34 protein-coding genes are annotated in these 40,774 nt (G+C 72.3%); 11 read left to right on the forward strand and 23 right to left on the reverse strand.

Going from position 1 to position 40,774, the window contains the following annotated elements:
* From AB0958_RS34540 to AB0958_RS34565, 6 genes are all read right to left on the reverse strand, one after another.
* Nucleotides 1–835, reverse strand: an 835-nt coding sequence (locus AB0958_RS34540) for a 3-hydroxybutyryl-CoA dehydrogenase (protein ID WP_366894417.1), incomplete at its 3' end; no start/stop codon positions are given.
* Complete coding sequence (locus tag AB0958_RS34545) at nucleotides 832–1,875, reverse strand: ketoacyl-ACP synthase III (RefSeq protein WP_366894418.1); 1,044 nt, start codon at nucleotides 1,873–1,875, stop codon at nucleotides 832–834. The genes AB0958_RS34540 and AB0958_RS34545, both read right to left, overlap by 4 nt.
* Nucleotides 1,872–3,230 carry a crotonyl-CoA carboxylase/reductase gene (gene ccrA / locus AB0958_RS34550; RefSeq protein WP_366894419.1) on the reverse strand — a complete coding sequence of 453 codons (1,359 nt, stop codon included), beginning with the start codon at nucleotides 3,228–3,230 and terminating at the stop codon, nucleotides 1,872–1,874. Before ccrA ends, AB0958_RS34545 begins: the two co-directional genes overlap by 4 nt.
* Before the next feature lie 222 nt (nucleotides 3,231–3,452).
* The gene (locus tag AB0958_RS34555) at nucleotides 3,453–3,896 is read right to left on the reverse strand and encodes a type II 3-dehydroquinate dehydratase (protein ID WP_361880380.1); all 444 of its coding nucleotides are present in this window, start codon (nucleotides 3,894–3,896) and stop codon (nucleotides 3,453–3,455) included.
* A 15-nt stretch (nucleotides 3,897–3,911) separates the two neighbouring features.
* A complete protein-coding gene (locus AB0958_RS34560; protein ID WP_366894420.1) occupies nucleotides 3,912–4,652 on the reverse strand; it encodes a cation:proton antiporter in 741 nt (246 codons plus the stop codon).
* Between the two features lie 435 nt (nucleotides 4,653–5,087).
* Complete coding sequence (locus AB0958_RS34565; protein WP_366894421.1) at nucleotides 5,088–5,843, reverse strand: alpha/beta fold hydrolase; 756 nt, start codon at nucleotides 5,841–5,843, stop codon at nucleotides 5,088–5,090.
* Between the two features lie 192 nt (nucleotides 5,844–6,035).
* On the opposite strand from AB0958_RS34565, the gene AB0958_RS34570 reads away from it, so the two are divergent.
* Nucleotides 6,036–7,652 (forward strand): bifunctional 3-(3-hydroxy-phenyl)propionate/3-hydroxycinnamic acid hydroxylase, encoded by a 1,617-nt coding sequence (locus AB0958_RS34570; RefSeq protein WP_366894422.1) that lies wholly within the window; start codon nucleotides 6,036–6,038, stop codon nucleotides 7,650–7,652.
* Nucleotides 7,653–7,738: 86 nt separating this feature from the next.
* Here the strand turns inward: AB0958_RS34570 and AB0958_RS34575 are convergent, their stop codons facing one another.
* Together AB0958_RS34575 and AB0958_RS34580 are read right to left on the reverse strand one after the other, a co-directional pair.
* Nucleotides 7,739–8,143 (reverse strand): type II toxin-antitoxin system PemK/MazF family toxin, encoded by a 405-nt coding sequence (locus AB0958_RS34575; protein ID WP_366894423.1) that lies wholly within the window; start codon nucleotides 8,141–8,143, stop codon nucleotides 7,739–7,741.
* 728 nt (nucleotides 8,144–8,871) lie between these two features.
* Nucleotides 8,872–11,220, reverse strand: coding sequence for an alpha-L-fucosidase (locus AB0958_RS34580; protein ID WP_366894424.1), 2,349 nt, complete (start codon nucleotides 11,218–11,220; stop codon nucleotides 8,872–8,874).
* Nucleotides 11,221–11,600: 380 nt separating this feature from the next.
* Between AB0958_RS34580 and AB0958_RS34585 the strand changes: the two genes are divergently transcribed.
* Nucleotides 11,601–12,269 (forward strand): RICIN domain-containing protein, encoded by a 669-nt coding sequence (locus AB0958_RS34585; protein ID WP_366894425.1) that lies wholly within the window; start codon nucleotides 11,601–11,603, stop codon nucleotides 12,267–12,269.
* A 315-nt stretch (nucleotides 12,270–12,584) separates the two neighbouring features.
* On the opposite strand, the gene AB0958_RS34590 is transcribed toward AB0958_RS34585, so the two are convergent.
* Nucleotides 12,585–12,980, reverse strand: coding sequence for a nuclear transport factor 2 family protein (locus tag AB0958_RS34590; protein WP_366894426.1), 396 nt, complete (start codon nucleotides 12,978–12,980; stop codon nucleotides 12,585–12,587).
* A gap of 55 nt (nucleotides 12,981–13,035) precedes the next feature.
* On the opposite strand from AB0958_RS34590, the gene AB0958_RS34595 reads away from it, so the two are divergent.
* A complete protein-coding gene (locus AB0958_RS34595; RefSeq protein ID WP_366894427.1) occupies nucleotides 13,036–13,614 on the forward strand; it encodes a PadR family transcriptional regulator in 579 nt (192 codons plus the stop codon).
* Between the two features lie 36 nt (nucleotides 13,615–13,650).
* Here the strand turns inward: AB0958_RS34595 and AB0958_RS34600 are convergent, their stop codons facing one another.
* From AB0958_RS34600 to AB0958_RS34615, 4 genes are all read right to left on the reverse strand, one after another.
* The gene (locus AB0958_RS34600; protein WP_366894428.1) at nucleotides 13,651–14,823 is read right to left on the reverse strand and encodes an NlpC/P60 family protein; all 1,173 of its coding nucleotides are present in this window, start codon (nucleotides 14,821–14,823) and stop codon (nucleotides 13,651–13,653) included.
* Between the two features lie 97 nt (nucleotides 14,824–14,920).
* Nucleotides 14,921–15,403: an RNA polymerase sigma factor gene (locus AB0958_RS34605; RefSeq protein WP_366894429.1), complete on the reverse strand. Its 483-nt coding sequence runs from the start codon at nucleotides 15,401–15,403 to the stop codon at nucleotides 14,921–14,923.
* A 129-nt stretch (nucleotides 15,404–15,532) separates the two neighbouring features.
* Nucleotides 15,533–16,198: a M15 family metallopeptidase gene (locus AB0958_RS34610; protein ID WP_366894430.1), complete on the reverse strand. Its 666-nt coding sequence runs from the start codon at nucleotides 16,196–16,198 to the stop codon at nucleotides 15,533–15,535.
* Between the two features lie 85 nt (nucleotides 16,199–16,283).
* Nucleotides 16,284–19,334: a BTAD domain-containing putative transcriptional regulator gene (locus AB0958_RS34615; protein ID WP_366894431.1), complete on the reverse strand. Its 3,051-nt coding sequence runs from the start codon at nucleotides 19,332–19,334 to the stop codon at nucleotides 16,284–16,286.
* Between the two features lie 399 nt (nucleotides 19,335–19,733).
* Here AB0958_RS34615 and AB0958_RS34620 point away from each other — a divergent pair, with 399 nt between their 5' ends.
* The 3 genes from AB0958_RS34620 (at nucleotide 19,734) to AB0958_RS34630 (ending at nucleotide 23,464) form a co-directional block, all read left to right on the forward strand.
* Nucleotides 19,734–20,669, forward strand: a complete 936-nt coding sequence (locus AB0958_RS34620; protein ID WP_366894432.1) for a hypothetical protein — start codon at nucleotides 19,734–19,736, stop codon at nucleotides 20,667–20,669.
* 96 nt (nucleotides 20,670–20,765) lie between these two features.
* Complete coding sequence (locus AB0958_RS34625) at nucleotides 20,766–21,212, forward strand: hypothetical protein (protein WP_366894433.1); 447 nt, start codon at nucleotides 20,766–20,768, stop codon at nucleotides 21,210–21,212.
* 203 nt (nucleotides 21,213–21,415) lie between these two features.
* Nucleotides 21,416–23,464 (forward strand): phosphocholine-specific phospholipase C, encoded by a 2,049-nt coding sequence (locus AB0958_RS34630; RefSeq protein WP_366894434.1) that lies wholly within the window; start codon nucleotides 21,416–21,418, stop codon nucleotides 23,462–23,464.
* A 172-nt stretch (nucleotides 23,465–23,636) separates the two neighbouring features.
* On the opposite strand, the gene AB0958_RS34635 is transcribed toward AB0958_RS34630, so the two are convergent.
* Both AB0958_RS34635 and AB0958_RS34640 read right to left on the reverse strand, forming a co-directional pair.
* On the reverse strand, nucleotides 23,637–24,599 hold the full coding sequence (locus tag AB0958_RS34635; protein ID WP_366894435.1) for a hypothetical protein: 963 nt from the start codon (nucleotides 24,597–24,599) through the stop codon (nucleotides 23,637–23,639).
* Nucleotides 24,596–25,426, reverse strand: a complete 831-nt coding sequence (locus AB0958_RS34640; RefSeq protein ID WP_366894436.1) for a phosphatase PAP2 family protein — start codon at nucleotides 25,424–25,426, stop codon at nucleotides 24,596–24,598. Before AB0958_RS34640 ends, AB0958_RS34635 begins: the two co-directional genes overlap by 4 nt.
* Before the next feature lie 147 nt (nucleotides 25,427–25,573).
* On the opposite strand from AB0958_RS34640, the gene AB0958_RS34645 reads away from it, so the two are divergent.
* The gene (locus AB0958_RS34645; protein ID WP_366894437.1) at nucleotides 25,574–26,188 is read left to right on the forward strand and encodes a TetR/AcrR family transcriptional regulator C-terminal ligand-binding domain-containing protein; all 615 of its coding nucleotides are present in this window, start codon (nucleotides 25,574–25,576) and stop codon (nucleotides 26,186–26,188) included.
* A 154-nt stretch (nucleotides 26,189–26,342) separates the two neighbouring features.
* On the opposite strand, the gene AB0958_RS34650 is transcribed toward AB0958_RS34645, so the two are convergent.
* From AB0958_RS34650 to AB0958_RS34660, 3 genes are all read right to left on the reverse strand, one after another.
* A complete protein-coding gene (locus tag AB0958_RS34650) occupies nucleotides 26,343–27,506 on the reverse strand; it encodes a DUF2510 domain-containing protein (RefSeq protein ID WP_366894438.1) in 1,164 nt (387 codons plus the stop codon).
* Nucleotides 27,507–27,582: 76 nt separating this feature from the next.
* Nucleotides 27,583–28,725, reverse strand: a complete 1,143-nt coding sequence (locus AB0958_RS34655) for an anhydro-N-acetylmuramic acid kinase (protein ID WP_366894439.1) — start codon at nucleotides 28,723–28,725, stop codon at nucleotides 27,583–27,585.
* Nucleotides 28,726–28,729: 4 nt separating this feature from the next.
* Nucleotides 28,730–30,010: an MFS transporter gene (locus tag AB0958_RS34660; protein ID WP_366894440.1), complete on the reverse strand. Its 1,281-nt coding sequence runs from the start codon at nucleotides 30,008–30,010 to the stop codon at nucleotides 28,730–28,732.
* A 179-nt stretch (nucleotides 30,011–30,189) separates the two neighbouring features.
* On the opposite strand from AB0958_RS34660, the gene AB0958_RS34665 reads away from it, so the two are divergent.
* Nucleotides 30,190–32,868, forward strand: coding sequence for an AAA family ATPase (locus AB0958_RS34665; protein WP_366894441.1), 2,679 nt, complete (start codon nucleotides 30,190–30,192; stop codon nucleotides 32,866–32,868).
* 46 nt (nucleotides 32,869–32,914) lie between these two features.
* Here AB0958_RS34665 and pcaD read toward each other — a convergent pair whose 3' ends face one another.
* From pcaD to pcaH, 4 genes are read right to left on the reverse strand one after another with little or no spacing between them, the layout of a single operon-like run.
* Nucleotides 32,915–34,033 carry a 3-oxoadipate enol-lactonase gene (gene pcaD / locus AB0958_RS34670; RefSeq protein ID WP_366894442.1) on the reverse strand — a complete coding sequence of 373 codons (1,119 nt, stop codon included), beginning with the start codon at nucleotides 34,031–34,033 and terminating at the stop codon, nucleotides 32,915–32,917.
* Nucleotides 34,030–35,370: a 3-carboxy-cis,cis-muconate cycloisomerase gene (gene pcaB / locus AB0958_RS34675; protein WP_366894443.1), complete on the reverse strand. Its 1,341-nt coding sequence runs from the start codon at nucleotides 35,368–35,370 to the stop codon at nucleotides 34,030–34,032. Before pcaB ends, pcaD begins: the two co-directional genes overlap by 4 nt.
* Entirely contained in the window at nucleotides 35,367–35,969 is a 603-nt protein-coding gene (gene pcaG / locus AB0958_RS34680; protein ID WP_366894444.1) for a protocatechuate 3,4-dioxygenase subunit alpha, read from the reverse strand. Before pcaG ends, pcaB begins: the two co-directional genes overlap by 4 nt.
* A 6-nt stretch (nucleotides 35,970–35,975) precedes the next feature.
* On the reverse strand, nucleotides 35,976–36,749 hold the full coding sequence (pcaH, locus tag AB0958_RS34685; protein ID WP_366894445.1) for a protocatechuate 3,4-dioxygenase subunit beta: 774 nt from the start codon (nucleotides 36,747–36,749) through the stop codon (nucleotides 35,976–35,978).
* Nucleotides 36,750–36,880: 131 nt separating this feature from the next.
* Here pcaH and AB0958_RS34690 point away from each other — a divergent pair, with 131 nt between their 5' ends.
* The gene (locus AB0958_RS34690) at nucleotides 36,881–37,345 is read left to right on the forward strand and encodes a MarR family transcriptional regulator (RefSeq protein ID WP_366894446.1); all 465 of its coding nucleotides are present in this window, start codon (nucleotides 36,881–36,883) and stop codon (nucleotides 37,343–37,345) included.
* A gap of 46 nt (nucleotides 37,346–37,391) precedes the next feature.
* Here AB0958_RS34690 and AB0958_RS34695 read toward each other — a convergent pair whose 3' ends face one another.
* Nucleotides 37,392–38,456 carry an ATP-dependent DNA ligase gene (locus tag AB0958_RS34695; RefSeq protein WP_366894447.1) on the reverse strand — a complete coding sequence of 355 codons (1,065 nt, stop codon included), beginning with the start codon at nucleotides 38,454–38,456 and terminating at the stop codon, nucleotides 37,392–37,394.
* Between the two features lie 91 nt (nucleotides 38,457–38,547).
* On the opposite strand from AB0958_RS34695, the gene ligD reads away from it, so the two are divergent.
* Together ligD and AB0958_RS34705 are read left to right on the forward strand one after the other, a co-directional pair.
* Nucleotides 38,548–39,567, forward strand: a complete 1,020-nt coding sequence (gene ligD / locus AB0958_RS34700; protein WP_366894448.1) for a non-homologous end-joining DNA ligase — start codon at nucleotides 38,548–38,550, stop codon at nucleotides 39,565–39,567.
* Between the two features lie 91 nt (nucleotides 39,568–39,658).
* Nucleotides 39,659–40,684 (forward strand): LacI family DNA-binding transcriptional regulator, encoded by a 1,026-nt coding sequence (locus tag AB0958_RS34705; protein WP_366894449.1) that lies wholly within the window; start codon nucleotides 39,659–39,661, stop codon nucleotides 40,682–40,684.
* Nucleotides 40,685–40,774: the final 90 nt, after the last annotated feature.

The following is a 40,774-nucleotide window of genomic DNA, read 5'->3' on the forward strand; positions in this document are numbered from 1 at the left end:
GCTCCTCGGGAGCCAGCTCGTAGAGGTCCTTGTCGATCGGCTCGGCCGGCTCGATCTTGTTCTTGATGCCGTCCAGGCCCGCGAGCAGCAGGGCCACGTCGGTGATCGTGTCGATCCCGATCAGATCGAGCAGCGCGAGCGGACCCATGGGATGTCCGCAGCCCAGCACCATTCCCCGGTCGATGTCGTCGGCGTCGGCGATGCCCTGGTCGTACATCCTGACCGCCGCCATCAGATACGGCACGAGCAGGGCGTTGACCACGAACCCGCTTCGGTCCGCGGCGCGGATCACCTCCTTGCCGAGGGTGTCCCTGGCGAAGGACTCGGCCGACGCGGCGCACTGGTGCGAGGTGCGGTCCGTCACCACCACCTCGACCAGGGGCATCAGCGGTACGGGATTGAAGAAGTGCATTCCCACCACGGACCCAGCTCTACCGGTGGCCTCCGCCAGATCCCCGACCAGCAGGCTGGAGGTCGTCGAGGCCAGGACGGCCGTGGGATCGGCCAGCACCCCGTCCACCGCCTTGAACACCCGTCGTTTCACATCGAGTCTCTCGGCCACGGCCTCCACGACGAACTGCCGGTCCGCGAGGTCCTCGACATCGGCGGTGACCCGCAACCGGGCCATGGCCACCGCCTGTTCCGGCACCGTCATCCGGCCCTTGGCCACCGCGCGGGCGAACGCGGCCGTCAGCCGTCCGATCGCGTCCTCGATCCGGTGCGGGGCGGAGACCAGGACCGTCACCTCCACCCCGGCGCGCAGACTCACCTCGGCAATGCCGGCGCCCATCGTGCCGCAACCGATCACGCCCAGTCGTTCCACCGTCGTCCTCATCGGGTCCCGCCCTCGGTCACGATCCAGCGCAGCAGGGCGGCACCGGCCGCCATACCCGCGCCGAAGCCCGTCAGGAGCACCAGTTCGCCGTCCCGCAGCACGCCGGAACGGTTGGCCGCGTCAAGTGCGACCGGCACCGACGCGCAACCGAGGTTGCCGCTGTGACGCAACGGCAGATGGGTGTCTGCCCGCACCAGACCACTGACCTTGGCCAGTTCCACCACGAGCCGGCCAATGGCCTGGTGCGGCACGAAGTGCCGCACGTCGGCCGGTTCGTAGCCGGAGCGCTTGAGCAGCCCGGCGATGAGGCCGGGGACGTTGTCCAGGACGAAGTCGCGCACCCCCCGGCCTTGCATGCTCAGCAGGTGGCCACCGTCCGCGACCGTCTCGACGGAGGCGGGACGGCGGCTGCCTCCGGCCGACATGCTGATCAGCTCGTGGGCCTCGGCCCGGCTCACCAACTCGACGTTGAGCAGGCCGCCTTCCGGATCGCCGGGCGCATGCGGGACGGAGCCGATGACCGCGGCCCCGGCTCCGTCCCCGAACAGAACACTGGTCGCCCGGTTGCCGAAGTCGATGAACCGGGTCCACACGTCGGTGCCGATGACCAGGACCTTCGTCGTCGGGTCCAGCGCCACGTACGCCCGGGCGATGGACAGGGCGGTGACGAACCCGGTGCAGGCGATGTTGACGTCGAAACAGGCGGCCCGGTGGGCGCCGAGCGCCAGTTGCACCAGTGACGCGGTGGAGGGGATCGGGGCGTCACCGGTCGTCGTGGCGACGATGATGAAGTCGATGCCGTCCGCGTCCAGTCCGGCCTGGTCCAAGGCGGCGCGTGCGGCGTGGACGGCGAGGTCGGACGCTGCCTCGTCCGGTGCCGCGTACCGCCGTTCGACGATGGCGGTCCTGTCGGCGATCCACTCGGCGGAGGCACCGGGTACCAGGGCCTCGATCTCCTCGTTGGTCACCACCCGTTCGGGCAGGTAGGAGCCGGTCCCCAGCACGGTTGTGACGTACTCCCGTTCCCTTTCCACGGTCACGCCGCCCGCGCGCTGTCGTGCGCGTACGCGCGCATCAGGGTCAGTCGGTCCTCGCCGATCCGGGCGCGCCGCTCGGGGTCGGTCACACCCAGGCCCGGACGGTCGGCCAGGCAGAGCACGCCCACTTTGCCGATGTGCTGGTTGAGCTGCACCAGCCGGGTCGCCGCGCCCGCCTCCTCCAGCGGGAACAGCGAGGTCAGTGCAGGCGTCAGCGATCCCTGGTCGAACAGTCGTGCGGTATCGACCTGTTCCTGGAGGTTCGCCACGTGGCTGCCGATGATGCGCTTGAGCCGCATCCACAGATAGCGATTGTCGAACCGGTGCTGGTAGCCGGTGCTCGAACCGCAGGTCACCACGGTGCCTCCGCGCCGCGCGAGGAACACCGAGATACCGAAGGTGGATTTGCCCACGTGGTCGAAGACGATGTGCGGATCCTCGCCCACGCCGTCACGGATGAGCCGGCCCAGCCGCTTTCCCTGCGCCACCGCGACCTCCGGCTCGTCGTCGGCGTCACCGCCGAAGTCGTGCTCCTCACGGTTGATCACCAGGTCACAGCCGAGGGCGCGCGCCGCTCGCGCCTTCTCCTCGGAGCCGACGACTCCGACAGCGATGCCGCCGCCGTTCTTCACCAACTGAACGGCATAGGCTCCCAGTCCGCCGGACGCGCCCCAGATCAAGACCACGTCGCCCTGCTTCATCCGTGCGCCGCGGTCGCTGACCAGCATCCGGTACGCGGTTCCGGCACAGGCCGGGACCGAGGCGGCCTCCTCCCAGCTCAGGTGTGCCGGCTTCGGGATCAACTGGCTGGCCCGGGCGATGGTGTAGTGGGCGAGGCCGCCGTAGTTGGTCTCGAAGCCCCAGGCGAGCTGGTTCTCGCTGAGCATCCCGTCGGCCTGGACGGACGCCTCCTGGTCCTCGACACAAGCCGCGTTGACCAGCGCGTGGTCACCGACCCGCCAGCGCCGGACGCCGGAACCGACGCGGACGATCACTCCGGCGGCGTCCGAGCCGAGGACATGGAAGGGCTGGTCATGCCGCTTCGCCCAGCCGCCCTGGCGACCGTAGGCCTGGAGGAAGCCGAAGGTCGACAACGGTTCGAAGGTCGCGGACCAGACCGTGTTGTAGTTGATGGAGCTGGCCATGACGGCTATCAGCACCTCGTCGGGGGCGAGTTCCGGCATCGGCACCGTGCCCACGTGGAGGGTCTTGCGCACGTCGCGGTCGCCTTCGATCCCCTCGAAGGTCTTCTCGTCCTCGATCCGCAGGTGCGCGGCGAGGAACTCCGCCGGTACTTCCGCGGCGGCCAGTTCCTGCGGGCCGGCACCGGCACGTACTGCATCGGAGAGTGACATCATCGGGCTCCTCGTCAAGCCATGTGAGACTGGTGAAACGACCGGGTTTTCCGTGTCGGGCTCGGCCCTCACCCCGCGTACAGGACCCATCTGCTGCCGTCTACGGGCGTCGAGGGGGCGGCGCGCTCATCGCGGACTCCCGGGTACCCGGAGTGCCGCGCGTCGTCGACGACCATGGCCCAGCGATGTCCGCGCCGGCGGCGCGCCGGTCCGGCGTCGGCCTGGTCATCGGACCGCGCCGGTTACGTGCAATAGGGCTCGGGCCGCCAGGCGGTAGCCGAACGCGCCGAGGCCCACCACGACGCCGGAGGCCAACGGCGCGATGATCGATTCGTGCCGGAACTGCTCCCGTGCCCACACGTTGCTGAGGTGTACCTCGATCCACGGGTGCTCGTAGCTCGCGAGTGCGTCCCGCAGGCTCCAGCCGGCGATCATCAGGGCGCCGGGGTTGACCACGGCGCCGACGCTGTCGGGCCCGTGCTCGTGGACAGCGCTCACCAGATCGCCCTCCGACTCCCGTTGGAGGGACAGCACCTTCCAGCCCTGCCCGCTCACCTCGTCGGCGACCGCCTGCTCGATGTCGGCCAGAGTGTCGGTGCCGTAGATCTCAGGCTCGCGGCGCCCCAGGATGCCGAGGTTGGGACCGTTCAGTAGGAGCATCGTGCTCATGTGTCACCTCGCCGTTCAAAGGTCCGAACCGCATCCGGTCCGTGGTCCAGGGCCCCAGCGGGGGCGGCTGTCTACGATCGCGTACGTCTGGTGTTCAGGACGCCGATGAACGCGCCGCCGAACCTGCCGGCGACGGCCACAGTCAGCACCACGGCGGCCGCGCCCAAGACTGGCCGAGCCAGAGACCTGGGGTCCATGCACAGGCCGGCGGTGGCTGAAGAAGATCAGTGCAGGGACGGCGAGGACCGCAATCCGCAGAGGCTCCGGCTTCGCCGGGTCCACCACACCGCTGGTGGCGATCACCGCGCCGCAGACGAAGCCGCCAAAGATGGCTTCAGGCCCCGTCACCTGGGTGGCCGCCGGGCTGAACAGAACCAGGGCGACGGCCGCGGCGACCGTGGGAACGGCGCTCTCGGAGCGGTCGGTCCACCGCAGTACAGCCCGTACCAGCGGGCGGCCGATCACCGCCGCGAAGAGCACCACGCCCACCGGGTAGAGGATGGAGGTGGCCATGACACCGGCGGTCAGCCCGACGGTGGGCATCGCTGAGACGACGGACAGCAGAAACCAGCCCGCCACGTCGTCCACCACCCCGGCCGCCAGGATCAGTGGCCCGATGTCTCGGAGGAGCAGGCCTGCGACGCTCGCTTTGGCCGCGGTGAGGCCGCGTCGACGGACCAGGGCGAAGTTCATCTCGGCTCCGGTGACGCCAACCAGCGACACGCCCGGTCGGCCGACCGCATCCGGCAGCTGCATCTGCGCTGCCTGTTGTGGCAGCCGCCGGCCGGAGAAGTCGGGCGGTAGCGGTTGCAGGAGGATCGGCCGGCAGGGACGCCCGCAAGCAGTTCGCCGGTGACCGCGGGCAGACCGAGGCGCATCGCCGGACGACCGAGGACGAGGGCGAGCAGGAGGAGGAACGCGACTTCGAGCGGACACCAGCAGGGCGTGGTGTCCGATGGCCGGCACGGGGGCGGCGAGGGGCATCTCGGCTTCTCTCCCGATGAAGGGTCGGGTTGGTCTGCAGGCCCGGAGGCCTCTCTTGTGACCTCCGGGCGAGAAGGAGCGGCGCGGTGTTCGATGCGTGCTTTCGCCGTGCGCTGCCGAGGTCTCGGAGCGGTGAGTCGGTGGTTCCTCGCCTGCACTTGGGGCAGCGGGGAGGCGTGTCCGGTGCCGCGACGTCGCGGAGGTCTTTCAGAACGGCCCCAGCCGCCGGGCCACCAGGCCGATGACCTCGGCCATGTGGTCTACGAGGAAGAAGTGGCCGCCCCGGAAGACCTCCGTTTCACACGCCCCGGTGGTGTGCTCGGCCCACGCCTCGGCCTCGTCAAGGGAGACCCGGGGGTCGCTGTCTCCGGTGAGCACGGTCACCGGGCAGTCGAGGCGTCGGTCGGCCTCGTGCCGGTACCGTTCGATGGCGGTGTAGTCACTGCGGATGGCCGGCAGGATCATCGCCAGCACCTCCGGGTCGCCGAGCAGCATCTCGTTGGTTCCGCTGAGCTTTCTGAGCTCGGCCACGACTTCGGCGTCGCTCCCCGTATGCACCCCTTCGTCGCCATAGCGGGACGGCGCCCGCCGACCGGACGCGAACAGCCGTACCGGCGCAGGCAGCCCGGAGTCCTGCATGCGCAGCGCCACCTCGTACGCGAGGACAGCGCCCATGCTGTGGCCGAACAGGGCCAGTGGCTTGTCGTCCAGGTGCCGCAGCGCGGCGAAGATCTGGTCCGCGAACTCGGGGACGTTGTCGATCCTCGGTTCGTGGAGCCGGGTCTGCCGACCTGGGTACTGGAGTGCCACCACCTCCACCGATGGGTGCAGCGCTTTGGACACCGGGAAGAAGAAGCTCGCAGAGCCGCCCGCGTAAGGAAAGCACGCGAGCCGCACACTGCTCTGCGGCGCGGGGTGCGAGACGCTCACCCATTTCTTGAACTGCGCCGTTGCTTGATGCATGCCGGACGAGCTCCTCGTGGTCGGTGAGGGAATACCGGAAGCCTAGGTTCGTGCAGGTGGAACCGCGTATCCCCAGATCTGATAGTCCCAAGTCCTCGAGCGGCCCGAACGCCGGTACGGATGGTTAGCCTTGTGCCGTTCCGATTCCGGCAGTTGTGCCTGCGCCAGCCACCCTGCGATGAGGGGTTTCCCGTGCTCGAGACGTCACCGCACAAACAGCCCGCCGGCGCGAGCCCCGAGACAGATGCGGACGTCATTGTCGTCGGCAATGGCCCAGTCGGAGCCACTCTCGGGATCCTGCTGGCACAGCGCGGCCGACAGACCATCGTCCTGGAACGGCGCCGCCGCCCCTACACCCTGCCCAGGGCGACCAGCTTCGACGGCGAGACGGCACGGCTGCTCTCCGGCTGCGGGGCTGGTCCGAGCCTAGGCCGGATCACCGAGCCCGCCACCGGTTACCAGTGGCATTCCGCCGACGGTCAGGTCCTCCTCGACATCGTCTTTCGTACAGAAGGCCCGTACGGGTGGCCCGACGCCAACACCATGCACCAGCCCGCCCTCGAGGAACTGCTGGCCTCGCGGGCGGCCGGGCTGCCCGGAGTGACTGTGGTACGGGGGCGCCAGGTGGTGGGAATCGAGGAGCAAGACGACCGGGTCGTGGTGACGGCCGAGGACGAGGACGGCACAGCCCAGACGTACACCGCGAGGTGGGTGGTGGGCTGTGACGGTTCCAACAGCTTCGTCCGGGACCTTCTGGACGTGCCGGTCACCGATCTCGGCTTCTCCTACGAGTGGCTGCTGTGCGATGTGCAGCTGCACGAGCCGGGCAAGTTCGATCCCACCAACGTCCAGATCTGTGACCCGGCCAGGCCTACTACCCTGGTCGGCAGCGGTCCGGGGCATCGACGCTGGGAGTTCATGCGGCTGCCCGGCGAGCGTGCCGCGGACTTGAACCGGGAGGAGACTGCCTGGCGGCTTCTCGCTCCCTACGGGGTGACCCCCGACAGGGCGACGCTGCTGCGCAGCACCACGTACATCTTCCAGTCCCGCTGGGCCGAGCAGTGGCGGGTCGGTCGGGTACTGCTGGCCGGGGACGCGGCCCATCTGATGCCGCCGTTCGCCGGGCAGGGCATGTGCTCGGGCATCCGCGACGTCGTCAACCTGGCGTGGAAGCTGGACCTGGTAGTGGGCGGCCTCGCCCCGGAGTCGCTTCTCGACACCTACACAGAGGAACGCCGCGCGCAGGTACACAAGTCGATTCTGTCCTCGGTCCAGCTGGGCCGGGTGATCTGCGTGACGGACCCCGTGGCTGCGGCCGAGCGCGATTCCACGATCCTGGCGGGCCGCCGCGGCCGCGGTCCGGCGCTCCCGGACCCGGCGTCGCCCCTCACAGAAGGGCTCCTTCACCGGAGAGTGGACGGGTCGCCCATATCCCCGGCGGGCGAGGTGGTCCCCCAGGGCCAGATACGCGGCCTCACAGGCACGGGCCTTTTCGATGATGTGGTCGGCCGCGGCTTCGTTCTGATGCTGGCAGAGGGCGGGGACGCATACCTCGACGCGGAGCAGTCGGCATTCCTCACGGATCTGGGTACGCACGTGGTGACGCTGCTCCCCGAGGACGGGACGCCGCAGAACATGTCGGTGGCCGACGTGGGCGGCGTCTACCGCACCTTCCTGGCTCGCCACGGGGCCGACGCGGTACTGGTCCGTCCGGACTACCACGTGTATGGGGCGGCCTCAGGCCCGGGGGCAGCGGCGGCGCTGGTGGACGACCTGCGGGCCCGGCTGAACTCCAGCCGTGGTTCGTGATCTCGATGGTGAGGGGCGCCGAGGCAACAGTCTCACAGCGTCGACCATCTGGCCGAGACCGCCCACGCCATCGGCTCCTTCTCCCTCTACCCGAGTTCCCCGCGACGGAGGGCGTCCCTCATCTCGCTGAGCTTCGCGGTCATCGCCGGGGTCTGCTCCTGCGGTTGTTCAGCGAGTCGGAGGGCATCGTCAATCTCGCTGAGCTTCGCCGAGGACAGCACGGCCGCCCGCTCGATCAGGTCATCCCGTGACACGGTGGTCAGCCATGTGCAAGGGGTAAAGCCTGGACGCCTGAACGCGAACCGCAGCACGCCCTCGAAGGGCAGCCCCTCCATGGCGCCGACTCGCACTTCGATGCCCAGACCGCTCATGTCGACGCCCGCTGGCGCGACGACCTGCATCGCCCGGATCCCGGACGCGTCGTCTCCCGACAGCAGTACGAACAGTCGCCGCTCGTCGCCCCCCACCCGCCAGACTTCGCCGCGTTGCACATGTCCTCCTGACACGGGACGGCAGGCGAACCTGCGCGCCCCTGACGCGCTGTGGAGACGGGTGTGGCCACCGTTGCTCATCGGTGTGTGAAGACAAACGATCACGCGGTGGCCGCAGGTCACATTGTACCCAGCCCGCTGGCGGGAGGCGTTGGAGGGCCTGATGAGCCGGATCGCAGGCCGGTTCACGCGGGTCGAATCCCGGCGCCGAGCCCGGAAGTTGGTTCAGCCGGTTCCACCCAGCCACCTGCCCTGCGATCCACACTCCGGGATCCTTGCCTGACGAATCGTCAGGGCGGCAGGTGTCGGTCCAGATGCCGGTCAGGTGCGGTGGCAGGACGCCGCTGGAGCTGACGAGGAGGTAGCGGCCCGAGTCGTGCAGCCGCTCGAGCGGCGCGGTGTCGATGGCGGAGGTGTTGCTGTTCTGCCGCGCGATGAGCCCGCTGGTGGACAGCTGCCGGTCGGTGGGGGAGACGTTCAGGTCGATGCTGGAGCGGTCGTACATCGCCTGGTGCAGGGGGGCGTGCCGGGCGAGCAGGGTGGCGTAGTCGGCGGTCAGGCCGGCCAGGGCGGTCCCCAGACGACCTTGTCGGCGCGGGAGACGAAGGTGTGGCGCTTCCACGTGCCGTAGCCGTCGCTGATCCTTTGGCTCTCGGCCGGGGGGGGAGCGACGGAGGTGCGGGCGTGGTGACGGGCCATCGTGCGGCCCGGCACCACGGTCCGCCGTATCAGAGGGCGACGAGTTGCCAGTCCTGGTTGGCACCGTCGTTCATGGGCCACTGGATCACGTAGGCGCTGTCGGCGGTGGAGCCGTCCTTGACGTCGGCGCACCATCCGGTGCGCACGTTGACGAGCCGGTAGTAGCCGCTGGTCTTGGAGGGAACCAGCATCCACCACTGGTTGTCGGTCGAGGCGTCGGTCGACTGGTCGAGGAGGGCGCCCTGAGCGGAGCCGCTGGGGCTCTCCAGGGCCTTGCCGCTCTTGACGCAGATCAGCCGGTAGGAGCCGTCGGTGTTCGGCACCGGCCTCCACTGCTGGTTGGTGCTGCTGGTGCCGCCCCAGGGGTACTGGATGATGGCGGCGCCGTCGAGGGTCGAGGCGTCCTTGACGTCCATCACCTTGCCGCTGTTGCGGTTGACCAGTTTGAAGGTGCCCAGGTCGGCGGCGAAGGGCCGGTCGTAGACCTCCAGCTTGCGGATGGACGCCCAGACCCCGGTGGGCAGGCCGGTGACCGTGACCCGGACGTACCGCACCTGCGCCTGGAAGGCGGCGACCTGGACCTGGCTGGTGCTGGTCGTGGCGGTACGGTCGGCGAGGAGGGTCCAGTTGGTGTTGTCGGTCGAACCCTCGATCTCGTACTTGTAGTTGGTCTTGTCGAGCTCCCAGGCGATCCGGGTGCCGGTGAGGGAGCGGGTGGAGCCGAGATCGACCTTGAGCCAGTGGCCGGTGTTGCCGTCGTTGGCGCACCAGCGGGTGGAAGTGGATCCGTCGACGGCGTTGGCCGCGTAGTTGCCCTTGGAGCTCTCCACACTGTCGGCGGTCGCGGTCTTGCCGACGGCGATGTCGGCCGGCTGCACGGACCTGTCCAGCGTGACGCCGACGACGCTGTCCTGGGGGTGGGTGGTGCGGTCGATGCCGCTGATGGCGACCCGGCCGTCACCGCCGACCGTGTACGACAGGCCGGCGCCGGAGCGTACGTCGAAGACGCGGGTGACCTGGGCGTCCCCGACCGACGGGGTGGTGAAGGACGTGCCGCTGTAGCCGGGCAGGAGGTGGAGGTAGAAGGTGTTGTCCTTGTAAGTGAAACCGTACTGGCCGTCGACGGGGTTCCACGGTCCGCCGCGGGTGCCGTAGACCGACTGGCCGCAGGCGGTCATGAAGCTGCCGATCTGGCGCAGCAGGCTCGCCTGCCCGGAAGAGACGGTGCCGTGCCGGTCCGGGCCGACGTTGACCATCGCGGTCATGTTCCGAACCCAGCAGTTGACCAGGATGTTCATCGCGGTGCCGTAGCTCATGACCTTGCCGTCGGAGTTGTAGCCCCAGGAACTGCCGACGGTGAAGACCTTCTCGACGAGGTTGCCGCTGCGTAACGCCCCGGTGGGGACCGAGGGCCCCTCGTCGTTGAGGTAGTCGCCCATCCAGCCGGACCGCAGGTTGGCGACGATGTCGGGCTGGTGCTTGCGCACCATGCCCATCAGCCCGAGCGGCTTGCCACTGGCGTCGGTCTCGCCGTAAACGGCGTCCACCGGCCACTGGTTGGCGGTGTCCCGGTACTGGCCGGGCTCCCAGAAGAACGCCGCGTCCGCGTCACTGCCCTTCTCCGCCAGCCAGCCACCGTCCCACCACAGGTCGTCGATCACGCCGTACTGGGTGACCAACTCCTTGATGGACTCGTACACCTCGGTCTTCATGATCCGCGCGTTCTCCTCGTGCGCGGGGTCGGTGGTGTAACCCCACGGGTTGCTCGCACAGTTGGTGCCGGTGACGTCGTAGTAGCCGGGGTAGCGCCAGTCGATCGGCGAGTAGTACAGGCCCACCTTCAACCCGGCCGCCCGCACCGCCGCGACGTAGCCCTTGACGAAGTCCCGGTTCAGCGGCGCCTGCCCGGAGTTCCAGCTGTTGGGGTGGTTCAGCGGCCACAGCGCGAAACCGTCGTGGTGACGCGTCGGCAGCGTGACGTACCGCGCCCCGAAGTCCTTGGCCAGCTGCGCCCAGGCCGTCGGGTCGTAGGCGTCCGCCGTGAACTGTTCGCTCGTGGCGTCGGTGACGTACTTCTGGTAGTCGGAAGGCGTGATGGGGGCGTTGTGCATCCACCACTCACCCTTGGCCGGGCCCGAGTACACGCCCCAGTGGATGAACATGCCCAGCTTGGCGTCCTGCAGCCACTGGATCTTGGAGTCGGACTGCTGCTCGAGGCCCATGTCGGTCTCGGGGACGCGCAGGGGAGGGAGTGGCAGGGGGGCTGCGGCCGTCGCGGCGTACGCGGGCGTCGCCGCCGCGAGGGAGCCGACCGCGGCGGCCGCCGTCATGGCCGCCATGCCGACGAGAACCGATCTGCGTGAGAGGGATTCCGGCAACGTGGTTCCTCCTGTTTGATCGTCGGAAAGGCGCCCGGGGGCGGCGGCCTTGAGGCAGGCACCGGCACGGCTCGACCGGTGGGCCCGGGGAGCCACGAGACCCCGCTCTCCGTCCTACGTCGCCCAAAGACATTGGATGGATTAACGAATGCGCGCAGCGCTTGTGTCCAGGGTTATGACGCAACTTTTCGCCGAGGAGAGCAGGGGAACCCTGTGGGCGCCGTGGTGATCAAGCTAGACATGGGATGTCTCGGAGAACGGTGGAGGTGCGGAGCATCGAAGGCCGGAATCGCTCGAAGCGTTGACGAGGCTCCTGACCGGTCCTACCCTGTTCCAGCAGAAACGCACACCTTCCGACATTTCTCCAAGTCCCCCGGTGGATGAGCCGCTACCCGAGAGGGCTGCTGTCCGCCGTACTCGTGTGCGCGTCCGGGCTGCTGGCCACCGGCGCGCCCGCGCAGGCCGCCTCCGTGACCGTGACCAACGCGACCCGGTTCACCGACACCACCGGGGCCGTGGTCCACGCTCACGGCGGCGATGTGACCAAGGTCGGCACGGACTCCTACTGGTTCGGCGAGAACCGCAATCCCGACGACTCCTTCAAGTGCGCGGTCGACGGCGACTGCACCTACCTGGGCAGCTTCCGGCCGCTCGGCATCACCTCGCGGGACATGACGCTGTACAAGGACACCGACGGCACGGCCTATCTGGTCTCCTCCGCCGACGAGAACGCCGACCTCGACATCTTCAGGCTCACCGCCGACTGCACGGGGGTCGACAGCCTGGACGCCAACCCGTGGCCCGGCGCCAGCCCAACCAGCAGCGGTACGCCACGGCCACCGGCCTGGCCGGTCCGCGGACCGCGACGACCGACGTCGGCGACGACACGGCCTACGGCTCGCAGACCGCTTTCGTCCTGCCCGTCCATGGCCGAGCACAGCGGCAAGTGCCTGGACGTGAAGGACGCCTCCACCGCTACCGGGGCCCGCCTCGTCCAGTGGCCTTGCGGCACCGGCACCAACCAGCAGTCCCTGAAGCGCACCGCCTGACCGGACGCACGCCGTGGCCAGGGCCATCTCTCACCACGTCCGTCGCACGCCGGAGGGCGGAGTGCACCTGCTGGTACGGGTGACCAACGAGGGCCGGGGCCTGGCCCTTGCCCTCAGCCTTCGCGGCCTGCCCTCCAGGACGGGCTCAGTCGTCCCCGTCCCCGTCGCCGTCGTCAGCGTCCAGATCGACCGTGTCCATGCCGTGCAGAGGCCGCGGTGCGTCGGCCGCCGAACTCGCGTTGTCCGACCAGCCCGCGGAGCGACCGTCCGCTGACCCCTCCCGGGCGGATCACGATCCGGCCCCGCCCGCCCCGGTCACCGTCCGGCGGCGGCCTCCTCGGCGATCTGCTCGAACCTGGCGCCCATCGCCTCGGACAGCGCCTGGGCGGCCGACAGCGGACGCACCATCACCGTGAAGTCGTCGATCTTCCCCTCCTCGTCGAAGTGCAGGAAGTCGCAGCCCTGGAGCTTCCGGCCGGCCACCGTCGCCGTGAACACGAAGGCGTGGTCACGGCCGCCGGGGTCGGCGATCTCCCGCACATAGGTGAGGTCCTCGAACACCTGGGACACCGCGCGCAGGATCGCCGCGGTGATCGCCCTGCCCGGGTACGGCTTGAAGGCGACCGGGCTGGTGAAGACGACGTCGTCGGCCAGCAGCGCGGCCACCGCGTCCATGTCGCCGTTCTCGACGGCCTCACGGAAGGGGTGCATGGGTCCACCTCACCTATTCAAAAAGTTGATTACGTCCGCATGCTAGCGTGCCGCCATGGCTCTGCGGAACGCGGTGATGGCGGCCCTCCTGGAGGGCGAGGCCTCCGGTTACGACCTCGCGAAGGGGTTCGACGCGACGGTCGCCAACTTCTGGACGGCGACACCCCAGCAGCTCTACCGCGAACTGGAGCGGATGGAGGCGGAGGGGCTGGTCACAGCACGCGTCGTCGAGCAGGAACGCCGGCCCAACAAACGGCTCTTCGCGCTGACGGCGGCCGGCCGCGCGGCGGTCCGCGCCTATACGGCCGAGCCCCTCGCCCGGCCCGCCGCGGTCCGCGACGAACTGCTGGTCAAGGTGCAGTGCGCGGACGCCGGCGACCTGGCGGCGGTGCGGGCCGCCGTCGCCGAGCGGATGGCGTGGGCCACCGCCAAGCTGGCCCGCTACGAACGGATCCGGCAGCGCCTGCTGGCCGGGCGGTCGGAGGAGGCGTTCTTCGCCGAGGCGGAACGCGTCGGCCCCTACCTCACCCTGCTGCGCGGGATGGCCTTCGAGCGGGAGAACCTCCAGTGGGGGGACCTGGCGCTGCGGCGACTGGCGCAACGGGCGGGTGCTGATGAGCAACAAAGTGAATAGCTCGGCGGACGGGGTGTCCCGTCCGCCGAGCTCAGGTCAGCAGGTGGCCACGCCCGGCAGCCACGCCGGGCCCTTGATGTAGATGTTGGTCAGCCACGCGCCGTTGGTCAGCTTGGACCAGGCGTCGTTGGTGTAGCCGTCGGCGGTGACCGTCTGCGCGTGCTCCTGGCAGACCACGTTCACCGTCGTCGGCTGCGCGAAGTAGTCGACGACACCGGCGTTCACGTTGGGTTCGTCGTGCGTGCGCACCCCGGTGCCCCAGGTCTGGAACGCCGTGCTGCCCCCGCTCGGCGGCGGCGGGGTGTCACCGCCGCAGTCCGGGATGCCGGGCAGTTCCGCCGGACCCTTGATGTAGATGTTGGTCAGCCAGGAACCGTCGGCCAGCTTGGACCAGATGTCGTTGGTGTACCCCTCGGCGGTCACCGTCTCCGCGTGCTCCTGGCACTGCACCGAGACCTGGGTCGGCCCGGCGAAGGTGTCCACGACCGAGGACCGCACGCTCGGCGTGGAGTGCGTCCGCACCCCCGTGCCCCAGGTCTCGAAGGTCGAGCCGCCGTCGGCCGGCGGCGGCACCGGAGTGCCGGACGGGTTGATGCGGACGGCGCCCGCGTAGTCGCCGCCGGTGCGCACCGCCGTCACCCGGATGTGCGTGCCCGACTCGTACGCCTCCACCATCTGCCCCCCGCCCAGGTACATGGCGACGTGGTGGATGTAGCCGCTGCCCCAGAACATCAGGTCACCGGGGACCAGGGGAGCGGTGCCCTGGGCCGCCGAGAACCGGGCGGCGGCCTGCGGGCTGTGGTACTGGTCGTCGGCCGTGCCGTTGAGCAGGTCCCTGCCGGTGGCCCGGTAGTAGGCGTACCGCATCAGTCCCGAACAGTCGAAGCCCTTGCGTTCGTTGTCGTGCAGGCTGTCCGGGTCGGAGCCGTCGTAGTAGCCGTACGTGGCACCGGGCGTGGCGCCGTGGCCGCCGCCCCAGCTGTACCAGACGCCGATCTGGGAGCAGGCCGCCGCGACGGCGGCCTCGGCGGTGGCGGAGGCGCCGGAGGCCAGCACACCGCAGGTGGCGTCCTGGGCGGCGCGCGGGGCGGTGACGGCGTGGGCCGTGGCGGCGTGGGCGGTGGCGGCGTGGGCGGTGGCGGACAGCAGCGGAACCGTCGCGAGAGCCGCCGCGACGACGACCGCCCTGCCGGGTGTGGTGAGTCTCAAGATGCACATCCTTCGTCGACATCCAGTCGGGGTGCGGGGGTCGGTCGAACTGCCCGGGTGCCGCGTCCCACCCCCGTCGGGACGCGGCACCCGGAACTCAACCGGCCAGCGCCGCGCGCATCTTGGCCAGCGCCCGCATCCGGTTGCGCTGGACGGTGCCGCGATGGGCGCCGAGCCGTTCCCCGGCCGTGTCGTGCGTGAGCCCCTCCAGGTCGACGAGGATCACCGCGGCCGCCTCCTTCGGCGAGAGCATGCTCAGCAGCGCGAGGGCAGTGGCCGAGGCCTCGTACGTGCCGAACCCGCCGTCCCAGCCCGCCTCGGGCAGCCGGTCGGTGGTGCGCTCACGGCGGGAGGGGTGCAGCCAGGAGTCGCGCAGCAGGTTCAGCGCGACCGTGCAGGTGTAGGCGTACGGATGCTGCTGGGGCGTCAGGCTCCGGGCCCTGGCCCGCCGGGACAGCCGCAGATACGTCTCCTGCAGCAGGTCGTCGGCGTCGTGCGGGTTGCCGGTCAGCGCGATCAGCCGTCTGCGCAGCCTGGGCATGTCCGCGGTGAAGGAGGCGTCGAACTCCCCGGGGCTCATGTGCTCCCGCACGGTCTCGCGTGGTTCCCGGGTACACGTGCCGCCGTGGCTTTCCATGGTTGTCCCCCGTCGGTCGGTCGGATGGTGCGGTGCTGGTCGTGGGTGCGGAACATGCGGCCGGATCGCTGGTCAGGCGGGCCGCGCGGGTGCGGTGGTGGGTCCGTACCGGGCGGCCGGCGCCCCGGTCAGCAGTGCCCAGTACCGGTCGCCGTAGGACCAGTGCCACCACTCGGTGGGGTAGTTGACGAAGCCGGCCGCGGTCAGCGCCCGGTCCATCGACACCCGGTGGGCGCGGGCCCGTGCCCCGATGTTCGCCGCCCCGGTCCGGCAGGCCCCCGCGCTCTCCTCCGGCGTGGCGTTGACCTCCGTGCCCAGCGGCAGCTCGGTGCCGTCCGTGGTGCACAGGGTCAGGTCCACGGCGCCCCCGCTGACGTGCGGGGCCACCTCGGGCGGCGAGATGTAGGCGCTGGCCAGCTCGCGGATGAGGGCCGGACCGGCGTCGGGACGCGCCGCCCGCATGGTCGCCGCGTACTCCTCGAAGTACCGGCGCTGCAACCCCGGCGGCCGGTAGCCCTCGACCACCAGGAACCGGATCCCGGCCGGCAGCAGCGACTGCGCCCGCAGCAGCCGTCGCAGCACCGAGAGGCGCAGGTGCGCGTAACTGCCGTCGGCGTCGGCCTGGCGGCGGTCGAGCCGCAGGCCGGGAGTGTCGCGCAGGTCGACCAGTGGTTCACCGCACTCCTGCACGGTGACCTCGGCGACCCGGGAGTCGGAGAGCGTGATGATGTCCGTCACGAGAAACAGCGTGCCCACGGCCGCTGCAAATGCTCTGCAGGTTCCCTGCAAGCGCACCACCAGGACTTCTGCAGTCCCTGCGAGGCTACGACGGCAGGTCGTCCCGCCGTTCCCACGCCTCCCGTCCGCCCAGGGCACGGAACACCTCCAGCGCCTCGGCGCGGGCCCGGCGCGCTGCCTGGGTGTCACCGTCCGCCGACCACACCCGGGCCAGGTCCCACATGGTGCGCGCCCGCCACAGCGGCAGCCCCAACTCCGCCCACAGCGCGGCCGCGTGCTCCAGCGGCTCGCGGGCGCCCGCGGTGTCCCCGGCGGCCAGCCGCAGCTCTCCGAGCGTGCGCAGCACCAGCGCCTCCCCGAACCGGTCCTGCCGCTCCCGGGCCACCGCCAGACAGCGCGCCAGCCGCCGCCCCGCCTCCTCGGTGCGACCGGTCCGCAACTCCACCTTCGCCAGGGCCTGTTCGGTGTACATCACGCCGAAGGTGTCCTGCAGTCCGGTGAAGACGCGCAGCGCGTCGTGCAGCAGCCGCTCGGCCTCCGGGTACCGCCCCTCGGCCCGGTCGCACAGCGCCAGCGACCGCAGCGTGAGTCCCTCGCCGTGCCGGTCGGCGGCGGCCCGGTACAGGTCGAGGGCCCCGGACAGCGCCTGCCGGGCCGGTCCGCCCCGGCCCTGCTCCCGGTGCACGTAACCGATGCCGTACAGCACCCGGGCCCGGGACCCGGCGTCCGCCGTGGCGCCGTACCGCTCCAGCGCGGCCTCCAGCAGTTCCAGTGCCTCGGGGTAGCGGGCCTGTTCGCGGCGGGCGGTGCCCATCCCGGCCAGCGCCACCGCACGGCCGCCCGGCGCACCGTCCTCGAACAGCCGCAGCGCGTCGGCGAAGTAGGCGTACGCGTCCTCGAACCTGTCCTGCTCGTAGCGGAGTTGGCCGAGGCCGACGAGCAGCCAGGCCTCGCCCTCGGCGTCGCCGCCGCGCCGTACCGCCGCCATGGCCGCCGTGTGGGCGCGGGACCAGGCGTCGAACTGGTTGTACAGCGCGGCCGAACTCGCGATCAGCGCCCCCGCGAGATCCCGGGCGGCGCGCGCCATGCCGTGCTCGGCGCAGTGCGTGACGGCGGCCAGCAGCCCGGCCTGCTCGGCGGCGAACCAGGCCGCGGGCCGGGCGAGCAGCGACTCCTCGGTCTCCGGGTCGAGCGGGCGCACCGCGGCCGGTTCGGGGAAGTACCGGACCGCTCCGCCGGGCCCCCGGGCGGCGGCCTTGCGGGCCAGGTCCAGCCAGCTGCCGACCAGCCGCAGGACCGCCGCCGCGCGGTCCTCGGCGCTCTCCTCGGACAGACAGCGCTCACGGGCGTGTTCGCGGGCGAGATCGTGGATGCGGTAGCGGGGCAGGCCGGTGCCGTCCACGCCGATGACGTCGATGAAGTGGCAGTCCACCAGCCGTTCGACGGCCTCCTCGGCGTCCTCGGTCCCTATGTCGAGCAGCGGGGCGGCGATCCAGGCCGCGAAGTCGGGCAGCTCCAGCAGCGCCAGCCGGCGCAAGGCCCGCCGCTCCTGCGGATCGAGGTCGGCGTAGCCGAGTTCCAGACTGGTGCGCAACTCCAGGTCCCCGGCGCTGAGTTCGTTGAGCCGACGGCGTTCGTCGCGCAGCCGTCCGGCGAGCCGGCCCGGCGCCCAGTGCGGCCGGGCGGCGAGCCGGGCGCCGGCGATGCGGACCGCGAGCGGCAGCCGCCCGCACAGGGCGACGATCTCGGCGGCCCGCTCCGGTTCCGTCCCCGTCCGTCCCTCGCCGGCCACTCGGCGCAGCAGTTCGAGCGCCTCGGCCTCGTCGGGCGCCGCGAGGTCCAGATGGGCGGCGCCCTCCAGGGCCACCAGCCTGCGGCGGCTGGTGACCAGCACCGCCGAGCCGGGCCCCGGCGGCAGCAGCGGCCGGACATGGGCCTCACCGGACGCGTTGTCCAGGACGATCAGGACCCGCCGGTGCCCGATGTGGGTGCGGTACAGGCCGGTCAGCTCCTCGACGCCGGAGGGCAGCGTGTCCGGTTCGACGCCCATCGCGCGCAGCAGCCGGGCGAGTGCGTCGGCGGGCTCCAGCGGGGTGGTGTCGGCGGCCCGCAGGTCCACGAACAGCCTGCCGTCCGGGAAGAGTTCGGCGGTGCGGTGGCCGACGTGCACGGCGAGGGCCGTCTTGCCCATGCCGGAGCGCCCGGAGATCACCCCGATCGGCGGGGCGGTCCGGCCGCTGTCACCGACGCCCCGCAGCAGCTCCGTCGCCCACTTCACCTGGTCCGCCCGGCCCACGAAGTCGGCGATGTCGGGCGGCAGATGGGAGGGCGCCGGACGGGACCGCCCGCTTCGCTGGGCCGGCACCGGTACCGGCGCCGGGCGTCCGCTGCCGAGCACACCGGTGTCATGGGTCAGGACGGCCTGGTGCACCGCCCGCAGCTCCGGTCCGGGGTCGATGCCGAGCTCCTCGCGCAGGACCGTACGGCCCTCCTGGAAGACGCGCAGGGCGTCGGAGACGCGGCCGGTGCGGAACAGGGCGGTCATCAGCTGGGCGCGGGGCCGCTCCCGCAGCGGATGCGCGGCCACATGACCGAGCAGCGGCGCGATCACGGCGTCGGCCCGGTCCAGGTCGAGCGCCAGCCCGAAGGACTCCTCCTCGGCGACCAGCCGCAGCTCGGCGAGGCGGGCCGACTCGATGCGCGCGAACGACTGGCCGAGCCCCTCCAGCGCCTCCCGGCCCCGCCACAGCCCGAGCGCCTGGGCCAGCAGCCCGGCCGCCTCCTCGGTACGCCCCGCGGACCGTCCCGCCGCGAGGAGCTCCTCGAAGCGGCGGGCGTCGACCTGGGCGGGAGCGAGGTCGGCGAGGTAGCCGGGGGGCCGGGTGCGAATCACCTCGGCCGCGTCCACCCGGGCCAGGGCGCGGCGCACGGCGGAGACATGGGTGGCGACCAGGGCGCCCGCGGTGGCCGGGGCGTCCTCGTCCCAGACGAGGTCCACCAGGCGCTCGGTGGAGACGACCTCGCCCAGGTGCACGACGAGCGAGGCGAGGACCGCAAGGGGCCTGGAGCCGCCGAGCGGGACCCGCCGGCCGCCCTCCCAGACCTCCACCGGCCCGAGCAGACGTACTTCGAACATCGATCCCCGATCGCCGCTCCCAGCGGATGCCGACAACGATATCGGCGGCCACCGTCAGGGCAGGCCGAAATCCGGGCCGCCGTGTCCGGAACCCGTCCGTCCGATCGACCGGACGGAACCGGCGCGACGCCCGGTGTGGCGAACGGGACCGGGCCCGTCGTTGCCGTGGGAGCCTTCCGCCCTCCTGTCGCAGTTGGCTGGATTCTGTGGGTGGCCATGGCACCCCCCGTGCGGGAGACCGGCGGCGGCCGGCCCCCGTATGACCGCGCACGCGGATTCGCCACGAAATCCGCAGCGCCGGAAAGTGCCCGCGACCGCGGGTCATACGAACGCCGGCCCGGCGGCGTCAACGGCTCGTGAGCACCGACCGCTCCGCCGTACGCCCCAGGGAGGCGACCGATGAAGCGCACTGCCTTTCGCCGAAGCGCAGCGCGGCTGAGTGCCGTCGCCGCCGTGGCCGCGCTCGCCCTCACCGGCTGCGCCGGGGCGTCCGGCGACGACTCGGCCCCGGCGGCCGCACACCGCACCCGTGACCTCACCTACGCCGAGGACCTGCGCATCTCGGACGCCGAACAGCGCCTGGTCGCCCGGTGCATGGCCGACCACGGCTTCCGCTACTGGACGGACCGCCCCCTGAGCCTGGCCGAGAGCAGGCCGCTCGGCTACGTCCAGGACGACGTGCGCTGGGCCCGTACCTACGGATACGGCAGCCGGATCACCGCCGAGGAGGACCGCGCCCGGCTGCGCAACCCCAACCTCGCCTACCGCAAGGGCCTCGGGGCCGCCCGCGGGGCCGCGTACGACACCGCGCTCGACGGCGGCCGCAAGGCCGAGCTGCTGCGCACCGAGGTCCCCGGCGGGGGCACGGTGAGCAAGCAGACCGGCGGCTGCGACGGCGAGGCGGAGCGGAAACTGTACGGCGATCCGGGCACCTGGTTCCGGCTCGACACCACGGCGAGCAACCTGCGCCCGCTCTACGTCGGCAAGTTGCTGCGCGACCGGCGGTTCACCGCCGCCGTGCGCGCGTGGTCGGCCTGCATGAAGCGGGCCGGCCTTCCCTACCGGGACCCCGACGCGGCCCGGCAGGCCACCCGGCAGCACCCGGCGGTCCAGACCCGGACCGAGGAGGCCAGGAGCTTCGCCGCCGAGACCCGGATCGCGGTCGCCGACGCCACCTGCGCCCGCGAGGTCCCCCTGAGGTCCGTGGGGCAGGACCGCGAGGCCCACTACCTGGCCCAGCTGGACGGCGAGTACGGCGCCCGGCTGGAGGCCTACCGGCAGGTGCGCCTGAAGGCGCTGGAGCGCGCCGAACACCTCGTGCCCGCCCGCACCTGACACCCGCCGCCACCCCATGACTCCGCGGCGTCCGCCGCGGCCCCCTCCCACACCGACCGCCTCCGACGAGGCAGAACGGGATGCATCATGCGCAAAATGACCCTCGCCCTCACCACCCTGGCCGTCGCGGCCGTCGGCTTCGCCCTCCCGGTGAACGCGCAGGCCTCCGCCGGCTGCAACGCGGCCTGGCCGGGCCGCGACGGCAACGTGCGTGCCTGGCGGGACTGGGACTGCGCGGGCGGCCTGCTCGGCGTCAGCGCGGGCAACGACTCCGACTGGGCCGACAACGCCGGCGGTTTCCAGGGCGTCGGCAACGTCGCCTCCTCGGTGATGAACAGCGGTTACGTCGGCGGCAAGGACGTCGTGGCCTTCTACTACTACGCCAACTACTCGGGCGGCTACGGCTGCCTGAAGCCGGGCGAGCTCTACGTCGACGACCTCACCCGGGACCACTTCACCGACGGCCACTCCATGAACGACAACATCCTGTCCCACCAGTGGGTGACGGAGAGCGCCTGCGCCGCGGGCTCCTTCATCAGCTGACCCCGCGGCGGAACCGGTCGCGGCCGTCCCCCGGCCGCGACCGGTTCCGCCGTCTTACCCGTTCCCTACCTCACGTACCGCCGAGCTTCACATCCGCGCCACCGGACCCTTCCCTGACGTTCGCTGCCCTTGGAACACTCGCACCCGCACACATCCGCCCTGTTCCGGCCGTCCCGTACGTCAGGATGAGAGGTCGCCCACTCATGACCGAACCAAACCGGCGCCGATTCCTTCAACTGGCGGGCGCCACGACGGCGTTCACCGCGCTGTCCAGCAGCGTCCAGCGGGCCGCCGCGCTGCCCGCGAACCGTCGCACCGGGTCGATCCAGGACGTCGAGCACATCGTCGTCCTGATGCAGGAGAACCGTTCGTTCGACCACTACTTCGGCACCCTCAGAGGCGTCCGCGGCTTCGGTGATCCCCGTCCTGTCACCCAGAACGGCACTTCGGTGTGGCACCAGTCGAACGGCACCAAGGACATCCTGCCGTTCCACCCGGACGCCGACGACCTGGGCCTGGCCTTCATCCAGGACCTCCCGCACGGCTGGAGCGACACGCACACCGCGGTCAACAACGGTAAGTACGACAAGTGGGTGCCGGCCAAGGGCTCCACGACCATGGCGTACCTGAACCGGGACGACATACCGTTCCACTACGCGCTCGCCGACGCGTTCACCGTCTGCGACGCCTACCACTGCTCGTTCATGGGCTCGACCGACCCCAACCGCTACTACATGTGGACGGGTCACACGGGCAACGACGGCCAGGGCGGCGGCCCGGTCCTCGGCAACGACGAGGCCGGCTACAGCTGGACCACGTACCCCGAGCGCCTGGAGAAGGCGGGCGTCTCCTGGAAGATCTACCAGGACGTCGGCGACGGCCTGGACGCGAAGGGTGGCTGGGGCTGGATCCAGGACGCCTACCGGGGCAACTACGGCGACAACTCCCTGCTCTACTTCAAGCAGTACCAGAACGCCCAGCCCGGCGACCCGCTGTACGACAAGGCCCGTACCGGCACGGACGCCACCAAGGGCGAGGGCTTCTTCGACCTGTTCAAGGCCGACGTCAAGGCCGGCAAACTGCCGCAGATCTCCTGGGTGGTCGCGCCCGAGGCGTTCACCGAGCACCCCAACTGGCCCGCCAACTACGGCGCCTGGTACATCTCCCAGGTCCTCGACGCGCTGACCGCGGACCCGGAGGTGTGGGCGAGGACGGCCGTGTTCATCACGTACGACGAGAACGACGGCTTCTTCGACCACCTGATCCCGCCCTTCCCGCCGGCCTCCGCCGCCCAGGGCAAGTCCACCGTCGACCCGGCCCTGGACCTCTTCAAGGGCGACGCGAGCCACGCCGCCGGCGCCTACGGCCTCGGCCAGCGCGTCCCGATGCTCGTCGTCTCCCCGTGGAGCAAGGGCGGGTACGTCTGCTCCGAGACGCTCGACCACACCTCGATCATCCGGTTCATGGAGGCCCGCTTCGGCGTCCACGAGCCGAACATCTCGCCCTGGCGGCGCGCGATCAGCGGCGACCTGACCGCCGCGTTCGACTTCTCCCGCGAGGACACCAGGCCGGTCGCGCTGCCGGCCACCGACGGCTACCGGCCGCCGGACCGGAACCGGCACCCCGACTACGTGCCCACCCCGCCCGCCCATCCCTCGCTGCCCAGGCAGGAGCGCGGTTCGCGGCCCACCAGGCCGCTCAGGTACGCCCCGGTGGTGGACGGCGCGCTGGACGCGGCGGCCGGGAAGTTCACGCTCACCTTCGCGTCGGGCGCCCACGCCGGCGGTGCCTTCCTGGTCACCTCCGACAACCGCGCCGACGGACCCTGGAGCTACACCACCGAGGCCGGCAAGTCCCTCTCCGACACCTGGAACTCGGCGTACTCGGGCGGCTCGTACGACCTGACCGTGCACGGCCCGAACGGCTTCCTGCGCGGCTTCCGAGGGCCGGGGAAGGCGGCGGGTCCCGAGGTGACCGCACGGGCGCACGGCGACGACATCGAGCTGACCCTCACCAACAAGGGGTCCGGGACCGTGCGGCTGACGCTGACCGACGGGTACGGGGGCAGGCCGTGCACGGTCACGGTGCGCGCCGGGGCGACCGTGCGGCACGTCGTGGGCCTCGCGCACAGCCACCGCTGGTACGACGTGACCGTCACCTCCGACGCCGACCGGACGTTCCTGCGGCGGTTCGCCGGACACGTCGAGAACGGCAAGCCGGGTGTGAGCGACCCCGCGATCATCACGGAGTGACCGGGGGGTGAGCCGGATACGGCCGACGTCCATGGAAAGTGACGGGCGTCGGCCGTGGCGTCACGCCCTCCGTGGGGGCGGGAGCGGTTGTCGTGCGGATACGGCCTGGTGGGGGCTGGTCGCGCAGTTCCCCGCGCCCCTTCCGGGGCGCTTCGGCCGACGGCAGTGCCGCTCAGAGGGCCGTGAGGTGCCCCGGCTCCGATTTCTGCTGGGGGAGCCCGGGGAGCAGCGCCTGTTCCGTCGCTCTCCTCGCCTCCTCCAGGGCCAGGACCGCCGCCACCGGGTGCTGTTCGTCCGGTTCGACGGCCGGACCCGCCGGTGTCACCCGGGTGAGCAGGACCACGCCCCAGGAGGCCAGGGCCGCGCCCGCCAGGGCCAGCAGGACGCCCACCGCGCCGCCCCGCAGCCCCTGGCCCAGCAGGGCCAGGCCGATCACCGCCGCCGCCATCGGGTTGGACAGGGTGACCACGGCCAGGGGGGCGCCCAGGCCGCCTAGGTAGGCCGTCTGGGAGAGGAGCAGGCCGCCCACCGCGAACGCGGCCACCAGCACGGCCACCACGACCACCTCGGCGCTCAGCAGCGGGCCCGAGCGGTCCGTCGCCGCCACCGTCACCGTCTGGGTGAGCGCCGAGGCCACGCCCGAGGCGAGACCGGACGCGGTGGCGTGGCGCAGGCCGGGGCGGGTGCCGGGGCGGGACAGGACGCCGATCAGGGCGGCCGTCGTACCGGCCACCACGAGGGCCTCGGTCAGACCCAGCACCTGGTGGGGCGCGGGACCCGAGGCCGTGACGAGGAGGGCACCGAGCCCCAGCAGGGTGAGGGCGGTACCCCGCCACTCGGTGGCGCTGACCCGGCGGCCGGCCACCCGCGCCCCCATCGGCACGGCCGCGACCAGGGTCAGCGCGCCCAGCGGCTGCACGAGGGTGAGCGGACCGTACTTGAGGGCGACGACGTGGAGCAGGGCGGCGCCCGCGTTCAGGCCGACCGCGGTCCACCAGGCGCCGGAGCCGAGCAGTCGCGGCAGACCCGCTCCGGCGGTCTTCGAGGCGAGGCGCTCCTGGGCGACGGCGGCGGCCGCGTAGGCGACCGCCGAGACCAGCGAGAGGGCGACGGCGACGACGGCTGCGGTGCTCATCGGGCCGCTCCCGCCGGCACGGGCTCTTCCGGGACGAGGGTCCGCGTGCCGCGGTCGGCCGGGGTGGCCGTGCGGCGCGGGTGAAGCGGGGCGGAGGTCCCCCCGGTCGACGTCCCGGGGCGGATCAGGGCGAGGGCCACGCCGAGCATCGCGGTGGCGACGACCGAGTCCAGCCAGTAGTGGTTCGCGGTGCCCACGATCACGAGGAGGGTGATCGCCGGGTGCAGCAGCCACAGCCAGCGCCACCGGGACCCGGTCGCCACGATCAGGCCGATCGCCACCATCAGGGCCCAGCCGAAGTGCAGTGAGGGCATCGCCGCGAACTGGTTGGAGAGGTGGTCGCGGGCGGGCGGGCCGTACACGGAGGGACCGTAGACGCGGGCGGTGTCGACCAGGCCGGTCGCGGCCAGCATGCGGGGCGGTGCCAGCGGGAAGGTGAAGGGCAGCACCAGCGCGGCCGCGGTGACCGCGGCGAGGACCCGGCGGGCCCAGCGGTAGTGCGCGGGACGCCGCAGGTAGAGCCAGACCAGGAAGGCCAGGGTGGCCGGGAAATGAACCGTCGCGTAGTAGGTGTTGGCGACCTGTACGAGGGTGTCGCCGTGCAGCAGTGCGGACTGCACGCCGACCTCCGAGGGCAGGTGCAGCGTCCGTTCCAGGTCCCAGATCCGGTGGGCGTTGTGCAGCGCCTCGGCGGTGTGGCCGGTGGCCAGTTGCCGCCCGAACTTGTAGACGAGGAAGAGTCCCGCGACCAGTAGGAACTCACGGACGAGCGGCGGCCGGGCTATCGCGCCCGGCTCCGGTTCCGCCCCCTTGGACTGGGATCTCATCCCAGGCCCCCTCACTGCCGATACTCATCGATACGAAAGCGTACCGATACGCCACTGTACCGATACGGCCGAGTACCGGTACAGTGGCGTATCGATAGACGTGGGCCACACTGGTTGTAGGTTTCCGAGGAGCGAGGAGAAGAGCGCATGACGTCGCAGGCCGCGGACGGACCGGACACGGTCGCCGCCTCGCGCCGCTCCAAGATCACGCCGGAGCGTGAGCGGGAGTTCTTCGACGCCGTGCTCGAACAGATCCGCGAGTGCGGCTACGACTCCGTGACCATGGAGGGCGTCGCCGCCAGCACCCGGTGCAGCAAGTCCACGCTGTACCGGCAGTGGAAGAACAAGCCGCTGTTCGTCGCGGCCGCGCTGCGTGCCAACCGCAAGGTGCGCTTCGTCGGGATCGACACCGGTACGCTCGCCGGCGACCTGCGTCAGGTGGCCGTCGCGGCGGGGGACTGGTCACACAAGGACACCAAGCTGCTCCAGGCGCTCGGCCACGCGGTGACCTCCGACCCCGAGCTGGCCCGGGCACTGCGCGAGGCGCTGGTCGACCCCGAGATGTGCGCCCTCGCGGACATCCTGCGGCGCGGTGTCGAGCGCGGCGAGGTGCCCGCCGGACATCCCGCCCTGGAGTACGTCCCCGCCATGATGTTCGGCGTCCTGCGCGTCCGCCCGGTGCTGACCGGCGAGTACGCCGACGCCGACTACCTGAAGGGCTTCGTGGAGGCCGTGGTGCTGCCCGCACTCGGACTGACCTAGGACCCAGGCCGCCGTCCACGGGATGACTGGACGGTGACCTGATCGCGCCGCACCGTGGGGACGGGGGCGGCGCGCACCCCCCGGCCGGGTGGGGTGCCCCTTTGAGCGGAGGGGCACCCCACCCGGCCGACGTCGTGCCGGCGGCGGGCCGGGGTCAGACGGTCTGGCCGCTGCCGCCGCCGGCGGAGACCTTGATGCCCTGGGTGATGGTGTCGATCACCGACTCCTTCTGGCCGACGTCCACACCGAACCGGACCACCACGATCTGCCGGGCGTTCGCCGGTGAGGGGAAGGCCAGCGACTCGACGTACCCGTCGGCGCCCTTGCTGGTGACGACCTTCCAGCGCACCATGTAGCCCTTCTGCCCGGCCACCGTCAGTGCCTTGGAGGCCAGCACCTGGTGCGAGGTGATCGAGCCGTAGGTCTTGCCGCCGTACGACTCCTTGGCGCTGGCGGCGATGTCCGCCTTGGCGACGGCCTCGGCCGTGCTGCCCGAGGTGCCCAGCACCACGGCGGGCGCCGAGTAGGCACCCCCGGTGGTGCAGGTCTCGGAGGCGTCGCCGGGGCACTTGTAGGAGTCGTCGGAGGTGATCTGCGCACCCACCTGCCCGGCCTGTCCGGTCCAGCCGTCCGGAACCGGCAGGCTGATGGCGTTCACGGAGTCCGGCACCGTGCCGCCGCCCTGTACCTTCGGAGCCCCGGACCGGTCCGGCGAGGGCGACGCCCCACCGTCCGACCCGCCGGAGCCCTCCGAACCGCCCGATCCCGAACCGCCCGATCCCGAACCGCCGCCCGACCCGCCGAACGGGAAGCCCTGCCCGCCGTTCTGCCCGTTCTGTCCCTCGGGACCGCCCTGGCCGCCCGACCCCTGCTGCGAGGCCTGGCCGCCGTTGTCACCGCCGTCGGCGGTCAGTGCGTAGACGCCCACCCCGATGGCGACGAGCACCGCGGCCGCGATGCCGACGGCTATGCCGGTCACCAGCCCGCGCCTGCCCGCGGGCGCCGCAGCCGGATACCCCGGATAGCCCGGGTACGGGGGCTGGGCCGCCGAGTACACCGGATACGCCCCGCCGACCTGCGGGTACGTCCCGCCGGCCTGCGGATACGCCCCGTCGGCTTGCGGGTACGTCCCGTCCGCGGCCGGGTACGGACCGACGGCCGGCGGCTGCTGCGGCGGCGGGGGACCCCAGTCGGCGCCCGATCCGGCGGGGCGGGTCTGCTCCGTCCACGCCGTGCCGTCCCACCAGCGTTCGGTGGCCGGACCGTCACTTGTCTGCCCGGGGTCGGGGTACCACCCGGGAGGAGTCACCTGCGTCATGCTCCTACCGTATGAGGCGTCGGTGAAAGTCGGATGAGAGGATGCGCCGACTTTCGGGCGACTGCTGTTGCTTGGCTCACTCGATCCGCAGCCGGACCGGCGGACCCGCCGCCGGCGGCGGCAGCCGCAGCCCGTCCCGGCCCGGCGTCAGCGAGCCGAGCACGCTCGGGTGCCGGGCACCGGTGGCGCTCGGGTCGGTGCCCGGCAGGCCGTGCGCGGTGAGGAAGCCGAGGACCGCGAACGCGTACGCCTCCTTCGCCGCCGCGGGCAGCCCGAGTTCGTCGGAGACGCGGACCGGGGTCCCCGGCAGGAGGCCGCGGAGCATGTCCAGGAGCACCGGGTTCCGGGTGCCGCCGCCCGACGCGACCACCTCCGTGGCCCCCACGCTCCGCACGGCGTCCGCCACCGTGCGGGCCGTCAGCAGGGTGAGCGTGGCCAGCGCGTCCTCGGCCGACATCCCCTCGGGGGCCCGCCAGTACCCCGCGTGGAACAGCTCCTTGCCGGTCGTCTTCGGCGCGGGCAGCGCGTAGTACGGCTCCGCCAGCAGCTCTTCGAGCAGCGCCGGGTCCGGTCGGCCGCGGGCCGCCAGGGCGCCGTCCACGTCGTACCGCAGCCGTCCGCCCGTGAACTCCCGGGCCGCCGCGTCCAGCAGCGCGCACCCCGGCCCGGTGTCGAAGGCCGTGCCGTCCGGTGCGGTGAGGTTGGCGATCCCGCCGAGGTTCAGTGCCACGGGCGTACCCGGCCGGCCGCGCAGCCACAGCAGGTCCACGAGGCTCACCAGCGGCGCGCCCTGGCCCCCCGCCGCCACGTCCCGCGGCCGGAAGTCGGCGACCACCGGCAGCCCCGTCGCCTCCGCGATCCAGGCCGGCTGCCCGAGCTGCAGCGTCCCGTGCACCCGGCCGCCGTCCGCCCAGTGGAAGACCGTCTGCCCGTGCGAGGCCACCAGGTCGGCCCGCCCGCCGCACAGGTCACGGTTGGCCCGGACGGCCGCCGCCGCGAACGCCTGCCCGATCCGGGTGTCCAGCAGACACACCCGCGCCAGCGGTACGGCAGCCGGAGGCAGCGCTCCCGCCAGGGCCTCGCTCAGCTCGTCGTCGTACGGTGTGCTCACCGTCCCCAGCGGCTTCAGCAGCAGCGTGCCCTCCGCCAGCCGCAGTTCGGCCGCCGCCGCGTCCACCGCGTCGTAGGACGTCCCGGACATCAGACCGATCACCAGCACCGTCTCAACCCGCCTTCCGCTTCGGCCGTGCGAGGAGCGCCAGGACACTGACCGCGCAGGCCGCCGCCGCGTAGTAACCGGGGACGTCCGGATCGCCGGTGCGCCTGACCGCCTCCGTGATGATGAGCCCCGCACAGCCCGAGAACACGGCATTGGACAGGGCGTAGGCGAGTCCCAGCCCCGTGCACCGGGCCCGCGCCGGGAACATCTCGGCCAGCAGCGCGGGTCCCGGCCCGGCCATCAGCCCCACCAGCGCACCCGCACCGCACAGGGCCGCGCCCTGCACCGCCCGCGGGGTACCCGCGTCCTGAAGGAGGCCGAGCAACGGCAACGCCAGCAGTACCACCAGCCCGGCGCCCGCCAGCATCACCGGCCGCCGCCCCACCCGGTCGCTGAGCAGCCCCGCCGGGAGGATCGCCGCCGCGAAACCGACGTTCGCCAGCGCGGTGGCCAGCAGCGCCGCCCGGAAACCGGTGTGCAGGGTGGTCTGGAGGTACGAGGGCAGGACGACCAGGAACGTGTACCCGGCCGCCGACCAGCCCGTCACCCGACCGGCGGCGAGCGCGATCGCCCCCGCGGAGACCCGCACGTTCGCCACGGCCGGCTCCCGGAACTCCGGCGTCTCGTCCAGCCCCGCCCGCAACCACAACGCCAGCCCGCCCAGGGGCAGCGCCAGCAGGAACGGCAACCGCCACCCCCACGACGCGAACTCGTCCGCCGTCAGCAGGCCGGACAGCCCGACCGCGACACCCACCCCACCGAGCAGCCCCAGCGCCACGGTGAACGACTGCCACGCCCCGTACAGCCCCCGCCGCCCGGGCGGCGCGTACTCCGTCAGCATCGCCACCGCACCCCCGAACTCACCCCCCGCCGACAGCCCCTGGACCGCCCTCAGGAACGTCAGCAGCCAGGGCGCGAGCGCACCCGCCCGGGCATACGTCGGGAGCAGCCCGATCAGCGCCGTGGCACCCGTCATGAGCGCCACCACGAGCATCAGCACGGGCCGCCGCCCGAGCCGGTCGGCCAGCCGGCCGAACAGCGCCGCGCCCAGCGGCCGGAAGAAGAACGCCAGCCCGAAGGAGGCATAGGTGCGCACCAGGCCCTCGACCGCGCTCCCGCCCTCCGGGGTGAAGAACCGCTCGGCGACCGTCGTCGCGACATAACCGTAGACACCGAACTCGTACCACTCGATGAAGTTGCCGGCCGAGCCCGCGGCCAGCGCCCGGAGGGGCCGGCTCCGCCCGGTCGCCGCACGATCTTCACGATCTTCATGAACCAGGTTCATTTCCCTGCCCGTTGACGGTCCGTTCGCTGCGCAGCGGCAGGTCCCGGCCGACACGCGTCGCCCGCCGGTCCGCTGTCACCCGTCACGGCAACCGCTGTCCGGACCCGCCTCCGGTCAGCCAACAGGACGGCTACGCTCGTGGTCTGTACGTCGTTCGGGCGACTTGGGGAGGTAGCGGGATGACGGAGGAACAGCCCCCGGGGTGTGCCACGGCGCCCCTGTGGGAGCGTGACGAGGAGCTCGCCGCCATCACCGAGGCACTCGACGTGCTGGGTTCCGACGCCTCCTCCTGCGGCAACCTGCTGGTCCTGCGCGGGGACGCCGGGCTCGGCAAGACCGCGCTGCTGACCGAGACCCGCCGGATGGCGGAGCGCCGCGGCTGGGCCGTCTGGTCCACCCGAGGCGTCGAGACCCTGCGCAGCGTCCCCTTCCACGTGGTGCGGCAGCTCCTCCAGCCCGCCCTGGTCTCGCTGCTGCCGGAGGAGGCCCGGGAGTACCTCGGCGACTGGTACGACATCGCGGGGCCCGCCCTCGGCATCACGGACCCCGGCGACCGCCAGGCCGACCCGCAGGGTGTCCGCGACGGCCTCGTCGCGGCCGTCCGCAGGCTCGCCAGACGCGACTGGCCACTGGTCCTGCTGATCGACGACGCGCACTGGGCCGACCAGGAGACCCTGGCCTGGCTCGCCGCCTTCGTCGAACGCCTCGACGACCTCTCCGTCCTGGTCCTGGTCGCCCGCAGGCCCGGCGAGGTCAGCGGCGACAGCGCCCGCCACCTCGACGCCGTGGCCGCCGCCGGGCGCCCCCTGCGCAACCTCGCAGCCCTCACCCCGGACGCGGTCGCCGGCCTGACGCGCGCCACCCTCGGCGCCCACGCGGACGCCCCGTTCTGCCGCGAGGTCTGGGCCGTCACCGGCGGCAACCCCTACGAGACCGTGGAACTCCTCGCCAAGGTCCAGGACAGCGAGGTCGAACCGGTCGAGGCCCGGGCCGGTGAACTGCGCGACCTGAACCGCTCCGCCCGCGGCGGCGGACTGGTCACCCGCCTCGAAGGCCTCGGCGTCGACGCCACCCGCTTCGCCTGGGCCGCCGCCATCCTCGGCACCGGCATCTCCGTCGACCTCGTCGCCCAGCTCGCCGGCATGACCGTCGACGACGCCGAACGCTGCGCCGAACTGCTGCGCTCCGCGCGTATCCTCACCGAGCCCGACCCGGCCGCTTCCCGGTCCGGGGCAGGTGACCTGGAGTTCGTCCACCCGCTGATCGCCACCGCCGTCTACAACTCCATCCCGCCCGCGATGTGCACCGCCATGCACGGCATCGCCGCCCAGATCGTCCTGGACGACGGCCGGGGCATCGCCGAGGCCTCCCGCCACCTGCTCAAGGTGCACCCGGACGACGACGAGGAACTCGTCGAGCAGCTGCGGGACGCGGCCAAGGAACACCTCGCCGTCGGCGCCCCGGACGCGGCCCGCCGCTGTCTCGAACGGGCCCTGCGCGAACCGCCCCTACCCGAGGTCCACGCGCGCGTGCTCTACGAACTCGGCTGCGCCACCCTGCTCACCAAGCCGGTCGTCACCATCGGCCATCTGCGGAGCGCGCTCGGCATGTCCGGCCTCGCCGGCGCCGAACGCGTCGACGCCGTCTTCCGCCTCTCCCAGGCCCTGCTCCACAACGACCAGCTGGAGGAGGCCGTCCGCACCGTCGAGGCGGAGGCCGCCCGGCAGGAGGAGGGGCCCGCCCGACTGCGGCTGCAGGCGGTCCAGTTCATGTGGGAGGGCATCGCGGGCGAAGCGGTCTCCCCGCGCCGCTCCGAACGCCTCGCCGCACTCGCGGACACCTGCACCGGCCGCGACAACTCCGAGCGCGCCCTGCTCATGCTGCGCGGCTTCGACCTGCTCATCCAGGGCGAGAGCGCCGAGGAGGTCGCCGAACTGTGCGACCGTTCCCTCGTCAACGGCCGGCTCGCACCCGGACTCGGCTGGACGGACACCGAATGGGGCATCGAACTCCTGCTGATGCTCGCCAGCTCCTACGTCTACACCGACCGCCTCGACCGCGCGGAGGCCCTGTACAACGAGGCACTGCGCGCCTACGAGTCGGCCGGCTGGAGCGGCGGCCACCTCGCCCTCGCCCATGCCTACGTCGGCCTCGGCCACCGCAGGCGGGGCCGGCTGCGGGACGCGGAGACCTCCCTGCGGGAGTCCCTGCGGATCGCCGAGCGGGTCGGCCGGGGGCTGCCCCTGTACTGGACCGCCACCTGCAACCTCGTCGACACGCTGCTGGCCCGCGGCCATGTCGAGCAGGCCTGGGAGACCGCCGAGCAGTACGGCTTCGCACCGCCCTACCCCTCCACCATCGTGATGCCGGACCCCCGGTCGGTACGCGGCCGGCTGCTGCTCGCCGTCGGACGCAGGGAGGAGGCCGTCAACGAACTGGAGGCGGCGGAGAAGGCGGCCGCCGCACGCGGCCACTTCAACCCCGTGGTCGTGCCGTGGGCGCTCGACCTCGCCCGGGCGCTGGCGAGCGAGGACCCGGTACGCGCGGCCCGGCTGGCCTCCGACGCCCGGCGCCAGGCGGAGCGGTTCGGCACCGACACGGCCATCGGCGAGGCCCTGCGGTGCGCCGCCGCGCTGGAGACCGGGCAGCGGCAGGTACGGCTCGCGTCCCAGGCGGTGGCCTACCTGGAGGCCTCGCCCTGCCAGTACGAGCACGCGGCGGCGCGGGTGGAGTACGGGATCGCCGCGCGGTCGGTGGCCGAGCTGAACCGCGGGCTCGCGCTGGCCCGGTCCTGCGGGGCGGACGGGCTGGTCGCCCAGGCCCGGGAGGTGCTGGACACGGGGCGGGGACTGCGCTGACGGGGTCGGGGCGGGCGTCCCGGCGACGCACCCGCCCCCGGCGGGGTCACCCCTCTTCTTCCGCCAGCACCCGCTGGGCCGCCGCGAACGCCGAGTTCGCCGCCGGGACGCCGCAGTAGACGGCCGTCTGGAGGAGGACCGCGCCGATCTCCTCCGGGGTGAGCCCGTTGCGCCGGGCCGCCCGTACGTGCATCGCCAGTTCCTCGTAGTGGCCGTGGGCCACCAGCGCGGTGAGCGTGATCATGCTGCGCTCGCGGCGGGAGAGGGTCGGATCGGTCCAGATCTCGCCCCAGGCGTAGCGCGAGATGAACTCCTGGAAGCGGGCCGTGAACGGCGTCTGGCGAGCCTGCGCCCGGTCCACGTGCGCATCGCCCAGCACCTCCCGGCGTACCGCCATGCCACGCCCCGCGCCCCCGTCCAGATGGGCGTGCAGGGCGGTGAGGACGGCTTCGGGGCACTGCGCGGGTGCCAGATGAGCCGCCCCCGGCAGTTCGACCAGCGTGGCCGCCGGTGTCGCGTCCGCGATCTCCCGCAGGTGCGGCGGCGGGGTCGCGGTGTCCTGCCGGCCCGCGATCAGCAGGGTGCGGACGGAGATCTCGCCGAGCCGGTCGCGCAGGTCGAAGGCGGCCAGCGCGTCGCAGCAGGCGGCATAGGCCTCCGGGTCGGCCGTCCGCTGGTCCGCCACCAGCCGGGGCACGGTGAAGCCCGGCGTGAACCAGCGTGAGGGGGCGTTCTCCGCCAGCCACGCCACGCCCTCCCGGCGTACCCGCTCGGCGCGCTCCTGCCAGGGCCCGGACCCGCCGAAGTGGGCCGAGGAGCAGATCACGGCCAGACTCTCCAGCCGCTCGGGGTGGTGGACGGCCAGGTGCAGGCCCACCGCACCGCCCAGCGACACCCCGGCGTACGCGAACCGCTCGACGCCGAGCGAGTCGGCGAGCGCGAGCACCAGGTCGGCGAGGTCGGCCACGGTCGCCCCGGCCCCGATCAGGCCGGGCGCCGAACCGCCGTGCCCGGGCAGATCCCAGCGGACCACCCGGTGACCGGTCGACAGCTCGGGTGCCACGTCGTCCCACAGGGCGTACGAGGTGCCCAGCGACGGCCCGAGGAGCAGCGGGGGCGCCGAGGGGGCGCCTTCGACACGGTGGTTGAGCAGTCTCTCGGTCAACGTCGCTCCAGGGCACGGTCGATGAGGGCACCGGCGGAACCGGTGTAGCGGGCGGGGTCGGTGAGGTCGTCCAGGTCGAGCCCCTGCAACTCTGGTTCCTCAGCCAGGAGTTCACGCAGCGTTCGGTGTTCGGCGTGGGTGCGGCGGGCGATTTCGGTCAGCAATTCCTTCGCCCGGGCCCGGCCCAGCACGGGGGCCAGCTCGGCGGACAGCCGCTCCGAGACGATCAGCCCCTCGGTCAGCCCGAGGTGTTCGCGCATCGCCTCCGGACGCACCCGCAGCCCCTCCGTCAGCTCCGCCGTGTCCCGCGCGGCGCCCCCCACCGTCCGCAACAGGTCCCGCAGCGGCTCCCACTCCGCGTGCCACGCGCCGGCCGGCCGCTCGTCCTCCGCGGCCAGGGAGCCGTACAGGACGGCCGCCAGCTGCGGGGCCCGCCGGGCGGCCGCCGCGATCAGCGTGGAGCGCACCGGGTTCGCCTTGTGCGGCATCGCCGACGAACCGCCGCCGTTGCCCTCGGCGACCTCGCCGATCTCGGTCCGGGACAGCGTCAGCACGTCCACGGCGATCTTGCCCAGCGCCCCGGCCGTGAAGGCCAGGCACCCGGCGAGGTCGGCGACGGGGGTGCGCAGGGTGTGCCAGGGCAGGAGCGGCGCGGCGAGCGCGAGTTCCCGGGCGTAGGCCTCGGGCAGCACGGTGGGGTCCGCGACGCCGTACGCCCCGAACGCCGCCAGCGTCCCGGCCGCGCCCGCGAGCTGGACCGGAAGCGACGCACGCACCCGTGCCGTGCGGTCCCGGGCGTCGAGCACCAGCGAACGCCAGCCGGCCGCCTTCAGCCCGAACGTGGTCGGTACGGCGTGCTGGGTGAGCGTGCGGCCCGGCATCGGGGTGTCCCGGTGCTCGGCGGCGGTCCTCCCCAGGGCCGCCGCCGTGCGCCCCAGGTCGGCCAGCACCAGGTCCAGGGTGCGGGCGGCGACCAGCATGGTCGCGGTGTCCATGATGTCCTGGCTGGTGGCACCCAGGTGGACGTACGGCCCGTACGGGGCGCCGACCGCCTTCGTCAGGTCGGCGACCAGCGGGATGACCGGGTTGCCGCCCGCCCGGGCGCGCTCCGCGAGGGCGCCGGCGTCGAAGCGCGCCGGATCGGCCGCCTCGGTCACCGCCGCCGCGGCCCCGGCCGGGGCCAGCCCGACGGCCGCCTGGGCACGGGTGAGCGCCGCCTCCGCGTCCAGCAGCGCCCGCAGATAGGCACCGTCACCGGTCGCGGACGCGGCGGCGGAGCCGTACCATCCGGGGCCGAGCAGCCCCGTGTCGGCGCCGCCGTTCGTCGCTGCTGTCACTGGAACTCCAGGAAGACCGTCTCGCCCTCGCCCTGAAGGCGGATGTCGAAACGGTAGGTCCCCTGGCCCTCCTCGGCGGCGATCAGCGTGCCGCGCCGGTCGCCCACCCGGGTGAGCAGCGGGTCGGCGGCGAGTGCCGCGTCGTCGCCGGGCAGGTAGATCCGGGTGAACAGGTGCACCAGCAGCCCGCGCGCGAACACGCACGCACTGATGTAGGGGGCGCTGTCGCCACGGGCACCGGGCCGCAGCGTCCGCGCGTACCAGTGCCCGTCGGCGTCGGTCTGGATCCGGCCCCAGCCGGTGAACTCCACGCCGTTGCGGCCGAGATGGCCACCGCTCGCCGGGTCGCGCCGCATCGAACCGTCGGTGGTGGACACGTTCCCCTCCGGGTCGGCGCCCCAGAGTTCCACGAACGCGTCCGGCAGCGGGGCGCCCTCGCCGTCGAGGACGTACCCGTGGACGGTGACCGTGTCCGGGTGGCCGAGGGGTGCGATGTCCTCGCCGCCGCGGAACGGCAGGGCGTAGCCGTAGAACGGGCCGACCGTGTGCGACGGGGTCGGCAGCACGTTCTCGGGGCTGCTCGCGTCGATCTTCGTCATGGCAGGTCAGCGTCCTTCTTCGAGCCAGGTGGCGCCCGGGCCGTCCAGCACGATGTCCCAGTGGTACCCCATCGAGAACTCCGGCACGGACAGGCTGTGGTCGTAGGTCGCGACCAGCCGCTGCCGGGCCGCGTCGTCCGTCACCGACTGGATGATCGGGTCGTACGGGAACAGCGGATCGCTGGGGAAGTACATCTGCGTCACCAGCCGCTGCGTGAACGCCGAGCCGAACATCGAGAAGTGGATGTGCGCCGGACGCCAGGCGTTGAGGTGGTTGCGCCAGGGGTAGGGGCCCGGCTGGACGGTGGTGAAGTGGTAGCCGCCGTCGGCGTCGGTGAGGGTACGGCCGACACCCGTGAAGTTGGGGTCCAGCGGGGCGTCGTGCTGCTCCCGCTGGTGGGCGTACCGGCCGGCCGCGTTGGCCTGCCAGATCTCGATGAGCTGTCCCCGCACCGGCCGGCCGGCGCGGTCCAGCAGCCGCCCGGAGACCGTGATCCGCTCCCCGATGGGCTCGCCGTGGTGCTGCCGGGTCAGATCGTTGTCGATCTCTGTGATGTCCCGCTCGCCGAAGGCGGGGGAGTGCAGCTCCACCAGCTCCGGGTCCTTGCTGGTGTCGATGGCGACCAGCGGCTGCTTCGGATGCCGGAGCAGGGAGGACCGGTAGGGGGCGTAGTCCCGTCGGGGGTGGTGCTCGACGGGGGCGCCCTCGGCCACGCGCTTCTCGTAGGCGGCGTGCTCGGCGGCGATCTCGCGGTCGATGTCGGCTTGGGTGAGTGTCATGACCCGTGTCTCTCGATTAATCAGCGCACTGAGTATTTCGGCGAGGTGCCTCTCACGCTGCCACCGGCGTCGCGGCCCGTCAAGGCCGAGTATCGTTCAGTGCACCAATCAATTCGGAGCAGGGAGCGCACATGGCCGCGGTGGACCTCACCACCCACCCCGGGCACCTGGCCCGGCGCCTTCAGCAGGCCCACTACCTGCTGTGGAACACGATGGTCTCGGAGGAGATCACCTCGCCGCAGTTCGCCGTCCTGAACGTGCTGGTCGCCGAGCCGGGGCTGGACCAGCGGACCGTGGGGGAGAGGGTGGGCCTGGACCGGTCGACCATCGCCGAGGTCATCAGCCGGCTCACCCGGCGCGGGCTCCTCGACAAGGTGCGCGACCCGCAGGACGGCCGCCGCTTCCTGCTGCGCCTCACCGACGCCGGGCTGCGCACCCACCGCAAGCTCGTCGTGCGCACCGCCCGGATGAACCAGGTCTTCCTGGCTCCGCTGTCGGCCGCGGAACAGACCCAGTTCTTCGAGCTCATCCGCCGCGTCGCGGACGCGGCGGAGGGTCTGCGCAATCCCGCGGAGCCGCCGGCCGGCCAGGACTGATGCCGGTGCTCGGGTGTCCCCCAGGACCTGGCAGACCCCACGACCCTCACGACCCCAGGATCTCCGCGAGGTCGTACCGCACCGGCTCCTCCAGCTGGGCGTAGGTGCAGCTGTGCGGCGTCCGGTCCGGGCGCCAGCGGCGGAACCGGGCCGTGTGCCGGAAGCGGGCCCCGTTCTCCATGTGGTCGTACGCCACCTCCGCCACCCGCTCCGGCCGCAGCGGGATCCAGGACAGGTCCTTCTTGCCGGACCAGCGGCTCGGCGCCCCCGGCAGCCGGGCCGACTCGTGCGCCGCCTCCTCCGTCCAGGCGGCCCACGGGTGCCCGGAGACGTCGGCCATGCGCAGCGGCTCCAGCTCCTCGATCAGCTCGGCCCGCCGCTTCATCGGGAACGCGGCCGACACCCCCACGTGCTGGAGGGCGCCCCGGTCGTCGTACAGACCGAGCAGCAGCGAGCCGACCACCGGGCCGCTCTTGTGGAGGCGGTAGCCCGCCACCACGACGTCGGCGGTCCGCTCGTGCTTGACCTTGAACATGACGCGCTCGTCCTGGCGGTACCGCAGGGTGAGCGGCTTCGCGACGACCCCGTCGAGACCGGCCCCCTCGTACTGCTCGAACCACTGCCGGGCCACCTCGACGTCGGTCGTCGCCGGGGCCAGGTGCACGGGCGGCGTCACCCCGGACAGCGCCCGGGTGAGCAGGGCGCGGCGGTCCGTCAGCGGGACGTCCAGGAGGGACTGGTCGGCCAGCGCCAGCAGGTCGAAGGCGACGAAGGAGGCGGGCGTCCGCTCCGCCAGCGTGCGCACCCGGGAGTCCGCCGGATGGATCCGCTCGGTCAGCGCGTCGAAGTCCAGCCGGCCCTCCCGGGCGATCACGATCTCCCCGTCCAGCACGCAGCGTTCGGGCACACGCTCCGTCAGCGCCGCCACCAGCTCCGGGAAATACCTGGTCAACGGCTTCCCGGTGCGGCTGCCGAGCTCCACCTCCGGGCCGTCCCGGAACACGATCGCGCGGAAGCCGTCCCACTTCGCCTCGTACTGCATGTCCGGTGGGATCCTCGCCACCGGCTTGGCGAGCATCGGCTTCACGGGCGGCATCACCGGCAGATCCATGCGTTCGACTCTACGAGCGCTCCCTGAGCCCCGCTCGTCGCGCGGCGCGGGCCGATGTGCGGGGCGGGGACGGTGCGCCTACCGTGGCCGCATGGGTGATGCGGTGGAACTGGAGGTGGCCGGGCGGACGGTTCGGCTGTCCAGCCCGGACAAGGTGTTCTTCCCGGAGCGCGGTTTCACCAAGCTGGACGTCGCCCGCTACTACGCGGCCGTGGGCCCCGGCATCCTGCGCGCCCTGCGCGACCGTCCCACCACCCTCCAGCGTTACCCGGACGGAGTCGAGGGCGAGTGGTTCTACCAGAAGCGCGCGCCCAAGGGCATGCCCGGCTGGATCCCCACCGCCCACATCACCTTCCCCAGCGGCCGCACCGCCGACGAGATGTGCCCCACCGAGGAGGCCGCCGTGGTGTGGGCGGCGCAGTACGGCACCCTCACCTTCCACCCGTGGCCGGTGCGCCGCACCGACGTCGACCACCCCGACGAACTCCGCATCGACCTCGATCCGCAGCCCGGCACCGACTTCGCCGACGCCGTCCGCGCCGCCCACGAACTGCGCGCCGTCCTCGACGAGTTCGGCGGACTGCGGGGCTGGCCCAAGACCTCCGGCGGCCGTGGGCTGCACGTCTTCGTGCCCATCGAGCCGCGCTGGACCTTCACCCAGGTCCGGCGCGCCGCGATCGCGGTGGGCCGCGAACTGGAACGCCGGATGCCGGACCGGGTGACCATCAGGTGGTGGAAGGAGGAACGCGGCGAGCGGATCTTCGTCGACTACAACCAGACCGCCCGCGACCGCACCATCGCCTCCGCCTACTCCCTGCGCCCCCGCCCGGACGCCCCCGTCTCCGCGCCGCTGCGCTGGGTGGAGGTCGACGACGTCCGCCCGGAGGACTTCGATCTCGTCACCATGCCGGCGCGGTTCGCCGAAGTGGGCGACGTGCACGCCGACATGGACGACCACGCCTTCTCCCTCGATCCGCTCCTGGAACTCGCCCGCCGTGACGAACACGACCACGGCCTCGGCGACCTGCCGTACCCGCCCGAGTACCCGAAGATGCCGGGCGAGCCGAAGCGCGTCCAGCCGAGCCGGGCCCGGCCCGAACAGCCCTCCTGAGGGGCCGGCCGTCCTGGGCGCCGTCCGCGCTCCCTGACCTCCTGTCACCCGGGGCTATGCTGATCGGCAGCCGCCGACGAGGAGGGCCGAGGTGTCCGAGGCAGTGTCGCGTCCCACCCTGGAGGCCGTGGCCGCGCGGGCCGGGGTGTCCCGGGCGACCGCCTCCCGGGTCGTCAACGGCGGCGACGGCGTGCGTGAGCCCCTGGTGACGCGGGTCCGGCAGGCGGTCGAGGAACTCGGTTACGTCCCCAACCAGGCGGCCCGCTCCCTGGTGACCCGACGGCACGACGCCGTCGCCGTCGTGATCGCCGAACCCGAGACCCGGATCTTCACCGACCCCTTCTTCGCCCTCCAGCTGCGCGGCATCAGCAAGGAACTGACCGCCCACGACAACCAACTGGTGCTGCTGCTCACCGAGGGACGGGACGACCACGCGCGGGTCGCCCGCTATCTCGCCGGCGGCCACGTCGACGGCGCGCTCGTCTTCTCACTGCACCTCGACGACCCGCTGCCCGGCCTGATCGAGGGCGCCAAGGTCCCCACCGTCTTCGGCGGGCGGCCCGGCTGGAGCGACGGCTCGAACGACGTCGTGTACGTCGACTCCGACAACCGGGGCGGCGCCAGGGACGCCGTACGCCACCTCGCGGGCCTCGGCCGGACCCGGATCGCGCACATCAGCGGGCCGCTGGACCAGACGTCCGCGGCCGACCGCCTCGACGGCTACCGGGACGTCATGGGCCGGGCCGACCCACGGCTGGTCGTGGCCAGCGACTTCACCCCGGCCGGCGGAGAGCGCGCCATGGCCGAACTCCTCGACCGCTGCCCGGACGTCGACGCCGTGTTCGCCGCCAACGACCTGACCGCGCTCGGCGCCCTGCGCGTGCTGCGCGAACGCGGTCGCCGGGTGCCCGAGGACGTGGCCGTGATCGGATTCGACGACCTCCTGCCCGTGACCGAGCAGGACGGACCGTCGCTGACGACGGTCCGTCAGGACATCGAGGAGATGGGCCGGCTGATGGCCCGGCTGCTGCTGCGGGGCCTGCACCGGAGCGAGCCGGCGGGCGCACCGTCCAGCATCATCCTGCCCACGACACTGGTACGGCGCGCTTCCGCCTAGGGCCCTTCTGATGGATCTCCGCGGCGTCGCGACGCCCGCCACCCCGCACGCCGATCGCACGCACCGAACGCCGCTCCTTCTCCCACGGAG

The sequence above is a fragment of the Streptomyces sp. NPDC006655 genome (assembly GCF_040703965.1).
GTDB lineage: Bacteria > Actinomycetota > Actinomycetes > Streptomycetales > Streptomycetaceae > Streptomyces.

Excerpts from the sequence above, each read along its gene's own strand:
- ccrA (WP_366894419.1), bottom strand. The coding sequence starts at position 3,230 with ATGATGTCACTCTCCGATGCAGTACGTGCCGGTGCCGGCCCGCAGGAA.
- AB0958_RS34555 (WP_361880380.1), bottom strand. The coding sequence starts at position 3,896 with ATGAGCACGATGCTCCTACTGAACGGTCCCAACCTCGGCATCCTGGGG.
- AB0958_RS34560 (WP_366894420.1), bottom strand. The coding sequence starts at position 4,652 with ATGCAGCTGCCGGATGCGGTCGGCCGACCGGGCGTGTCGCTGGTTGGC.
- AB0958_RS34565 (WP_366894421.1), bottom strand. The coding sequence starts at position 5,843 with ATGCATCAAGCAACGGCGCAGTTCAAGAAATGGGTGAGCGTCTCGCAC.
- AB0958_RS34585 (WP_366894425.1), top strand. The coding sequence starts at position 11,601 with ATGAGCCGCTACCCGAGAGGGCTGCTGTCCGCCGTACTCGTGTGCGCG.
- AB0958_RS34590 (WP_366894426.1), bottom strand. The coding sequence starts at position 12,980 with ATGCACCCCTTCCGTGAGGCCGTCGAGAACGGCGACATGGACGCGGTG.
- AB0958_RS34595 (WP_366894427.1), top strand. The coding sequence starts at position 13,036 with ATGGCTCTGCGGAACGCGGTGATGGCGGCCCTCCTGGAGGGCGAGGCC.
- AB0958_RS34605 (WP_366894429.1), bottom strand. The coding sequence starts at position 15,403 with ATGAGCCCCGGGGAGTTCGACGCCTCCTTCACCGCGGACATGCCCAGG.
- AB0958_RS34615 (WP_366894431.1), bottom strand. The coding sequence starts at position 19,334 with ATGTTCGAAGTACGTCTGCTCGGGCCGGTGGAGGTCTGGGAGGGCGGC.
- AB0958_RS34620 (WP_366894432.1), top strand. The coding sequence starts at position 19,734 with ATGAAGCGCACTGCCTTTCGCCGAAGCGCAGCGCGGCTGAGTGCCGTC.
- AB0958_RS34625 (WP_366894433.1), top strand. The coding sequence starts at position 20,766 with ATGACCCTCGCCCTCACCACCCTGGCCGTCGCGGCCGTCGGCTTCGCC.
- AB0958_RS34630 (WP_366894434.1), top strand. The coding sequence starts at position 21,416 with ATGACCGAACCAAACCGGCGCCGATTCCTTCAACTGGCGGGCGCCACG.
- AB0958_RS34635 (WP_366894435.1), bottom strand. The coding sequence starts at position 24,599 with ATGAGCACCGCAGCCGTCGTCGCCGTCGCCCTCTCGCTGGTCTCGGCG.
- AB0958_RS34640 (WP_366894436.1), bottom strand. The coding sequence starts at position 25,426 with ATGAGATCCCAGTCCAAGGGGGCGGAACCGGAGCCGGGCGCGATAGCC.
- AB0958_RS34645 (WP_366894437.1), top strand. The coding sequence starts at position 25,574 with ATGACGTCGCAGGCCGCGGACGGACCGGACACGGTCGCCGCCTCGCGC.
- AB0958_RS34650 (WP_366894438.1), bottom strand. The coding sequence starts at position 27,506 with ATGACGCAGGTGACTCCTCCCGGGTGGTACCCCGACCCCGGGCAGACA.
- AB0958_RS34660 (WP_366894440.1), bottom strand. The coding sequence starts at position 30,010 with ATGAACCTGGTTCATGAAGATCGTGAAGATCGTGCGGCGACCGGGCGG.
- AB0958_RS34665 (WP_366894441.1), top strand. The coding sequence starts at position 30,190 with ATGACGGAGGAACAGCCCCCGGGGTGTGCCACGGCGCCCCTGTGGGAG.
- pcaG (WP_366894444.1), bottom strand. The coding sequence starts at position 35,969 with ATGACGAAGATCGACGCGAGCAGCCCCGAGAACGTGCTGCCGACCCCG.
- pcaH (WP_366894445.1), bottom strand. The coding sequence starts at position 36,749 with ATGACACTCACCCAAGCCGACATCGACCGCGAGATCGCCGCCGAGCAC.
- AB0958_RS34690 (WP_366894446.1), top strand. The coding sequence starts at position 36,881 with ATGGCCGCGGTGGACCTCACCACCCACCCCGGGCACCTGGCCCGGCGC.
- AB0958_RS34695 (WP_366894447.1), bottom strand. The coding sequence starts at position 38,456 with ATGGATCTGCCGGTGATGCCGCCCGTGAAGCCGATGCTCGCCAAGCCG.
- ligD (WP_366894448.1), top strand. The coding sequence starts at position 38,548 with ATGGGTGATGCGGTGGAACTGGAGGTGGCCGGGCGGACGGTTCGGCTG.